This window comes from Pseudomonas sp. s4 (assembly GCF_046764235.1).
Classification (GTDB): domain Bacteria; phylum Pseudomonadota; class Gammaproteobacteria; order Pseudomonadales; family Pseudomonadaceae; genus Aquipseudomonas; species Aquipseudomonas asiatica.
On record NZ_CP177209.1, the window covers coordinates 3,664,198 to 3,721,868 of the forward strand.

Annotated in this window: 47 protein-coding genes and 1 pseudogene (2 of these 48 only partly in view); 16 read left to right on the top strand and 32 right to left on the bottom strand. The window is 64.8% G+C overall.

Annotation, left to right across the window (positions count from 1 at the left end; all coding sequences use genetic code 11):
• Together ACK56M_RS17040 and ACK56M_RS17045 are read left to right on the top strand one after the other, a co-directional pair.
• Positions 1-549 carry the 3' portion of an NUDIX hydrolase gene (locus ACK56M_RS17040; protein WP_054572590.1) on the top strand. Its footprint begins 15 nt before the window's first position, so 549 of the gene's 564 nt are visible here — the last part of the coding sequence; its start codon lies off the left edge, out of view; the stop codon is at positions 547-549.
• Positions 550-731: 182 nt separating this feature from the next.
• A complete protein-coding gene (locus ACK56M_RS17045; protein ID WP_054572591.1) occupies positions 732-2,513 on the top strand; it encodes an ATP-binding protein in 1,782 nt (593 codons plus the stop codon).
• Between the two features lie 3 nt (positions 2,514-2,516).
• On the opposite strand, the gene ACK56M_RS17050 is transcribed toward ACK56M_RS17045, so the two are convergent.
• Both ACK56M_RS17050 and ACK56M_RS17055 read right to left on the bottom strand, forming a co-directional pair.
• Entirely contained in the window at positions 2,517-3,149 is a 633-nt protein-coding gene (locus ACK56M_RS17050; RefSeq protein WP_054572592.1) for a LysE family translocator, read from the bottom strand.
• A 130-nt stretch (positions 3,150-3,279) separates the two neighbouring features.
• Complete coding sequence (locus tag ACK56M_RS17055) at positions 3,280-3,894, bottom strand: LysE family translocator (RefSeq protein ID WP_100413460.1); 615 nt, start codon at positions 3,892-3,894, stop codon at positions 3,280-3,282.
• Positions 3,895-4,006: 112 nt separating this feature from the next.
• Here ACK56M_RS17055 and ACK56M_RS17060 point away from each other — a divergent pair, with 112 nt between their 5' ends.
• Positions 4,007-4,459 carry an Lrp/AsnC family transcriptional regulator gene (locus ACK56M_RS17060; RefSeq protein WP_015270735.1) on the top strand — a complete coding sequence of 151 codons (453 nt, stop codon included), beginning with the start codon at positions 4,007-4,009 and terminating at the stop codon, positions 4,457-4,459.
• Positions 4,460-4,873: 414 nt separating this feature from the next.
• Positions 4,874-6,286, top strand: a complete 1,413-nt coding sequence (locus ACK56M_RS17065) for a purine-cytosine permease family protein (protein ID WP_015270736.1) — start codon at positions 4,874-4,876, stop codon at positions 6,284-6,286.
• A gap of 126 nt (positions 6,287-6,412) precedes the next feature.
• On the opposite strand, the gene ACK56M_RS17070 is transcribed toward ACK56M_RS17065, so the two are convergent.
• The 5 genes from ACK56M_RS17070 to glnT all read right to left on the bottom strand — a co-directional run bounded on the left by ACK56M_RS17070 (position 6,413) and on the right by glnT (position 12,233).
• Positions 6,413-7,717 (bottom strand): ammonium transporter, encoded by a 1,305-nt coding sequence (locus ACK56M_RS17070; RefSeq protein ID WP_100413459.1) that lies wholly within the window; start codon positions 7,715-7,717, stop codon positions 6,413-6,415.
• Between the two features lie 166 nt (positions 7,718-7,883).
• The gene (locus ACK56M_RS17075; RefSeq protein ID WP_013973039.1) at positions 7,884-9,209 is read right to left on the bottom strand and encodes an FMN-binding glutamate synthase family protein; all 1,326 of its coding nucleotides are present in this window, start codon (positions 9,207-9,209) and stop codon (positions 7,884-7,886) included.
• Positions 9,210-9,224: 15 nt separating this feature from the next.
• Positions 9,225-9,899, bottom strand: a complete 675-nt coding sequence (locus ACK56M_RS17080; protein ID WP_061303971.1) for a protein glxC — start codon at positions 9,897-9,899, stop codon at positions 9,225-9,227.
• Positions 9,900-9,926: 27 nt separating this feature from the next.
• Positions 9,927-10,832: a class II glutamine amidotransferase gene (locus tag ACK56M_RS17085; RefSeq protein ID WP_411958804.1), complete on the bottom strand. Its 906-nt coding sequence runs from the start codon at positions 10,830-10,832 to the stop codon at positions 9,927-9,929.
• A 66-nt stretch (positions 10,833-10,898) separates the two neighbouring features.
• Positions 10,899-12,233 carry a type III glutamate--ammonia ligase gene (glnT, locus tag ACK56M_RS17090; RefSeq protein ID WP_015270738.1) on the bottom strand — a complete coding sequence of 445 codons (1,335 nt, stop codon included), beginning with the start codon at positions 12,231-12,233 and terminating at the stop codon, positions 10,899-10,901.
• A gap of 346 nt (positions 12,234-12,579) precedes the next feature.
• Between glnT and ACK56M_RS17095 the strand changes: the two genes are divergently transcribed.
• Positions 12,580-13,173: a helix-turn-helix domain-containing protein gene (locus ACK56M_RS17095; protein ID WP_015270739.1), complete on the top strand. Its 594-nt coding sequence runs from the start codon at positions 12,580-12,582 to the stop codon at positions 13,171-13,173.
• Positions 13,174-13,236: 63 nt separating this feature from the next.
• On the opposite strand, the gene ACK56M_RS17100 is transcribed toward ACK56M_RS17095, so the two are convergent.
• Positions 13,237-13,941, bottom strand: coding sequence for an NUDIX hydrolase (locus ACK56M_RS17100; protein WP_015270740.1), 705 nt, complete (start codon positions 13,939-13,941; stop codon positions 13,237-13,239).
• 137 nt (positions 13,942-14,078) lie between these two features.
• Here ACK56M_RS17100 and ACK56M_RS17105 point away from each other — a divergent pair, with 137 nt between their 5' ends.
• Together ACK56M_RS17105 and pncB are read left to right on the top strand one after the other, a co-directional pair.
• Entirely contained in the window at positions 14,079-14,729 is a 651-nt protein-coding gene (locus tag ACK56M_RS17105) for an isochorismatase family protein (protein WP_411958805.1), read from the top strand.
• Positions 14,726-15,925, top strand: coding sequence for a nicotinate phosphoribosyltransferase (gene pncB, locus ACK56M_RS17110; protein WP_054572593.1), 1,200 nt, complete (start codon positions 14,726-14,728; stop codon positions 15,923-15,925). Before ACK56M_RS17105 ends, pncB begins: the two co-directional genes overlap by 4 nt.
• Before the next feature lie 114 nt (positions 15,926-16,039).
• Here pncB and ACK56M_RS17115 read toward each other — a convergent pair whose 3' ends face one another.
• Entirely contained in the window at positions 16,040-16,927 is an 888-nt protein-coding gene (locus ACK56M_RS17115) for a LysR family transcriptional regulator (protein WP_015270743.1), read from the bottom strand.
• 111 nt (positions 16,928-17,038) lie between these two features.
• Here ACK56M_RS17115 and ACK56M_RS17120 point away from each other — a divergent pair, with 111 nt between their 5' ends.
• Together ACK56M_RS17120 and ppnN are read left to right on the top strand one after the other, a co-directional pair.
• On the top strand, positions 17,039-18,100 hold the full coding sequence (locus tag ACK56M_RS17120; protein ID WP_411958806.1) for a YeiH family protein: 1,062 nt from the start codon (positions 17,039-17,041) through the stop codon (positions 18,098-18,100).
• A 212-nt stretch (positions 18,101-18,312) separates the two neighbouring features.
• Positions 18,313-19,686: a nucleotide 5'-monophosphate nucleosidase PpnN gene (gene ppnN, locus ACK56M_RS17125; RefSeq protein WP_015270745.1), complete on the top strand. Its 1,374-nt coding sequence runs from the start codon at positions 18,313-18,315 to the stop codon at positions 19,684-19,686.
• 220 nt (positions 19,687-19,906) lie between these two features.
• On the opposite strand, the gene ACK56M_RS17130 is transcribed toward ppnN, so the two are convergent.
• Positions 19,907-21,049 carry a GGDEF domain-containing protein gene (locus ACK56M_RS17130; RefSeq protein ID WP_411958807.1) on the bottom strand — a complete coding sequence of 381 codons (1,143 nt, stop codon included), beginning with the start codon at positions 21,047-21,049 and terminating at the stop codon, positions 19,907-19,909.
• 334 nt (positions 21,050-21,383) lie between these two features.
• Here ACK56M_RS17130 and ACK56M_RS17135 point away from each other — a divergent pair, with 334 nt between their 5' ends.
• Entirely contained in the window at positions 21,384-21,704 is a 321-nt protein-coding gene (locus tag ACK56M_RS17135; protein ID WP_100413453.1) for a hypothetical protein, read from the top strand.
• Between the two features lie 259 nt (positions 21,705-21,963).
• Positions 21,964-22,923, top strand: coding sequence for a DMT family transporter (locus ACK56M_RS17140; RefSeq protein ID WP_015270749.1), 960 nt, complete (start codon positions 21,964-21,966; stop codon positions 22,921-22,923).
• A 335-nt stretch (positions 22,924-23,258) separates the two neighbouring features.
• Here the strand turns inward: ACK56M_RS17140 and pssA are convergent, their stop codons facing one another.
• Both pssA and katG read right to left on the bottom strand, forming a co-directional pair.
• Complete coding sequence (gene pssA / locus ACK56M_RS17145; RefSeq protein WP_015270750.1) at positions 23,259-24,587, bottom strand: CDP-diacylglycerol--serine O-phosphatidyltransferase; 1,329 nt, start codon at positions 24,585-24,587, stop codon at positions 23,259-23,261.
• Between the two features lie 216 nt (positions 24,588-24,803).
• Positions 24,804-27,050 (bottom strand): catalase/peroxidase HPI, encoded by a 2,247-nt coding sequence (gene katG, locus ACK56M_RS17150; protein ID WP_015270751.1) that lies wholly within the window; start codon positions 27,048-27,050, stop codon positions 24,804-24,806.
• Positions 27,051-27,412: 362 nt separating this feature from the next.
• On the opposite strand from katG, the gene ACK56M_RS17155 reads away from it, so the two are divergent.
• Together ACK56M_RS17155 and ACK56M_RS17160 are read left to right on the top strand one after the other, a co-directional pair.
• Positions 27,413-28,318 (top strand): LysR family transcriptional regulator, encoded by a 906-nt coding sequence (locus tag ACK56M_RS17155; protein ID WP_013973059.1) that lies wholly within the window; start codon positions 27,413-27,415, stop codon positions 28,316-28,318.
• Positions 28,319-28,416: 98 nt separating this feature from the next.
• A complete protein-coding gene (locus ACK56M_RS17160) occupies positions 28,417-29,013 on the top strand; it encodes a hypothetical protein (protein WP_015270752.1) in 597 nt (198 codons plus the stop codon).
• Between the two features lie 177 nt (positions 29,014-29,190).
• On the opposite strand, the gene ACK56M_RS17165 is transcribed toward ACK56M_RS17160, so the two are convergent.
• Positions 29,191-30,069 (bottom strand): DMT family transporter, encoded by an 879-nt coding sequence (locus ACK56M_RS17165; protein ID WP_015270753.1) that lies wholly within the window; start codon positions 30,067-30,069, stop codon positions 29,191-29,193.
• 247 nt (positions 30,070-30,316) lie between these two features.
• On the opposite strand from ACK56M_RS17165, the gene ACK56M_RS17170 reads away from it, so the two are divergent.
• Positions 30,317-31,141, top strand: a complete 825-nt coding sequence (locus ACK56M_RS17170) for an aldo/keto reductase (protein WP_015270754.1) — start codon at positions 30,317-30,319, stop codon at positions 31,139-31,141.
• 136 nt (positions 31,142-31,277) lie between these two features.
• On the opposite strand, the gene ACK56M_RS17175 is transcribed toward ACK56M_RS17170, so the two are convergent.
• From ACK56M_RS17175 to ACK56M_RS17195, 5 genes and pseudogenes are all read right to left on the bottom strand, one after another.
• Positions 31,278-33,374, bottom strand: a complete 2,097-nt coding sequence (locus ACK56M_RS17175; RefSeq protein WP_043935690.1) for a putative bifunctional diguanylate cyclase/phosphodiesterase — start codon at positions 33,372-33,374, stop codon at positions 31,278-31,280.
• A gap of 128 nt (positions 33,375-33,502) precedes the next feature.
• Positions 33,503-33,997 (bottom strand): GNAT family N-acetyltransferase, encoded by a 495-nt coding sequence (locus tag ACK56M_RS17180; protein WP_015270756.1) that lies wholly within the window; start codon positions 33,995-33,997, stop codon positions 33,503-33,505.
• A 221-nt stretch (positions 33,998-34,218) separates the two neighbouring features.
• Positions 34,219-34,587, bottom strand: a pseudogene (locus ACK56M_RS17185) (catechol 1,2-dioxygenase); the annotation flags it as partial.
• Between the two features lie 174 nt (positions 34,588-34,761).
• The gene (gene catC / locus ACK56M_RS17190; RefSeq protein WP_013973066.1) at positions 34,762-35,052 is read right to left on the bottom strand and encodes a muconolactone Delta-isomerase; all 291 of its coding nucleotides are present in this window, start codon (positions 35,050-35,052) and stop codon (positions 34,762-34,764) included.
• Between the two features lie 48 nt (positions 35,053-35,100).
• Entirely contained in the window at positions 35,101-36,228 is a 1,128-nt protein-coding gene (locus ACK56M_RS17195; RefSeq protein WP_015270757.1) for a muconate cycloisomerase family protein, read from the bottom strand.
• Positions 36,229-36,363: 135 nt separating this feature from the next.
• Between ACK56M_RS17195 and catR the strand changes: the two genes are divergently transcribed.
• Together catR and ACK56M_RS17205 are read left to right on the top strand one after the other, a co-directional pair.
• The gene (gene catR / locus ACK56M_RS17200; protein ID WP_100413451.1) at positions 36,364-37,236 is read left to right on the top strand and encodes an HTH-type transcriptional regulator CatR; all 873 of its coding nucleotides are present in this window, start codon (positions 36,364-36,366) and stop codon (positions 37,234-37,236) included.
• Between the two features lie 203 nt (positions 37,237-37,439).
• Positions 37,440-38,774 carry a D-serine ammonia-lyase gene (locus ACK56M_RS17205; RefSeq protein ID WP_100413450.1) on the top strand — a complete coding sequence of 445 codons (1,335 nt, stop codon included), beginning with the start codon at positions 37,440-37,442 and terminating at the stop codon, positions 38,772-38,774.
• A gap of 155 nt (positions 38,775-38,929) precedes the next feature.
• On the opposite strand, the gene ACK56M_RS17210 is transcribed toward ACK56M_RS17205, so the two are convergent.
• The 14 genes from ACK56M_RS17210 to ACK56M_RS17275 form a co-directional block, all read right to left on the bottom strand.
• Positions 38,930-39,763, bottom strand: coding sequence for a helix-turn-helix transcriptional regulator (locus tag ACK56M_RS17210; RefSeq protein WP_224765910.1), 834 nt, complete (start codon positions 39,761-39,763; stop codon positions 38,930-38,932).
• Between the two features lie 53 nt (positions 39,764-39,816).
• Positions 39,817-41,229, bottom strand: a complete 1,413-nt coding sequence (locus ACK56M_RS17215) for an aminotransferase (protein ID WP_054572603.1) — start codon at positions 41,227-41,229, stop codon at positions 39,817-39,819.
• Between the two features lie 34 nt (positions 41,230-41,263).
• Positions 41,264-42,367, bottom strand: a complete 1,104-nt coding sequence (locus tag ACK56M_RS17220) for a polyamine ABC transporter substrate-binding protein (RefSeq protein ID WP_015270762.1) — start codon at positions 42,365-42,367, stop codon at positions 41,264-41,266.
• 437 nt (positions 42,368-42,804) lie between these two features.
• A complete protein-coding gene (locus ACK56M_RS17225; protein ID WP_015270763.1) occupies positions 42,805-43,506 on the bottom strand; it encodes an NAD(P)H-dependent oxidoreductase in 702 nt (233 codons plus the stop codon).
• A 43-nt stretch (positions 43,507-43,549) separates the two neighbouring features.
• Positions 43,550-44,965 (bottom strand): aldehyde dehydrogenase family protein, encoded by a 1,416-nt coding sequence (locus tag ACK56M_RS17230; RefSeq protein ID WP_054572605.1) that lies wholly within the window; start codon positions 44,963-44,965, stop codon positions 43,550-43,552.
• The gene (locus tag ACK56M_RS17235; protein WP_015270765.1) at positions 44,958-46,148 is read right to left on the bottom strand and encodes a pyridoxal phosphate-dependent aminotransferase; all 1,191 of its coding nucleotides are present in this window, start codon (positions 46,146-46,148) and stop codon (positions 44,958-44,960) included. Before ACK56M_RS17235 ends, ACK56M_RS17230 begins: the two co-directional genes overlap by 8 nt.
• Positions 46,149-46,171: 23 nt before the next feature.
• Entirely contained in the window at positions 46,172-47,401 is a 1,230-nt protein-coding gene (gene alr, locus ACK56M_RS17240; RefSeq protein ID WP_411958808.1) for an alanine racemase, read from the bottom strand.
• A 34-nt stretch (positions 47,402-47,435) separates the two neighbouring features.
• Positions 47,436-49,043, bottom strand: a complete 1,608-nt coding sequence (locus ACK56M_RS17245) for a 5-guanidino-2-oxopentanoate decarboxylase (RefSeq protein WP_411958809.1) — start codon at positions 49,041-49,043, stop codon at positions 47,436-47,438.
• Entirely contained in the window at positions 49,036-51,153 is a 2,118-nt protein-coding gene (locus tag ACK56M_RS17250; protein ID WP_402834152.1) for an acetate--CoA ligase family protein, read from the bottom strand. Before ACK56M_RS17250 ends, ACK56M_RS17245 begins: the two co-directional genes overlap by 8 nt.
• A gap of 17 nt (positions 51,154-51,170) precedes the next feature.
• Entirely contained in the window at positions 51,171-52,331 is a 1,161-nt protein-coding gene (locus ACK56M_RS17255) for an acyl-CoA dehydrogenase family protein (RefSeq protein ID WP_015270769.1), read from the bottom strand.
• 33 nt (positions 52,332-52,364) lie between these two features.
• Positions 52,365-53,159: an enoyl-CoA hydratase/isomerase family protein gene (locus tag ACK56M_RS17260; RefSeq protein WP_411958810.1), complete on the bottom strand. Its 795-nt coding sequence runs from the start codon at positions 53,157-53,159 to the stop codon at positions 52,365-52,367.
• 524 nt (positions 53,160-53,683) lie between these two features.
• On the bottom strand, positions 53,684-55,090 hold the full coding sequence (locus ACK56M_RS17265; protein WP_411958811.1) for an amino acid permease: 1,407 nt from the start codon (positions 55,088-55,090) through the stop codon (positions 53,684-53,686).
• Positions 55,091-55,307: 217 nt separating this feature from the next.
• On the bottom strand, positions 55,308-57,560 hold the full coding sequence (locus ACK56M_RS17270) for an ATP-binding protein (protein WP_411958812.1): 2,253 nt from the start codon (positions 57,558-57,560) through the stop codon (positions 55,308-55,310).
• Positions 57,557-57,671, bottom strand: partial view of a substrate-binding periplasmic protein gene (locus ACK56M_RS17275; protein WP_137163662.1) — the final stretch only. Its footprint extends 662 nt past the window's final position; the window shows 115 of its 777 coding nt (coding positions 663-777); its start codon lies off the right edge, out of view — the gene reads right to left on this strand; its stop codon occupies positions 57,557-57,559. The genes ACK56M_RS17270 and ACK56M_RS17275 overlap by 4 nt, the downstream gene beginning before the upstream one ends.

Consider the following 57,671-nt stretch of genomic DNA (forward strand, 5'->3'; position numbering starts at 1 on the left):
CGCTACTGCCCGCACTGCACCATGGAACTGGCCCGGGGCGTTCCCACAGGCGACACCCACGAACGCCTGCACTGCACCGGCTGCGGCTACATCCACTACATCAACCCGAAGATCATCGCCGGCTGCATCATCGAGCGTGATGGCAAGTACCTGCTGTGCCAGCGCGCCATCCCGCCGCGCCCCGGCACCTGGACCTTGCCGGCCGGGTTCATGGAGGCCGGCGAGACCACCGAGCAGGCGGCCTTGCGCGAGGTCTGGGAAGAAAGCGGCGTACGCGCCGAAATCGTCTCGCCGTACTCGATCTTCAGCGTCCCGAAGATAAGCGAGGTCTATATCATCTTCCGCGCCATCGCCACCGAGGAAACCGGGCAGTACGGGGCGGAAACGCTGGCCTACAGGTTCTTCGAGCCCGACGAGATCCCGTGGGACGAAATCTACTATCCGGCAATCCGGCAGATTCTCGAGCGCTATATCCTCGAGCGGCAAGCCGGGGTTTATGGCATCTACATGGGCAATGACGACACTGGCAAGGTGCACTTCATTCGCTAGCTTGTACCGGCCCTATCGCCGGCAAGGCAGCTCCCACCTGGACCGCATCGACTTCGAGTCATGTGCAGTCCTGTGGGAGCTGGCTTGCCGGCGATAGGGCCGGTACAGCCACCAAAAATTCTCGCCAAACGTCTATTCTGGATGCACCCTTCAGGCCTTACGCAAAAGGACCAGCAGAGCACATGGCAAAATGGCTAGACGGCGGCGGTCTGATGGCCGAGCGCATCCGCAACCACGATTGGGCCGCCACCCCGCTGGGCCCGCTGGAGTACTGGCCCGACCCGCTGAAAACCAGCCTGGCGCTGTGCCTGGCCTCGCGCTTTCCGCAAGCCGTGCTCTGGGGCCCTGACCTGCTCACCCTGCACAACGACGCTTTCTCACAGATTCTCGGGCAGAAGCCCTCGGCATTGGGCATCCCCTTCCGCGCCGTGTGGCAGGAGGCCTGGGCCGACATCGGCCACATGGCCAACCGCGCCCTGGCCGGCGAGGCGGTGTACATCGAAGACTTCCCGCTCGTCATCGACCGCAACGGCGGCCCCGAACGGGCCTATTTCACCTTCTGCTACAGCCCCATCCGCGACCACGACGGCAAGGTCCTGGGCATGCTGGATACAGTCACCGAAACCACCGCCAGCGTGCTCGCCAACCAGCGCCTGAGGTTCCTCGACGACCTGGGCCGTGCCGTGGCCGACGCTACCGACCCGAACCAGATCCTTGCCACTACCACGCGCATGCTGGTCGAGCACCTGCAACTGTCGAGTTGTGCCTACGCGGTGATGGAGCCAGACGAAGACGGTTTCACCATCTGCGGTGACGCCGTGGCGCCCGGCTCGCCGCATCTGTTGGGCCGCTATCGATTGCAGGATTTTGGCAAGCTGGCGCTCGGCCGCCTGCGCAATGGCCTGCCGTTGGTCATCCAGGACAACCTGAGCGAGCTGTCCCCGGAGGAAGCTGCCACCTTCCAGGCCATCGGCATTACCGCGACCATTTGCATGCCCCTGATCAAAGGCGGCCGACTGACCGCGCTGATGGCCATCCACGACAAGGTGCCACGGGAGTGGACCCACTATGAACAGACGCTGATCAGTGAAGTCACCGAGCGCTGCTGGGCGCATATCCAGCGGGTACAGGCCCACGCCGAGGTCCGCGAAGCCATGACGGCACTGGAGGCGCTGAATGCCACCCTCGAACAGCGCGTGGATGAACGCACCAGCCAGTTGCTGCACACAGAAGCCGTGCTGCGCCAGACCCAAAAGCTCGAAGCCATTGGCCTACTTACCGGTGGCGTGGCTCATGACTTCAACAACCTGCTGACCATCATTCGCTCGTCGCTGCATTTTCTGCAGCGCCCCAACCTCGATGCACAGCGTCGCGAACGCTATCTCAAGACCATGTCCGACACTGTCGACCGCGGCACCAGGCTGACCGGCCAGTTACTGGCCTTCGCCCGCCGCCAGGCCTTGAGCCCGCAAGTGTTCGAGGCCGGGCCACGGCTAGAGGCCATGGCCGACATGCTCGACACTGCCACCGGTGCGCGGATCCAGGTCGAGCTGCAGTTGCCACAGGCGCCTTGCCATATCCGCGCCGACCTCAATCAACTGGAAACCGCGGTAATCAACCTGATGCTCAACGGCCGCGACGCCATGGCCGGCGAAGGCACCTTGCAGCTGCGCCTGCAGGCTGACCAGTCACTGCCCGCCCTGCGCGGCCAGGCGCCACAGCCGGGCCCGTTCGCGGCGATTTCGGTGAGCGACAGCGGTGTCGGCATTGCCACCGAACTGCTGGAGCGTATCTTCGACCCGTTCTTCACTACCAAGGCACCGGGTGAAGGCACCGGGCTCGGGCTGTCGCAGGTGTTCGGTTTTGCCAGGCAGTCCGGGGGCGATGTGCAGGTGAAAAGTGTGCCGGGCCAGGGCACCACCTTTACCTTGTACCTGCCCCAGGAGCCGCCGCCTGAGGCCTAGCGGTCAACGCCGCCCTTCGGCCAGCATGCGCACGGCCAGGCCCGCCAGCACCGTACCCATCAGCCAGCGCTGAACCTGCTGCCATAGCGGGCGACCGCCGAGGAATACAGCGATCGACCCGGCCATGATCGCGATCAGTGCATTGACCGAAACGCTGATGGCGATCTGCGTCGACCCCAGCACCAGCGACTGCAGCAGCACGCTGCCATGCCCCGGCTCGATGAACTGCGGCATCAACGACAGGTACATGACGGCGATCTTGGGGTTCAGCAGGCTGGTGGCAAAGCCCATGGTGAACAGCCGCCGCGGGCTGTCGGCAGGCAGGTCGCGAACCTGGAACGGCGACCGGCCACCAGGGCGCAGCGCCTGCCAGGCCAGGTACAACAGGTACAGCGCGCCACCGATGCGCAGCGCGTCGTAGGCAAAAGGCACGGCCATCACCAGGGCGGTGATGCCCAGCGCGGCGCAGAACATGTAGATGACGAAGCCCAGGGCCACACCACCCAACGAAATCAGCCCGGCCTTGCGGCCCTGGCAGATCGAGCGGGAGATCAGGTAGATCATGTTCGGCCCTGGGGTCAGGACCATGCCGAGGCAGATCAGGGCGAAGGTGAGCAGTTGCGTGGTTTCGGGCATGGGGCACATCCTGGTTGTGCGTTGAAGTGCTGCGAGTTTATCCGAGGCCATGCATGTCGTCTTTACCCTTGGCTCTCGCCTGCCAGGTTAACGCGGCAACCTGTAGGAGCGGCCAACGCACGCCAGTGAGTCAGCTGATCTGGCCGGCTATCAAGCCCAGGGCCACCGTGATCATCGCCACCCCCGACACCCGCCCGACCAGCTTCGCCGCCCCCGGCCGGGTGCTCAACACGGCTTTGGCGCCATAACCGACCAGCGAGTAGATCACCAACGAGCTGCACAGGTGCACCAGGCCCAGCAGCAAGATCTGCAACGGCACCGGCCAGCTCGACTGCGGGTCGGTGAACTGCGGCAACAACGCCAGGAACAGCAAAAACACTTTCGGGTTCAGGCCACTGACGCAAAACCCTTTCAATGCCCAGCGAGACCCCGACTCCCCCGCACCATCCTGCCCGGCCGCCGGCAAGGCCGGGCTCAGCAGCAGGTTGCCACCCAGCCACAGCAGGTAGCTACACCCCGCCAGGGTCAGCAAGGTCAGCGCCAGCGGGTGGCCGGACAGCAGGCTGCCGACCCCTGCCGCCACCACCAGGGTCGCAAGGAAATGCCCCGACAACATCCCCGCCACCGCGGGCATCACCCAGCGCCCCCGCATGCCGGCCGAAATCGCGTAGGCCCAGTCCGCGCCCGGGGTAATCACGAACAGCATCGACACGGCCCAGAACGCCGTCAGAACACTGAGAGCCACTTGAATCTTCCTTTTTCCACTGCTTTGGGATGACGAAAGATTACGGATTCCGCCGAGGGATTTTCTTTCGTATATTCCTCAACAACCTTCAATTACTGGAAGATCCTTCTCAATGGACAGGACCGATCGAAAAATTCTTGCCGAACTGCAAAAAGATGGTCGGCTATCGGTGACCGAACTGGCCGACCGTGTGGGGCTCAGCCTGTCGCCCTGTCATCGGCGCTTGAAGGCGCTGGAGGAGTCGGGGGCGATTCTTGGCTATCACGCCCGCTTGGCGCCGAGCGCCCTGGGGTTGAACTTTGCCGCGCTGGTATTCGTGACCCTGCGCGAAGTCACTCGCCAGCCGGTAGCGGACTTTGAAGCGGCGCTGGCCGAAATCCCGCAGATCGTCGAGGCGCAGCGGCTGTTTGGCGACCCGGATTACCTGCTGCATGTGGTGGCCAAGGATTTGCCGGCGTTCCAGAAGCTGTATGACGAGCAGCTGACCAGCATTCCCAATGTGAAACGGTTGAGTTCGACGCTGGTGATGAAAGAGGTGATTCAGGATCGGTTGTTGCCGATGTAGCGTTGTCGCCTGTGCCGGCCCTTTCGCGGGTGAACCCGCTCCCACAGGTACTGCGCATGACTTGAAATCAATGCGGTCGAGGTGGGAGCGGGTTTACCCGCGAAAAGGCCGGCACAGGCGACATTTTTATCTGCCCTGCAAACGCGCACGGCGCCCCAGAAAAGCACACCGCTTCTTACCTCCATATTGCCCAAACCCCTCTAGCCCAAGCCCTCCCGCACCCTGGCACCCTCCTTGCTACCGTCGCCCGCTTAACCTTTTGTCAGCCTTAGGTTTTTTAAGGTTTATGGGCACATATTTACTAATTTCTCGTTATCCCCGCGCCCCGCATCATCGCTCCAACAAGAACGCGTCGCCCTTCGCCGGCACGCCCCCGGGCAGCTCCCGATGCCCTACCTTGCCTTGGAGTCAGTCATGACCAGTGCAGCCAATTCGGCACCCCTCATAGAAAAACACACGATCGGCTACGTGCCCCCGCAAGACCGCCATGGAAAGGTAAGGGATCTGTTCACACTGTGGTTCGGCGGCAACATAGCGCCGCTGCCCATCGTCACAGGCGCGCTGGGCGTGCAACTGTTCCACCTGAACCTGGTATGGGGCATCGTCGCCATCCTGGTCGGCCACCTGGTCGGTGGCGTACTGATGGCGCTGCACTCGGCCCAGGGCCCGCAGATGGGCATCCCGCAGATGATCCAGAGCCGCGCCCAGTTCGGCTCGCTCGGCGCGCTGCTGGTGGTGGTGATCGCCGGGGTCATGTACATCGGCTTCTTCGCCTCCAACATTGTCCTCGCCGGCAAGTCGCTGCACGGCGTGGTCGATGCCGTGCCGGTACCGGTGGGCATCGTCATCGGTGCGCTGGGCTCGGGCATCATCGGCATCATCGGCTACCGCTTCATCCACGTGCTCAACCGCATCGGCACCTGGGTGCTGGGTATCGGCATCGTGGTCGGCTTCGGCTACATCTTCAGCCACGTGCAGAGCGACGACTTCCTCACCCGCGGCGGCTTCAACCTGGCCGGCTGGCTGGCCACCGTGTCGCTGGCTGCGCTGTGGCAGATCGCCTTTGCGCCCTACGTGTCGGACTACTCGCGCTACCTGCCGGCGGACGTGAAGGTCAGCTCGACGTTCTGGACTACCTACCTGGGCTCGGCCCTGGGTTCAAGCCTGTCGTTCATCTTCGGCGCCGTGGCGGTGCTGGCGATCCCGGCCGGCATGGACACCATGGATGCAGTCAAGCTGGCCACCGGTACCCTCGGCCCGATCATGCTGGTGCTGTTCCTGCTCAGCGTGATCAGCCACAACGCACTCAACCTGTATGGCGCAGTGCTGTCGATCATCACCCTGGTGCAAACCTTCGCCCACCGCTGGATCCCCACCGCCAAGAGCCGCGCCGTGCTGTCGCTGGTAGTACTGACGGCCTGCTGCGTGGTGGCGGTGTTCGCCTCGGCGGACTTCATCGGCCACTTCGTCGACATGGTGCTGGTTCTGCTGGTGGTGCTGGTGCCGTGGACAGCGATCAACCTGATCGACTTCTATGCCATCCACAAGGGTGACTACGATATCCAGTCGATCTTCCAGGTCGATGGCGGTATCTACGGGCGCTACAACCCGCAGGCGCTGATCGCCTATGCCGTGGGTATCGTGGTGCAGATCCCGTTCATGAACACACCGCTGTATGTCGGGCCTATTTCCGAGCATATCAACGGAGCGGACCTGTCGTGGCTGGTGGGGCTGGTGGTTACTTCGCCGCTTTACTGGTGGCTGGCCAGCCGTGATAGCGCCTACCGTCGCCGGCAGATGAGTGCCAAGGTGGCCATGGGGCACTGATTCAACCAGTGCCGGCCTCTTCGCGGGCTTGCCCGCTCCCACAGGGACACCACAGCCTTCGAGGCCGGTGACATTCCTGTGGGAGCGGGCAAGCCCGCGAAGAGGCCGGTACAGGCAACACATCAATCAGAGGTTGTAGGCCCGCTCATTGTGCTCCGCCAGGTCCAGCCCCTGTTCTTCCTCTTCCCGGCTGGCCCGCAGCCCGATGGTCAGCTTGATCGCCCCCAGAATCGCCCAACTCACCACAAAGCAATACACGAAGGTGAACGCCACCCCCTTCAACTGCACCAATGCCTGCCCGACCGGTGATGCACCCTCCACATAGCCGCCCAACGCAGGCGCGGCAAAGACCCCGGTAAGGATCGCGCCGACCATTCCGCCCACGCCATGCAGGCCGAACACATCCAGGCTGTCGTCATAGCCCAGCGCCTGTTTCAACCGGGTCACGGCAAAGAAGCAGATGGCCCCGGTCAACAACCCGATCACCAGCGCGCCCAGCGGCCCGACAAATGCACAGGCCGGGGTAATCCCGACCAACCCTGCCAAAGCCCCTGAAGCCGCACCCAAGGCCGTCGGCCGACCATGCGCCACCTTCTCGGTCAGCAACCAGCCGACAATCCCCGCACAGGCCGCCACCATGGTCGCCAGCATCACCACCCCTGCCGCCTGGTTGGCCGCGAGCCCCGAGCCGACGTTGAAGCCGAACCAGCCCACCCACAGCAACCCGGCGCCCACCAGGGTGAAACCGAGGTTGTGCGGCGGCATGGCCACCTGCGGGTAGCCCTTGCGCTTGCCCAGCATCAACGCCGCAGCCAGCGCTGCCACGCCGGAGTTGACATGCACGGCGGTACCGCCGGCAAAGTCCAGCACACCCCAGTTGACCATCAACGCCCCCGGCCCGCCCCAGACCATATGCGCGATCGGCGCGTACACCAGCACGAACCAGGCGGCCATGAACAGCAACGAAGCACTGAACTTCATGCGCTCGGCAAAACCACCGGCAATCAACGCCGGGGTAATGATGGCGAAGGTCAGCTGGAACACTGCGAACACGCCTTCGGGGATGGTGCCGACCAGGCTGTCATGGCCGATGTCCAGCATCAGCGCCTTGCCCAGCCCGCCAATGAAGCTGTTGAGGGTCAGCTGGCCCTCGACCATGCCGGTGGTGTCTACCACCAGGCTGTAGCCGAACAGCACCCAGAGAATGCCGATCACCCCGGCAACGGCGAACAGCTGGGTGAATACCGAGAGGAAGTTCTTGGCCCGCACCATGCCACCGTAGAACAGTGCCAGGCCCGGGATGCACATCATCAGCACGAACATCGCGGCGCAGATCATCCAGGCGGTGTTGCCGGTGTCCAGGGTGGGGTCGGCGGCGTGGGCCCGGGTGGTCAGGGCTAACAACATTACAGCGAGGGTGAGGTGCTTCATGGAGTCACTCCTGTGTGAATGGTGGGGGTGCCCTGGGGCTGCCTTGCAGCCCATCGCGACACGAGGCCGCTCCTACAGGGGGCCGCGCAGGCCCAGAGACGCGGTCCCCTGTAGGAGCGGCCTTGTGCCGCGAATGGGCCGCAAAGCGGCCCCAATTACCGATAACTCAGTACTGCGCCTGCCCCGGCACCCAGGCGGTCCCCGCCAACGGCACCCGTGCCATCGCCGCAGCCTCCACGGTCAACGCCACCAGGTCCTCCGGGTCGAGGTTGTGCAAGTGCGACTTGCCACACGCCCGCGCCATGGTCTGCGCCTCCAGCACAAGCACCCGCAGGTAGTTGGCCAGCCGGCGCCCGGCCTCCTCCGGGTTCAGGCGCCTGGCCAGCTCCGGGTCCTGGGTGGTAATGCCGGCCGGGTCGCGGCCGTTCTGCCAGTCGTCATAGAAACCGGCCGCAGAACCGATCTTCTTCAGTTCGGCATCCAGCCGCGGGTGGTTGTCACCCAGCGCGATCAACGCCGCAGTACCAATGGCCACCGCATCAGCCCCGAGGGCCATGGCCTTGGCCACGTCGGCGCCATTGCGAATACCCCCGGAAACGATCAGCTGCACCTTGCGGTGCATGCCCATTTCCTGCAGCGCCTGCACTGCCTGGGGGATGGCCGGCAGGATAGGGATGCCAACGTGTTCGATGAACACTTCCTGAGTCGCGGCGGTACCGCCCTGCATGCCGTCGAGCACGATCACATCGGCACCGGCCTTCACCGCCAGCTTCACGTCGTAGTACGGGCGGCTGGCGCCGATCTTCACGTAGATGGGTTTTTCCCAGTCGGTGATCTCGCGGATCTCGGCAATCTTGATCGCCAGGTCATCCGGCCCGGTCCAGTCCGGGTGGCGACAGGCGCTACGCTGGTCGACGCCGATCGGCAAGGTGCGCATGCCCGCCACCCGCTCGGTCACCTTCATGCCGAGCAGCATGCCGCCACCGCCCGGCTTGGCACCCTGGCCGAGGACGATCTCGATGGCATCGGCCTTGCGCAGGTCGTCGGGGTTCATGCCGTAGCGCGACGGCAGGTACTGGTACACCAGGTGCTGCGACTGGCCGCGTTCCTCCGGGGTCATGCCGCCGTCGCCAGTGGTGGTGCTGGTGCCGGCGATGGTCGCACCACGGCCCAAGGCCTCTTTGGCGTTGGCCGACAGCGCGCCAAAGCTCATGCCGGCGATGGTCACCGGAATTTTCAGGTGGATCGGCTTCTTGGCGAAGCGGGTACCCAGCAGCACATCGGTGCCGCACTTCTCGCGGTAGCCTTCCAGCGGGTAGCGCGACACGCTGGCACCGAGCAGCAGCAGGTCGTCGAAGTGCGGCACGCGGCGCTTGGTGCCGCCGCCGCGGATGTCGTAGATGCCGGTTTCGGCGGCACGCTGGATTTCCTGGATGGTCAGGCGGTCGAAGGTGGCCGACTCACGCAGTACCGGGGGGAATTGCTCGCTCATGGGAATGCTCCTGGATCAGTACGCGCTGGCGTTGTCGACTTTGAAGTTGTACAGCTGGCGAGCCGAGCCGTAGCGTTTGAAATCGGCAGCCTTGTGGTCCAGGCCCGCCTTGTTCAGCAGTTCCTGCAGCTCTTGCAGGTGCTCGGCGCGCATCTCTTTCTCGATGCAGTCCGAACCCAGTGACTGCACCGCACCCTTTACGTAGATGCGCACCTCGTACAGCGAATCGCCCAGCGCATCGCCGGCATCGCCACACACCACCAAACGCCCGGCCTGGCCCATGAAGCAGCTCATGTGGCCGATGCTGCCGCCGACGACGATATCCACGCCCTTCATGGAAATACCGCAGCGCGCGCCGGCATCACCCTCGATCACCAGCAGCCCGCCATGGGCTGTGGCGCCGGCGGCCTGGGAGGCGCTGCCCTTGACCCGCACCGTGCCGGACATCATGTTCTCGGCCACGCCGACACCGACGTTGCCATGCACGGTGACGCTGGCCTGCTGGTTCATGCCGGCGCAGTAGTAGCCGGCGTGGCCTTCGATATCCACGGCCACGGCGGCGTTGATGCCCACGGCCAGGTTGTGCTTGCCGTCGGGGTGGGTCACCCGCCATTCGTGGTCCTGCACCTCACCGTGCAGGGACTGGTTGAGGACACGCACCGAGGTGCTGGAAAGGTCGATCGTATTCATGTGGTTCTCCAGTGGTTCGGTGGCAGGTCAGGCGCTTTCGCGTTCCCAGACGTACAGGGTGGCCGGGGCCGGTTCCCAGACCTTGGCGTTCTCGATGCCCGGCAGGCTGGCCAGTGCCTGGTACTCCGAGGCCATGGCCACGTAGTCGTCGGTCTCGGCCAGCACGGCGGGCTTGCAGGCGATCGGGTCGCGGATCACGGCAAAGCCATTGCGGGTGCCGATGGCGAAGGTGAAGAAGCCGTCCAGGTCTTCCAGGGCGCCATCCAGGGCCTGGGCCAGGCTGTCGCCCTGCTGCAGGCGCCAGGTCAGGTAGCCGGCGGCCACTTCGGTGTCGTTGTCGGTCTCGAAGCTGATGCCTTCGCGCTTGAGCTCCTGGCGCAGGCGGAAGTGGTTGGATAGCGAGCCGTTGTGCACCAGGCACAGGTCGGCGCCGGTGGAGAACGGGTGGCTGCCCTCCATGGTCACGGCGCTTTCGGTGGCCATGCGGGTATGGCCGATGATGTGGCTGCCTTTCATGCCGGCCAGGCCGAAGCGGCTGGAGATTTCCGCCGGCAGGCCCATGCCCTTGAGGATCTCGATGCTCTGCCCGGCGCTCATGATGCGCACGTCAGGGGCCAGTTCGCTCAGGGCCTGGCGGGCCGACGCCTCGCAGGTGTGTACCTTGAGCACGGCAGCGCTGGCGTTCTGGAACCAGTCCAGCGAGCAGCCCAGGCGCCCTTCCAGCTGGCCCATCAGGGCCGCCCAGGGGTAGTTGACGTCAGTGGCCTGAAGGGTCAGCTTGACCCAGCCATCGGCCACTTCGTCGCCGTAGATGGCAAAGCCGGCGCTGTCTGGGCCACGGTCGGTCATGGCTTCGAGCATGGGTTCGAAGAGCTTGCCGAGCTGGGCTTCCAGCTCGGTTTTTTTCAGGTACAGACCTACGATTCCACACATGATGATGCTCCTTACTAGGCAGTGGGCGACCGCTTTCGTGCTGGCTGCCCAAGGGATTGGGGGCGCTCAGAAGAATTCGGTGTAACGCTGGATTTCCCAGTCGGAGACGTGGCGGCAGTATTCCACCCACTCCATGCGCTTGAGCTTGATGAACTCGTCGACGATCTCGGCGCCCAGCACTTCGCGGAACAGCGGGTCGGCCTCCAGGGCGTCGGCGGCTTCCTTCAACGACTGCGGCAAGGTCTTGATGCCACGTGCGGCAATCTCTTCCAGGCTCAGGTTGTAGAGGTTCTCGTTGCACATCTCACCCGGCTCCAGTTGGCGGTCGATGCCATCGAGGCCGGCGGCGATGATCGCGGCGGTGACCAGGTACGGGTTGCAGCCAGCGTCCGGCAGGCGGAACTCCAGGCGACCATAGGGGATGCGCACCATCGCCGAGCGGTTGTTGGCGCCGTAGGCGACAAACGCCGGGGCCCAGGTGGCGCCGGAAAGCGAGCGGCCGACCACCAGGCGCTTGTACGAGTTGACCGTGGGCGCGGCGAAGGCGCACAGCGCCGGGCCATGGGCCAGCAGGCCTGCAGCAAAGTGGTAGGCCAGCTTCGACAGGCCCATGCCGCTGCTGTCGGACGGGTCATGGAACAGGTTCTTGTTGGTACTGCTGGCCAGCGACAGGTGGAAGTGCATGCCATTGCCAGCGCGCTTGGGGTCGGGCTTGGGCATGAACGAGCAGATCATGCCCAGGTCGTTGGCGATCTCGCCGGCGGCCATGCGGAAGAAGGTGAAGCGGTCAGCCGACTCCATGGCGTCGCTGTAGGTGTAGTTGATCTCGAACTGGCCGTTGGCGTCCTCGTGGTCGATCTGGTAGATGTCGAAGCCCACCGGCTGCAAGGCCTCGGTCAGGCGCTCGAGGAACAGCCGCGAACGCGACAGGCCCTTGTAGTCGTAGCACGGCTTGTCGAGGTTGTCGGAGGCATCCACCAGTTGCAGCTTGCCATCCTCGTCGCGGCGGAACAGGCTGAATTCGGGTTCCAGGCCGGTGTTCAGGGTCCAGCCCTTGTCGGCCAGGCGCTGCACCTGCTGCTGCAACACATAACGGCTGTCGTAGGGCCAGGGTTGGCCGTTCACGTGGCCTACGCACACCACCCGGCCGTAGCCGGGCTGCCACGGTACCGGGATCAAGGTGGAAAGGTCGCCGCGGGCCATGAAGTCGGGGCCGTGCGGCTCCATGCCCATACCGCAGATGGCGAACCCGGCAAAGCCGGCGCCCTCCTCGGCCACCATCTTCAGGCCCGAGACCGGCACCGATTTGGTCTTCGCCGAGCCATGGATATCGACGAACTGTGCCAGCACGTATTTGATGCCGTGCTGATCAAGGGTGCGCTGGGTTTCTGCTGGCAACATGGGTTGAACACTCCTGGGCAAGGGGCAATGATTCCGCATGAGAAACTTACTTTCCTCACAGGAATGCAATGGGCTTGCCAACTTTGTTCAGAGTGCAACCTTGTGTTGCCTGTTCGGGCCTCTTCGCGGGCACGCCCGCTCCCACAGAGTTCGCCGCAGAGCCCTGTGGGAGCGGGCGTGCCCGCGAAGAGGCCGGTACGGGCAGCACAAAACCCAAGCAGATTTCCATGCTCCATTTATGGGAAACTTGTTTTCACCCGAGGAAAGATGCAGCCACCGTAGCTGTATTTCGCACTTTCCCAGTGCGAAAACTTTATTCTTGAACTGAAACCGTGCAGGACATTCGATGCCAACCGAAACCGAACCGCGCCTTCGCCTGGAGCAGTATCTGGGCCTGCAGATCAAGCGCCAGCGCCAGGCCCAGTCCCTCAAGCTCGCCGACGTGGCGCGCATCGCTGGCATCAGCCAAGGCATGCTCAGCAAGATCGAGAACGCCCAGGTGTCCACCAGCCTCGACACTCTCAGCCGCCTGTGCGACGTGCTGGGCATGCCGATGGCCAAGCTGTTCAGCCAATATGACCAGCCCGACGGCAATGCCTTGTTGGTGAAAGCCGGTGAAGGGCTGGAGGTGGTGCGCCGCGGTACCGAGAAAGGCCACACCTACCATTTGCTCAATCACGCCAGGGGGCCGAAGAAGAATTTCGAGGCGTACATGGTGACCATGGACGACGCCAGCGAAGAGTTCCCGACCTTCGCCCACCCCGGCACCGAGTTCCTCCACTTGCTGGAGGGTGAACTGGTGTACCGGCACGGCAACCAGCTCTATCACATGCAGGCCGGTGACAGCCTGACCTTCGACGGCGAGACCCCGCACGGCCCCGAGCAGTTGGTGCAAGTGCCCATCCGCCTGTTGTCGATCATGAACTACAGCGACGAGTGACGCGGCGCGCCAGGCACCCGCGGAGAACAGGATGCCAACCGCTGCGCACACTGATGCAGGCGACTAAGCGCCCTCAGGCAGCAGACTGCGATCGAACATGAACGCCCGCTCCCCCTGTGGCGTGTACTGATACAACTGCTGCGGCCGGCCCAGCCTGGGCTGGTTCTTCTCCCCGGTGTCCCTCACCCACCCCAGCTCGCGCAAGCGCTCCAGGCGTTTGCGCAGCGAGGTGTTGTTCACCGCCTGCCCCAGGCACGCCTGCACCGCGCCTAGCGCATCCAGCACAGTGAATTTCTCCGCCAGCAGATACAGCGGCAGGCTGCTGTACACCGTCTTCGCCGCCAGCCGCTCACGGGCGCGCTCCACCAACAGGTTGTGATCAAAGGGCAACAGCACCTTGCGCGCCAATACGCTGTCCAAGTCGAAAAATGCCAGGTGCTCGCCCTCGACGGCCTGCCCGGGTTCGAGCAAAGCCAGGTAATAGGTGCTGAGTGACCATCCACGCGGGTCGCGAAAGGCATTGCCCTCGGTACCTACCTGTTCCATGTAGCACGGTACAACCTGGGTTTTCTCGCGCAGTGCACGCTCGGCAGCAGCTTCCAGGCTGGTGTCGGGGGTGCGGCCATTGACGATCACCCCGGGCAAGGCCCACTGGCCGGCATGCGGTTCACGCTCACGACGGTGCAACAGCACCTGCAGATGCTGAGCTTCGGGGGCCATGCGCAGGGCGACGATATCGACGCTGGCCAGGACTTCGACTGTACTCACGGGGCGACTCCTTGTTCAGCTCACCATAATCCACCAGAGCATCTAAGTAAGGCAAGCAGAAAGCCCGTCTCAAAAGTTGCTTGACACACTTAATACACCAAGTGAATTATGTATCCATTCCAGCGAGGAGAACCGCCATGAAGATCGCCAGTTTCGATGTCGACGCCCAGAACGGCTTCACCAGCAACGTGCCGCAAGAGCTGCCGGTTCCCGAAGGCCATGAAATCGCGGTAGATCTTAATACCATGGCCTTGCGCGCCGACCTGCGCCTGGGCAGCAAGGACGCCCACCCGGCCAACGCCGCCTGGGTAGTCGCCGACCCCGCGCACATGCTGCAGCCCCTGCAGCTGGCCAACGCCGACCTGACCTGGGTCAGCCACTGCGTGCCCGGCACACCCGGCTTCGAGTTGCTGCCCGGCCTGCCGGCCCCCATCGACTATGACTATTTCGTATGGAAAGGCGTCGAGCCCGACCTGCACCCCTACGGCGCCTGCTACCACGACCTGGCCGAACGCCGCTCCACCGGGGTGATCGAGTACCTCAAGGTGCAGCAGATGGGCGCGGTGATCGTCGGTGGCCTGGCCCTGGACTATTGCGTCAGGACCACTGCGCGCCAATTGCGCCAGGCCGGTTTCCAGGTGCTGTTGTACCTGCCGGCCTGCCGCGCCCTCACCCAGGCAGGCGCCATCGAAGCATGTGGCGCCTTGGCCGCCGAGGGCGTGATCCTCTGCGGCGACGAAGCCGCGCTCGACCACCAGCTCTCTCTGATCAAGGAAGACCGCCCATGAGCGACAGCGTTTTCGGCCCACGCATCATCCAGAACCTGCTGGACACCGACTTCTACAAGATCACCATGATGCAGGCGGTGCTGCACAACTACCCCAACGCCGAGGTGGAATGGGAATTCCGCTGCCGTAACGGCGAGAACCTCGCACCTTACCTGGCGGAAATCCGTTACCAGGTAGAGCAACTGGCCGATGTCAGCGTCACGCATGACCAGCTCGCCTACCTGGAGAAGATCCCGTTCATCAAACCGGATTTCATCCGTTTTCTCAGCCTGTTCCGCTTCAACCTGCGCTATGTGCAGGTGGGTCTGGATGATGCCGGGCAACTGGCGATTCGCGTGCGCGGGCCGTGGTTGCACGTGATTCTCTACGAGATCCCGCTGCTGGCGATCATCAGCGAGGTGCGCAACCGCTACCGTTATCGCGAGGTGGTGATCGAGCAGGTCCGCGAGCGCCTGTATCAGAACCTCGACTGGCTGAAGGCCGAGGCCAGCGCCGAAGAACTGGCCGGTTTCCAACTGGCCGACTTCGGCACCCGGCGGCGCTTCTCCTACCGGGTGCAAGAAGAGGTGGTGCACATTCTGAAGCGTGACTTCCCGGGCCGCTTTGTCGGTACCAGCAACGTGCACCTGGCCCGCGAATACCAGCTCAAGCCGATCGGCACCATGGCCCACGAGTGGTTCATGGCTCACCAGCAACTCGGCCCGCGCCTGGTCGACAGCCAGGCTGCCGCGCTGGAATGCTGGGTGCGGGAGTACCGGGGGCTGCTGGGCGTCGCCCTGACCGACTGCATTACCATGGACGCGTTCCTGCGCGACTTCGACCTGTACTTCGCCAAGCTGTTCGATGGCCTGCGGCACGATTCAGGCGATCCGCTGGCCTGGGCGGAAAAGGCCATTGCCCACTATGAGCGGCTGGGGATCGACCCGAAGAGCAAGACCCTGATCTTTTCCGACGGGCTGGACCTTGCCAAGGCGCTGGGGTTGTACCGGGCGTTGCATGAGCGGATCAATGTGAGCTTTGGCATTGGTACCAGGCTGACCTGCGATATCCCGGGCGTGGAGCCGATGAATATCGTGATCAAGATGACGGCCTGCAATGGGGCACCAGTGGCCAAGATTTCCGACAGCCCAGGCAAGACACAGTGCCGGGATGAGAACTTCGTGGCCTATCTGAAGCATGTCTTTCAGGTGGATTGAGGTTGCCTGTGCAGGCCTCTTCGCGGGCTCGCCCGCTCCCACAGGTACCGCACCGCATTCAAGAACCGTGAGAAACCTGTGGGAGCGGGCAAGCCCGCGAAAAGGCCAGCACAATCACCCCACCTCTTGCAGACCAACACACAACTCCAGAAACCGCGCCGCAGCCCGCGACGGGGTGGCTGCATGCGGCACCAGAATGGAAAACCGCCGCACCAACGCCTGCGGCACAACCTGCAACCGCTGCAACGCCCCGTCCTCATGTCGGATCGACATCGCCGACACAAAGCCAATCCCCATCCCGGCTCGCACTGCCTCCTTCACCCCTTCCACGCCAGCAATTTCCAGCGCCACGCGCATCGCCACGCCGCTGCGGGCAAATGCCCGCTCGACGATCTGTCGCACACCCGAGCCGCTCTCGCGCAGCACCAACGGGTAAGCCCCCAGCGACGCCAGTGTCTGCCGATCACTGCCGGCCAGCGGATGACCACGTGGCACGATGGCCACGATCTCGTCTTCCCGCCACGCCGTCACCGCCGTGCCCAATGGCAGCTCCTGCCCAGGCGGCCCTTCGATCAGGGCGATATCGACGCTGTCCAGCGCAGCGACGATTTCTGCCGTATTGCCATTGGAAGTGCTCACCAACACCTCCGGGTAGCGGGCATGGAAATCGGCAATCAGGTAAGGCAGCAGGTAGCTGGCCGGCGTGGTACTGGCGCCGATGCGCAAGGTACCGCGCTCCAGCCCGCGCATGGCCTCGCGTAGTGCCTGGGCCTGACGGAAGGTTTCACGCAGGCGCTCGGCATGGGCCAGCAATTGCTCGCCAGCTGCTGTAAGCCGCACACCACGGCCGGCGCGCTGATACAGCGGCTCGCCAAAGGCCTCCTGCAGCAGTTTGAGCTGGCCAGACACCGCCGGCTGCGACAAGTGCAGGGCTTGGGCCGCATGGCTGATGTTGCCGTGCTCGGCGACGGTGGCGAACGTTATCAGTTGTTCTGGGGTCATGAAGGAAAAATATCAGCTAAACGGATATTTGCCATCCTAAATTACGATTTTTTATAAGCTTATAACCAGACTAACGTAGTCCATGTCGAAACACCTTTCCGGAGGACTCACATGGCCACGGCTCCGTCCAACCCCGCCTTTGCACCTACCCTTTCTACCCGAGCGCGGCTCAATGGCATTCTGTTCGTCGCGCTGTTCGCGCTTGCGGTCACCCAGTTGGCCGCCCTGCCCGCCATCGCCAACCTGGGTATCAGCCCGCTGATCGTCGGTATCGTCGCCGGTGCGCTTTACGGCAATGCACTGCGTGACGGCGTTCCCGCCAGCTGGGCGGCGGGTATCAACTTTTCCGCCCGCGGCCTGCTGCGCATTGCCGTGGCCTTCTTCGGCCTGCGGGTGAGCCTGCAGGAAATAGCCGAAGTCGGCTGGTCCGGGCTCATCGTGTCGTTGCTGGTGGTGTCCAGCACCCTGCTGATCGGCCTGTGGTGCGGCATGAAGCTGTTCAAGCTGGACCGCGATACCGCCTTGCTGACCGCCGCAGGCAGCGCCATCTGCGGCGCCGCTGCGGTTCTGGCCTTCGAGTCGGCCCTGCGCAGCGCACCGCATAAAAGCGCCATGGCGGTTGGTAGCGTGGTGCTGTTCGGCACCCTGTCGATGTTCCTCTACCCATTGGCGATCAATGCCGGCTGGCTGCACCTGGATACCATGGGCGCCGGGCTGTTCCTGGGTGGCACCATTCACGAGGTGGCCCAGGTGGTCGGTGCCGCCAGCAACGTCAGCCCCGAGGCCACGCATATCGCCACCATCGTCAAGATGACCCGTGTGATGCTGCTGGTACCGGTGCTGCTGGTGGTGGGCCTCTGGATCAGCCGCGCGCGCCAGCCGGGCCAGGCACAGGGCAACGGGCGCATCGCCATGCCCTGGTTCGCCTTCGGCTTCCTCGCGCTGGTACTGGTGAACTCGCTGCAGGTGTTGCCGGGTAGCGTGACGCAGGCGGTCAACAGCCTGGATACCTTTGCCCTGACCATGGCCATGACCGCGTTGGGGATGGAGACACGCCTCAGCCAGATTCGCCAGGCCGGGCCGCGGGCGCTGGCAACCGGGGCGATTCTCAACCTCTGGCTGGTGTTTGGTGGCGTGGCGATTACCCTTGGTGTGCAGAAGCTGTTGGGATGACTTGAGACCGAGCCGCCTGCTTCGCGGGTAAACCCGCTCCCACAGGTATTGCGCTGCTTTCAGAACCTGCGCCGTACCTGTGGGAGCGGGTTTACCCGCGAAGCAGGCAGCTCGGTCTGATGAGGTTTTTGTTGCCCCCCCTCGTTGCCGCCCACATTTCTCGGTATGGTGTTGTCAAAGAAGGATGTTTTACCCGCACAGGAAAGACTTAGATGCCTCAACGCCATGTCATCAATGCATCCGTCAGCCCCAAAGGCAGCCTGGAGACGCTGTCACAACGTGAAGTGCAGCAACTGAGTGAAGTCGGTACCGGTAGCCTTTACACCCTGTTCCGCCAGTGCGCCCTGGCCATCCTCAACACCGGCGCCCATGTCGACAATGCCAAGACCATCCTCGAGGCCTATCAGGACTTCGAGGTGCGCATTCATCAACAGGACCGCGGCGTGCGCCTGGAGCTGCTGAATGCCCCGGCAGACGCTTTCGTCGATGGCGAAATGATAGCCAGCACCCGTGAAATGCTGTTCAGCGCCCTGCGCGACATCGTCTACACCGAAAGCGAGCTGGCCAGCCAGCGCATCGACCTGGAAAGCTCCCAGGGCATCACTGATTACGTGTTCCACCTGCTGCGCAACGCTCGCACCCTGCGGCCGGGCGTGGAGCCGAAGATGGTGGTGTGCTGGGGTGGCCATTCGATCAGCAGCGAGGAATACCAGTACACCAAGAAGGTCGGCCACGAGCTGGGCCTGCGCAAGCTGGACGTGTGCACTGGATGCGGCCCGGGTGTGATGAAGGGCCCGATGAAGGGCGCCACCATTGCCCACGCCAAGCAACGCATGCACGGCAGCCGCTACCTGGGCCTGACCGAGCCCGGCATCATCGCCGCCGAAGCACCCAACCCGATCGTCAACGAACTGGTGATCCTGCCGGACATCGAGAAGCGCCTGGAAGCCTTCGTCCGTGTCGGCCACGGCATCATCATCTTCCCGGGCGGTGCCGGCACGGCCGAGGAGTTCCTCTACCTGCTGGGCATCCTCATGCACCCGGACAACCAGGAGCTGCCGTTCCCGGTGGTACTCACCGGGCCGCGCAGCGCCGAGCCGTACCTGCAACAGCTGCACGCATTCGTCGGCGCCACCCTGGGTGAGGCGGCGCATCGCTTGTACGAGATCATCATCGATGACCCGGCGGAAGTTGCCCGATACATGGTCGAAGGGCTCAAGGCGGTGAAGCAGTTCCGCCGCGAGCGCAACGATGCCTTCCATTTCAACTGGCTGCTGAAGATCGAGGAGAGCTTCCAGCGCCCGTTCGACCCGACCCACCAGGCCATGGCCGACCTCGACCTGCGCCGCGAGCTGCCAGCCCACGAACTGGCCGCCAACCTGCGCCGGGCGTTTTCCGGAATTGTCGCCGGCAACGTGAAGGACAAGGGCATCCGCCTGATCGAGGAACACGGGCCGTATCAGATCCGTGGCGACAGCGCCGTGCTGGACCCACTGGGCCGGCTGTTGCAGGCGTTCGTCGACCAGCACCGGATGAAGCTGCCGGGCGGCGCGGCGTATGTACCGTGCTATCAGGTGGTGACCTGATTCGCCATTCTTGCTGAGGCCCCATGGACGGGGCCTGCAGCTATTTGGCTTTTTGGATGTGGGCATTCACATCGAGTAGGCATTCATTCGCGATGGTGGCGCCAAGTCACCTTTCCGCCCTTACGGCGGGTCCCTTAAGTCGCAATCGGCGGCGCCTGAACTATCGCGCGCTTAGAAGCAAAAGCAAAAAGCAAAGGCAGACGCAAAGGCAAAACTGCTACTAACTGAGGTCGGCCATCGGTCGTTCGACGAAGCGGATGCTGTCGCGCCCACCGCGCTTGGACTGGTACAAGGCGACATCCCCCTGTTCGATCAAGGCCGCCAGGCTCGTCGGCGGTTGGTCGAACAGGTTGGCGCCGATGCTCAAGGTGACCGGCTGCGGCGTAGGCACCGTCTTGCTTGCATACTGCTGAAACTGCTCGCGCAGCAGTCCACCCAGCTCCATGACCCGCTCGCTGCTCGCACCACACAGCAGAATGACGAACTCATCACCGCCCAGCCGCGCCGCCAGCGAGCGCTCGGGCAGCACCGTGCGAATCATCTCGCTCAGGGCAATCAGCAAGCGGTCCCCTGCAACATGCCCGTGCAGGTCGTTGACCAGCTTGAAGTTGTCGATGTCGATCAGTAGCAAGGCCCCGGGCTGCGTTGAATCCACTGCCTTGAAGAAAGGCCCCGCCCGAACCTCCAGTGCGCGCCGGTTGTACAGCGCCGTCAACGGGTCACGGGCTGCCAGACGGGCAATCCGCTCCTCTCGGCGGTAGCGCACGGTGCCGGTCATCGACAAGGCAATCAGCATGATCGCCATCGCACCTTCGACCAACGAAACCTGAATGATCAACCCACCGAAGGTGGCCAGGTCAATCAGCGTACCCGGTGTAATTGCAATGATCGCCTTGGCCACATAGAACAACCCATGAACCAGCAAAACGTAGCGCAACTGCACGGCACCAACACTCAGCGACTTGCCATGCGGCCGCAAAAGCCAACTGGCCTTGAGCGTCAACAGCGCCACCAGCAACGAGTTGACCATCAGCATCACCTTCGACCACTGCGGCCCCACGGGCAACAGCAGCAAGGCGAACCACACCAGCACCACCAATAACCAGATACGCGACAGCCGCACCTGGGTGAAGCGCAACACGCCCATCAGGAAGAACCAGTGCGCCACCACCAGCAAGCCGTTGGCGAACCAGATACCGATCAGCAACAAACCGATGCCGCGCAGCAAGGCCAGGGTGGAGCCAATCGTGATGGTGGCAAAGCCTGCGCTCCAGAACAGCAGCGACGGCTCGCGAACGCTGCGCCACTCGATCGCCAGGTACAACGCAGCCGCGGCAGCCAGGGCGATCGAGATAGTCAGCATCGTGGATGGATCAAGCGCCATAAACGGATTGGCCTATCTGGTTAACGAGGAAAAGGCCCGATTGTATGCGCTCGTGATGACTTTTCAGAGGAGCCTTGCACCACCAGCCTGCAAATGATAGCCCAGCCCTGGCCAAACCCATGCGGCTGAAATGTCATATTGACATCAGCGTGTCATTTGCACCACAAAAACCGCTGTCGTTATGACAACGCACCAGCGCAACACGCCCATCTGCAGGGGCTGCCCAGCTGGCACGAAAGCTGAACCATTCTCTTTCGCCACTACCTGCCTTGCGGAAATAACCATCATGAGAAATATCCTCCTCCCTCTGGCAATGTCCCTGTCCATCGCCCTGCCCGCCTGCGCCGACGAGGTGCTTTCGGAAAGCCCCGACAACACGGTGGGCTATGGCACCGGGGGCGTCACCGGCCTGATGGTCGGCGCCGCGCTCGGTGGCCCGTTCGGCGCCATCGTCGGTGCAGCCCTGGGTGCATTTGGCGGCGCCGCCGTGCAACAAGGCAGCGGGCACAGCGATGCAGCGTACGTGGTACGCCATGACGACGGCAGTACCCAGCGCTATCGCTCGCCCAATGCCCGCTTCAAGCCCGGTGATCAGGTGCAGGTGAGTGGAATTCGCCTGGCCCCGGCGCAGTAAGCCGTTGCCCGGACAAAAAGCTCACCAGTTGCCGCCCATGTGAGCTCAGGCGCTCCCAGTCGCGGAAACACAAACGTAGCTCCAGGGTGGCCCAGCTTTCCGCCAGGGCCACCCGACGCGCCGGCAGCTCCTGCTCGGCGCGCACGGCGGCTGTTCGGGCAGCATGGCCAGGTTCATCGCCAATTCCTCGATAAAGCGCTGCTAGTGGGGCTGCCTTCAGTTCAGAATAACCCTGTCTTTCTTCTGCCGCGGGTACCCCATGAACGCATTACGCAGCCTGATCCAGCGCCAACTGCAAAGCGGCGCCCTTTACGCCGTGCTGGCGGCCCTGGGTTTCAGCTTCAAGGCCATCTTCGTCAAGCTCGCCTATGCCGCAGGGCCGGTGGACGCCATCAGCCTGCTGGCATTGCGCATGGGGCTGTCGCTGCCGATGTTCGCCTGGCTGGTATGGGCCAGCCGTGGTCAGGGCAGCGCACCGCTCAACCTGGGCGATGGGCTGCGTGTCGCGTTGCTCGGGCTGCTGGGCTACTACCTGGCCAGCCTGTTCGACTTCTATGGCCTGCAGTACATCAGCGCCGGGCTGGAGCGGCTGATTCTGTTCACCTACCCGACCCTGGTGCTGGTGTTCCAGGCCATCGCCCTGCGTGAGCGGCCAAGCCTGCGCACCTTGTCGGCCATGGGCCTGTGCTACCTGGGGCTGGGCATTGCCTTTGTCCACGACGTCAGTGTGGCCGGGGCTGGCCAGCAGGTAGTGCTGGGCTCGCTGTGGGTGTTCGCCAGTGCAGTGACCTACGCGCTGTATTACTCCGGCACCGGAATGATGCTCAAGCGCATGGGCTCGATGCGCCTGGCCGGGCTGTGCGGTACTGCGTCCTCGCTGATGGTGCTGGCGCATTACCTGGTGGTGGCACCGGTCGGGCAGTTGTGGCAGTTGCCGGGCGCAGTGTGGGCCAATGCCGGGTTGATGGCGATGTTTTCCACGGTGCTGCCGATCTACTGGGTGGCGCTGGCGATACAGCGCCTGGGGCCGACCCATACTGCGGCAGTGGGCAACCTGGGGCCGGTGCTGACGGTGCTGGCATCGTGGGCGATCCTGAGCGAGGAGATTTCGCTGTATCAGGTCGTCGGGTTGGCGGTGGTGCTGTTTGCGGTGTCGCGGCTCAAGCCGCGGGGCAAACAGGAAACAAAGGTGGCTGAGGCCAAAGGTGCAGCAGCCTGACTGCGGTCACTGTGGAAGATTGCCCAGCCCTTTGGGCTGCGCTGTCGCACAGATAACTGAATTCGCAAGCGATCCTCGTACCCTGTGGGAGCGGCTTTAGCCGCGAAGAATCCAACGCGGTGCATGGCACCGGCTGCGCCGGTGTTCGCGGCTAAAGCCGCTCCCACAGGGTCCCTGCTAATTCAATGAGTTATGTGCAGTTCTATGAGAGCGGCCTTGCGTCGCGAAAGGGCTGCAGAGCAGCCCCGGCAATTTTGGTAGCAACACCAACGTCTGGGGCCGCTTTGCGGCCCTTTCGCGACACAAGGCCACTCCCACAAAAACGCGTAAATCCCTCAGAGCACCCGCTTGATCAGCGGCTCCAGCCGGCTATAGCGCAGCCGCCGCAGGAACCTGCGCACATCCTTGGGGTGCTCGGCCTTGGCGCCCAACTCCTCTGCCGAGCCGATCTTCGGCGCATGCCGGCGCAGCTCGGCCAGCTCTGCTTCCCGTGGCCCCAGCCATTGCCCTTGCGGGTCATCGATCAGCAGTCCGTTCTCCAGGTCCAGATTGAAGCCGCGCGGATTCAGGTTGTTACCGGTCAGCAACGAATAGCGTTGGTCGACCCACACGCCCTTGGCATGAAAGGTATGCCCGGGGTCGTTCCAGATCCGCACCTGCAGCTGGCCGCTGGCAATCGCAGCGTGGCGACGTCGGGTGAAGGCACGCAGGTTGTCTTCGTACAGGTAGGGCAACGCGCCGCTGGCGCTGAACGGCTCGCCGGGGGCGATATAGAAGTCGTTGGCCGTGCGATCTCCAACGATCAGTTCCACCCGCACGCCACGCGCCAGGGCATGGTCGAGTTCGCGCATCAGCACCCGGGGTGGGTTGAAATACGGCGTGCTGATGATGACCTGCGTGCGTGCCGCAGCCAGCAAGGCGCACACTGCACGGTTCAGCGGGTTGCCACGGCCCACACCCAACAGCGGGATAACCCGCAGGCCCTGCCCCGCCCCGCTGGCCGGTGCCTCATAGGCCATGCGCCGCAGCCGCGCGCGCAAGCGCCGGATGTCGCCGCGCAGGCTGCGGGTGGAGGGTGGCGCCGGCAGGTCGAGGCGCGGTGTGGCGGTGTGGTGCAGCAGGCGACGCACCAACCCGACCATGGCGTCGGCCAGCTCTGGTGACTGGAACAGGTGGTAGCGGTCCAGGCGGTAACGGTCGAAACGGTGCAGGTACACATTGTTCAGGCTGGCGCCGGTGTAGATCACGCAGTCGTCGATGATGCTGCCCTTCAGGTGCAACACGCCAAACAGCTCGCGGGTCTGCACAGGCACGCCATGGATGACGATATCCAGCCCATGGTGCTGGCGCTGGGCCTGGTACCAGGCGGCGTTACCCGGCTGGCGCCCGGCACCCAACAGGCCGCGGCGGGCACGGAACCAGTCGACCACGATGGTGATTTCCAGCCCGGGCCGCGCGGCCTTGGCCTGGTACAAGGCATCCAGCACTTCCTGGCCAGCCTCATCTTCCTGCAGGTACAGCGCAACGATGACGATACGCCGGGTTGCGGCGCGGATGCGCTCGAGCAGGCAGGCGCGGTAGGCCTTGGCATCGGGCAGCACCTGGATCGACTCGGCCGACATGGCGTAGCCTGGCAATGCCGCCAGCATGGATTCGGGGTTCAAGAACGATCACCTTCTGTGTGCAATCACTGTCGTGCATCAGCTTGCACAGGAAGTTTGAAATGGTCCAGCCCCCGGATAGCATGGGGCTGCTTTGCAGCCCTATCGCGACACAAGGCCGCTCCTACAAGCCAGCGCCGAATCCACATGCGGCGCCGAACCTGTGGGAGCGGCCTTGTGTCGCGATAGGGGCGCAAAGCGCCCCCATTTCTGACAAAGCTATTTCAGGTCAAAGCGATCCAGCTCCATGACCTTTTCCCAGGCCGCGACAAAGTCCCGCACGAACTTGTCCCGGCCATCACTGCTGCCGTACACCTCGCTCAATGCCCGCAACTGGGCATGGGAGCCGAACACCAGGTCAACCCGGCTACCGGTCCACTTCACCTGGCCGGTCTTGCGATCACGCCCTTCGAAGGTTTCGTTATCCGCCGAGGTCGGCTTCCACTCAACGCCCATGTCCAGCAAGTTGCGGAAGAAGTCGTTGCTCAGGGTACCGACCTTGTCGGTGAACACGCCCTGTTGGCTGCCGCCATGGTTGGCGCCGAGCACACGCAGGCCACCGATCAGCACGGTCAGTTCCGGCGCGGTCAGGGTCAGCAATTGGGCCTTGTCCAGCAGCAGTTTCTCGGCCTTGACGCTGTAGCGGGCCTTGGTGAAGTTACGGAAGCCATCGGCCAGCGGTTCCAGCACGGCGAACGACTCGACGTCGGTCTGCGCCTGGGAGGCATCGACACGCCCAGGGCGGAACGCCACGCTGACGTTGTGCCCGGCGTCCTTGGCAGCCTTTTCCACTGCGGCGCCACCGGCCAGAACGATCAGGTCGGCCAGGGAGATTTTCTTGCCACCGGCATTGAACTCGGCCTGGATTTTCTCCAGCGCCGCCAGCACCTTGCCTGTGCCCTGGTTCGCCGCCCAATCCTTCTGCGGCGCCAGGCGCAGGCGGCCACCATTGGCCCCGCCACGCTTGTCCGAACCGCGGAAGGTCGACGCGGCTGCCCAGGCAGTGGCCACCAGCTCGCCAACGCTCAGGCCCGCCGCCAGCACCTTGGCCTTGAGCGCGGCAATGTCCTGCTCGCCTACCAGCGGGTGATCGACTTTTGGCAGTGGGTCTTGCCACAGCAGCTCTTCGTTGGGCATTTCCGGGCCCAGATAGCGCGCCAATGGGCCCATGTCGCGGTGGATCAACTTGTACCAGGCGCGGGCGAAGGCGTCCGCCAGCTGGTCAGGGTTATCCTTGAAGCGGCGGGCGATCGGCTCGTAGATCGGGTCGAAACGCAGCGCAAGGTCGGAGGTGAGCATGGAAGGCGCGTGGCGCTTGGCCGGGTCATGGGCATCCGGCACGGTGCCTGCCCCCTTGCCCTCCTTCGGCCGCCACTGGTGGGCACCAGCCGGGCTCTTGGTCAGTTCCCAGTCGAAGTTGAACAGATTGTTGAGGTATTCGTTGCTCCATCGGGTGGGGGTCGAAGTCCAGGTCACTTCCAGGCCGCTGGTGATGGTATCGCCACCCTTGCCGCTGCCGAACTTGTTGGCCCAGCCCAACCCCTGCAGCTCCAGGCCTGCTGCTTCCGGCTCGGGGCCGACGTTGTCGGCAGGGCCGGCACCGTGGGTCTTGCCAAAGGCGTGGCCACCGGCGATCAGCGCCACGGTTTCTTCATCGTTCATGGCCATGCGGCCGAAGGTGTCACGGATGTCCTTGCCCGAGGCTACCGGGTCGGGGTTGCCTTCCGGGCCTTCCGGGTTCACATAGATCAGGCCCATCTGCACGGCGGCCAGCGGGTTTTCCAGGTTGCGCTCGCCCTCCAGGGTACGGCCCTGCTCCTCGGGGCGCTTGGCCGGCTCCGCCACCAGGTCGCCCTTGCCGGGCGGCTGGGCCTTGCCGTAGCGGGTGTCACCGCCCAGCCAGACCTTTTCCGAGCCCCAGTACACATCTTCGTCCGGCTCCCACACATCGGCACGCCCGCCAGAGAAGCCGAAGGTCTTGAAGCCCATGGACTCGAGGGCGACGTTGCCGGTGAGCACGATCAGGTCGGCCCAGGAAATCTTGTTGCCGTACTTCTGCTTGATCGGCCACAGTAGCCGCCGGGCCTTGTCCAGGCTGACGTTGTCCGGCCAACTGTTGAGCGGGGCGAAGCGCTGCTGGCCAGAGCCTGCACCACCCCGGCCATCGCCAATACGGTAGGTACCAGCGCTGTGCCAGGCCATGCGAATGAACAACGGGCCATAATGGCCGAAGTCGGCGGGCCACCAGTCCTGGGAGTCGGTCATCAAGGCGGTCAGGTCTTTCTTCAGCGCCTGGAAGTCGAGGCTCTTGAACGCCTTGGCATAATCGAAATCCGGGTCCATCGGGTCGGATTTGGAGGAATGTTGATGAAGAATTCTCAGGTTGAGCTGGTCAGGCCACCAGTCACGGTTGGTGGTGCCGCCACCTGCGGTTTGATGGAACGGGCATTTCGATTCGTTCGACATCTGCGGGTACCTTTGGGTCGGTTATCCAGATTTCCGGTCTATGCCAGGTGTTCTTTCAGCCGAGCGCGTGGGCTCGTGCTACCCCTCATCAGGTCTACACGGGGCTTGCGAAGCTGTCATGACGGGGTTGGCGTGGTCTTGCACAAAGGTGCTGACATGCCGCCCGCTGGCAGAATTCGCGGGGCCAGGGGAAAGACTAGCCGAGCTTGGGCAGAGTTCTAATAGAGTGCCTATTGAGGGGCGATAGCTTGGCTCTGTCAGGTTCGTGCCCGCGAACAGGCCGGCACATCCATACAAGGCAACCAAGCTGTCCGCATGCTCCAATACAACGCCAACCCTTCCAACCCGGAACCCGTACCCTCATGAATCGCAACGACCTGCGCCGCGTCGACATGAACCTGCTGGTACTGTTCGAAGCCCTGATGATCGAACGCAACCTGACCCGGGTCGGCGAAAAGCTGTTCATCACCCAGTCAACCGTCAGCGCCGCCCTCGCCCGCCTGCGTGAGCTGTTCGACGACCCGCTGCTGATCCGCAACGGCCGGGCCATGGAGCCCACGCCACGGGCCATGCAGATCTTCGCCGAGCTGGGGCCGGCCATGGATGTGATTTCCGCCGCCATCAGCCGCGCCCGCGAGTTCGACCCGGTCAACAGCTGCAACGTGTTCCGCCTGGGCCTGTCGGACGATGCCGAATTCGGCCTGTTCCCGGCCCTGCTGCAGGCGCTGCGCGAAGAGGCCCCGAATATCAGTGTGGTGGTGCGCCGGGCCAACTTCCTGCTGATGCCGGGGCTGCTGGCCAGCGGCGAAATTTCGGTGGGCGTGAGCTACACCACGGACCTGCCGGCCACCGCCAAGCGCCGCAAGCTGCGCAACATCGGCGTGCGGGTGCTGCGCGCCGATGACCGCCCGGGCCCGCTGACCCTCGACGAATACTGCGCCCGCCCGCATGTGATGGTGTCGTTCTCCGGTGACATGAGCGGCAATATCGACCTTGACCTGGCACGCATCGGCCGCTGCCGCAAGGTGGTGCTGGCGGTGCCGCAATTCGGCAGCCTGCGCGCCCTGCTGCGCAACACCGAGCTGATCGCCACGGTGCCAGACTATGCCGCCTGCGCCCTGGCCGACGACGGCAGCCTGCGCGCCGACCCGGCGCCGTTCGACATCACCGAGGCCGAACTGTCGATGGTCTGGAGCGGTGCCCAGGACAATGACCCGGCCGAGCGCTGGCTGCGCGAGCGCATCCTGCAGTTCATGGCCACGCAGTGATGCATCGACCTCATCGATAGCCACCATGAATGCCATCAAGTTCCCCTGCGGTCAGCCCGGGCGGAAGATGGCGGCATACACCGATTGATGAGGCTCCCATGAAAACCGGCATGATCGCTGCCCTGCTCGCCTTGTTGGCCGCCCTTGGCGGTTGTGCCAGCCCGGCAGCTACCGACACGCAGCCTTACGGGCACTTCTATTCGGCCACGGCAATTTCCAGTGTCGCGCTGGCCCCTGGCCAACGGGTGGCGGTACTGCTGGGGCGTGATGCCGAAGCGACCCTCGAATACCTCGGCAGCCATCGCACCCAGGCAGGCGCACCGGCCCATGGCCAACGTGTCCCTGTTGCGACCCTGGGCAGCGAAAGCCAGGCGTATGACTGGCTGGCGCGGTCACTGGCGCAGCAGTTTGCCGAAGTGACTTTCTATGACGACCTGGACACACTGCTGGGCGACCACCCGGACGTGATCGTGCTGCTGGACACCGAAAGCCGTTTGGCCAGTGCGGATATCGAAAGCAGGGTAGTAGCGCGCTTTTTCGATGACCAGCTGACCTATATCGGCCGCGCTGAGGGACGGGCAAGCAAGAGTCTGGGCGATGTGGCGAGGGTGGTCGAGGATGAGCGGGCGGTGCAGGCGGATGCGCTGCGGGACTTTGACGATTCGTTGCAGGCGCTGTTGAAGGGTCGCGTTTGAGGCCCCCTTCACTGATATAGCGCAAATGCTCGGGCACAGCACCGGCCTGTAGGAGCAGCCTTGTGCTGCGAAGAGGCCAGTACCGCCACAGAATTTCTTCTGCCACACCGGCCCTTTCGCAGCACAAGGCTGCTCCTACAGGTCGGTGCTGTAGCTGTAATAACCGCGGTAAAGCTTCTACTTACCCCGCTGCATCCACGCCGCCCCCAGCCCGCTGAGGCAGATCACCGAGATGCCCACCAGGCTCAGGGTGTCCGGCACCTGGCTGTAGACAACCAACCCAAGCAACCCGGCGAACACGATCTGGCAATAGCTGAATGGCGCCAGCAAGGCAGGTGCCGCATGGCGGAAGGCCTGAGTCAGCAGCAGGTGCGCCGTCATGCCAAAGCCCCCCAGCGCCAGCATCAGCAGCGCATGGTCCCAACGCGGCATCTCCCAGAAGAACGGCACCAACGCACTCATCGCCAGGGTGTTGCACAACCCCGCATAGAAATTGCTGGTGGTCGGGCTGTCGTGCGCGGCCAGGATGCGCGTCAGCAACTGATAGAAGCAGAAGCCCAGCGCCGATCCAAACGGATACAGGATGGCCGGGGTAAACATCGCCCCGCCCGGGTGCACCACCACCAGCACGCCGATGAAGCCCATCACCACCGCCACCCACTGCCCCACCGTCACCCGCTCCTTCAGCAGTGGCGCCGACAGCGCAGTGACCAGCACCGGGGCAAGGAAGTTGACCGCCGTGGCCTCGGCCAGTGGCAGGTACTGCAGGCCGGTGGTGAACAGCAGGCTGGTACTCAGCAGGCTCAGGGCGCGTAACGTCTGCAACAGAGGGCGGCGAGTGCGCAGCACGTTGAGGCCGGCCTTGGGGAGGAAGATCCCGGCCATCAGCAGCGTGTGCACCACATACCGCGCCCACACCACCATGATGATCGGGTACAGGCCGCCCAGGAACTTGGACAGGGCATCGTGACTGGCGAACAGGAACGTCGCCACCACCACCAGGGCGATGCCGCGCAGGGGTTGGTTGACTCCGGACAGCGGTGTGCTGGAACTCATGGCACTCTCGATGACGGCGCGGCTTGATGCGGCGCCCAGTGAAGGCCGCGCAGGCGTTGCCTGGCGGATGCAACAGCTCGGATTTTAGAAGAGATGCCGAAGAATAAGGAAGTTCAATCGCCGCCAGCCAAGGCCGACTGCAATTTCTGTTCGCTGATCGACCACTTTCCGCCCCACGCGCATGGCCCGTACCGTGCTGATCGCCGACCATCGAATGCGAACCCTGCACACCCTACAAGGAATTTACATGCAAAGGCTCACCACCCGTAACGGCCTGGCCCTGTCCGCGATCGGCCTGGGCACCTGGCCAATGACCGGCAGCGAGTGCACCCAGGCCGTGCGCCAGGCGCTTGAATTGGGTTACCGGCACATAGACACTGCCACTGCCTATGACAACGAAGCCGCCGTCGGCCAGGCACTGCGCGAAAGCGATGTACCGCGCGAGCAGATTCACCTGACCACCAAGGTATGGTGGGATCGCCTGGCGCCCAAGGCCATGCGCCAGTCGCTGGAGGACAGCCTGCGCGCCCTGGGTACCGAGCAGGTCGACCTGTTCCACATCCACTGGCCCAGCCAGGACTGGGACCTGGCCCGCAGCATCGAAACCCTGGTGGCCCTGCGTGACGAGGGCAAGGCGCGCAGCATCGGCGTGGCCAACTTCCCGCTGGGGCTGCTGCGCCAGGTGGTGGAAACCCTGGGCGCGCCATTGTCGGCGATCCAGGTGGAATACCACGTGCTGCTCGGCCAGCAACCGCTGCTGGACTACGCCCGCCGCCACGACCTGCTGCTCACCGCCTACACCCCGCTGGCCCGTGGGCAGGCGGCGGCTCAGCCGGTGATCCAGGCGATCGCCCGCAAGCATGGCGTACTGCCCAGCCAGGTGGCGCTGAAGTGGTTGCTGGACCAGGACGGCGTGGCGGTGATCCCCAAGGCCGGCAGCCGCGAGAACCAGCTGGCCAACCTGGCGGCGTCGAACGTGCAACTGGATGACGAGGACCGCGCGGCGATCGCCGGGTTGCCGAAGGACCAGCGGGTGGTGAGCCCGCCGTTTGCGCCGGACTGGAACCTGTAGGAGCGGCCTTGTGTCGCGAAGGGGCGCGCAGCGGCCCCACATTTTCAGCTGCGCCGCTGATATCGCCGGGGCCGCTTTGCGGCCCTGTCGCGACACAAGGCCGCTCCTACAGGAGACCGCGGCAGGCCAACGGGCACTATGCCAGCGTCACGACCTGCTTCAACCGCTCGTTCGCCGGTGCCGGTCGCCCATACAGGTAACCCTGGAAGTGCGAGCAACCCTCCGCCACCAACCGGCGCATCTGCTCCTCCGACTCAACCCCCTCGGCCGTGGTCTTGATCATCAGGCTGTTGGACAGGTCGGTAATGGCGCGAATGATCGACATCGCCTCGCGGCTGTCACACATGTCATGCACGAACGACTTGTCGATCTTGATCCGGTCGAACGGGAACGAACGCAGGTAACCCAGCGAGGAGTACCCGGTGCCGAAATCGTCCAGCGAAATGGACACGCCCAGGTCCTTCAGTGCACGCAGGGTACGCACGTTTTCCTCGCTGTTGCCCAGCAGCACCGACTCGGTGACCTCCAGCTCCAACCGCTGTGGCGGCAGGCCGGAGTCGGCCAGCGCCAGGGCCACGGTGTGCACCAGGTTGGCATTCTTGAACTGCACCGCCGACAGGTTGACCGACACCGTCTGCTCGCTGTCCCAGCTGGCCGCCTCCTGGCAGGCCAGGTTCAGCGCCCGGTTGCCCAGTTCGTGGATCAGCCCGGTTTCCTCGGCGATGGGGATGAAGTCCATGGGCATGACCATGCCACGGGTCGGGTGCTCCCAGCGCAGCAACGCCTCATAGCCGGTAACGCTGCTGGTCTGCTGGTCGACCACCGGCTGGTAGTGCAGCTGCAACTGGCCCAGGTGCAGCGCAGTGCGCAGGTCGGTTTCCACCAGGCGGCGCTGGCGGGCGGCGACGTCCAGTTCGACGCTGAAGCACTCGTAGCGGTTGCGACCGTTGCGCTTGGCCTCGTACAGCGCCATGTCGGCGTAGCCCAGCAGTTGCTCGGCCTGGTCGCTGTCTTCCGGCGCAATGGCAATGCCGATGCTCACCCCCACCGTGAACTGGTGCCCCTCGATCTGGAACGGTGGGCAGATCGCGTTGATCAGGCGCTGCGCAGTGTTGCATGCGGCCTCCCGGCCTTCCAGGCCGGTCAGCACCACCGCAAACTCGTCGCCGCCCAGGCGGGCCAGGGTGTCGTGCTCGCGCAGTTCGCGGCGCAGGCGCTTGCCCAGCGCGCGCAGCAGCTTGTCGCCAAAGGCGTGGCCCAGCGAATCGTTGATGTTCTTGAAGTTGTCCAGGTCCAGGCACAGTGCAGCGGTCAGCTTGGCGTGCTCGCTGTCACGCACCAGGGCCTGGCGCAGGCGTTCGTTGAACAGGGTGCGGTTGGGCAGCCCGGTCAACGCATCGTGGTGCGCCATGTGGTGGATCTGCGCGTGGGCGGCCAGCTCTTCGGTGGCATCTTCGGCAACGAACAACACATAGTCGGCCTGGCCTTCACGGTTCTGGCTGAGCAAGGTGCGGCTGCGCAGGGTGCGCGGGCCACAGGCCGTGTCGACCCGGGTTTCGGCAGCATGCCCCTTGGTGCTGCGGGCGCCACGGGCCAGTTGCTGTTCCAGGTAACCGGCAACGCCCGGTGCCAGGCACTCGCCGGGCAACTGCCCGATCATGCTGCGCTGCGGCCCGCCGAACAGGCGTTCGGCCTGCTGGTTGGCCAGCAGGATGCGCTGGCTCTCCAGGTCCTGGACAATGACGCTGGCGGGGATGTTGGCAATCACCGAATCAAGGAACTGCGACAGCTTGGCCATTTCCTGGCTGTACTGCTCGGCCAGCTCCTTGGCCTGCAGCAGTTCCAGCTCTTGCCGGTGACGCTCGGAAATGTCGCGGGTTACCTTGGCAAAACCCACCAGTTGCCCGGCATCGTCGTACACCGCGTCGATCACCACATGGGCATGGAAGACCGTGCCGTCCTTGCGCAGGCGCGAACCGATCTCTTCGAAGCGCCCGGTGCTGCGGGCCTGCTCAAGGTTCAGCGCCGGCAGCCCGGCGGCGCGCTCGGCATCGGTGTAGAACAACGAGTAGTGCTTGCCGACGATTTCCTCGGCCAGGTAGCCCTTGGCGCGCTGGGCGCCGGGGTTCCAGTTGGCGACGATACCTTCGGGGGTGAGCAGGTAGAAGGCATAGTCCACCACGCTCTGGATCAACAGCCGGTACATGATGTCGGGGCTTGCGACTAGCGACATGACTTTTACCTGGGCCTTCGAAAGGCATGAAAAGGATTGGTGGCATTATGCCTTCGACGACGACTTTGTGAAGTAGCTCACAAAAAGCCACGATCCCTTCAATTAGCGAACGAAGGCTGGCAACCCCCTCAATGGCGGGCGCCCGTGACCAGGAAATTGAGCAAGCCCGGTTCGTCATCCAGGGCTATGGGCTGCGCCGGGCGCGACAGCTCGGCCAGCACGGCATTGCAGAAGGCCACGGCAGGCATGTCCTGTGCGTAGCAGCGCATCAGCCAGTCGCCCTCGCCGCCCAGCAGTTGCAAGGCCACCGCCCGGCCGATGCCCTGTCGGCGGTACTTTTTCAGGATGAACAGGTCAGCCAGTTCGAACGCGTCGATGCCCGGCAGCTCGCTGCGTTCGACCAGCACGAAACCGGCGATGAAACCGTCTGCCAGCACCAGGTACGCGCCCCAGCCATCGGCCCCCCAGTAACGTTGCAGGTGCTCGTCATGGATATAGAAGCGGCCGTCCACTTCGACGTCTTCCTGCTCCCAGTCCGAGGACTCGTAGGCGTAGAACTGATAGAGGTTGCGAATCAGCGGGGCCTGGTCGGCAGTGGTTGCCAACAGTTCGATGGGCAGCATGGTGAGGGGCTCGGGTAAAAAGGCGGATTCTAGATCAACCGCCCCTGGCAGCAAAAAGCCCAGGCCCTCCCCGCACGGAAAGGCCCAGGCAAAAACCAGTCATCGATTGATAGGAGCCCCTGTGGGAGCGGGCATGCCCGCGAACACCGGCAAAGCCGGTGCCATACACCGCGGTGCCTGCTTCGCGGGCACGCCCGCTCCCACAGGGATACCTTCAGGGCTCAACTGTTTTGCAACGCGCGCGAGCGGTGGCTGCGTGCCTCGGCGTCTGGCGCCTTGGCCGCCTGTAGATGGAAGTCGAACGCCAGCTCGGCAAAGCGCTCACCCTCTACGCCGCGAGCACGCGCTGCCGCAGCATCCTCGACAAAGCGCAGCTCGCCGACCAGCCCGTCACGGGTGGCATAGGCAAAGTCATCCCACAAGTACTTGTCGCCGGCCAGGTTTATCTGCGTGGTCAGGTGCCGGTGCCCGGGCGCAGAGATGAAGAAGTGCACATGCGCCGGGCGCTGGCCGTGACGGCCGAGCAGGTCCAGGCATTCCTGGGTTGGTCCCTGCGGATCGCAACCGTACCCCGACGGCACGATGGAACCAGGCGTGCAGTGTCCTGCAGCACACGCAGGATGATCTGCTTGAAGCGTGGGTTGCCTTCGGCATGGCCCAGGCCGGCCACTTCCTTGAAGAACGCCTGAACATCGGCAGTATGGGAAATTTTCACGGTCATCGTGCTTGCCTCATCTTGTTCTTGTCAGGTAGACAGGTGCGACTCAGCGGTCGTCGCTGTGAATCGACGAGGGGTGCCGGCACAGGCCGTCGACTTCGATGTCCATGTACGGGAACAGCGGCAGCTGCATCAGGGTGTCGTGCAGCGCCTCGACGCTGGGTACATCGAACACGCTGTAGTTGGCGTAGTGCCCGGCAATGCGCCACAGGTGGCGCCAGGTGCCTTCGCGCTGCAGACGCTGGGCCAGTTCCTTTTCGTCGGCCTTGAGCCGGGCGGCCTTGGCCGGGTCCATGTCGACCGGCAGTTTCACGGTCATCTTTACGTGGAACAGCATGCTGGTTTCTCCTTTCTCTGATTTGGCGCCAACACTGTGGGAGCGGGTTTACCCGCGAACACGGGCGAAACGCGCCAGGCGCTGTTCGTCCAGGGTCAGGCCCAGGCCTGGGGTGCGTGGAATGTGCAGCTGGAAGTCGCGGTATTGCGGCGGCTCGTTGACGATTTCTTCGGTCAGCAGCAGCGGCCCGAACAGCTCGGTGCCCCAGGTGAGCTGGCGCAGGGTCAGGAAGGCATGAGCCGAAGCCAGGGTGCCGATCGAGCCTTCGAGCATGGTCCCGCCATACAAGGCGATGCCGGCAGCCTCGGCGATTTGCGCGGTACGCAGTACGGCACGCGGGCCGCCGTTCTTGGCTATTTTCAGGGCGAAGATGCTGGCCGCGCCGTCGGCAGCCAGGCTGAAGGCGTCCTCGACGCTTTCGATCGACTCGTCGGCCATGATCGGTGCCGGGCTGCGCTGGTTCAGGCGCACCTGGCCGCTGCGGTTGATACGCGAAATCGGTTGCTCGATCAGGTCGATGCCGTTTTCGCCAAGCACCTGGCAGGCACGGATGGCCTGGGATTCGTCCCAGTACTGGTTGACGTCGACCCGCACGCTGGCGCTGTCGCCCAGCTCGCGCTTGATCGCCACCACGTGCTTGAGGTCCTGGGCCAACGGGTTGGCGCCGATCTTCAGCTTGAACACCCGATGCCGACGAATCTCCAGCATGTGCTGGGCTTCGGCGATGTCGCGGGCGGTATCGCCGCTGGCCAAGGTCCAGGCCACTTCCAGGCTGTCGCGCACGCGGCCACCCAGCAGTTCGCTGACCGGCAGGCCCAGGCGTTTGCCCTGGGCATCGAGCAAGGCGCTTTCGATACCCGACTTGGCGAAGGTATTGCCCTTGGCCAGCTTGTCCAGCTTGAGCATGGCGGCGTTGATGTTGTCAGCCGGCAAGCCAACCAGCGCCGGCGCCAGGTGCGCATCGATGTTGGCCTTGATGCCCTCCGGGCTTTCGTAGCCATAGGCCAGGCCGCCGATGGTGGTGGCCTCGCCGATGCCTTCCACGCCATCACTGCAGCGAACACGCAATACCACAAGGGTCTGCTGCTGCATGGTGTGCATCGCCAGCTTGTGCGGGCGAATGGTCGGCAGGTCGACGATAATTGCCTCGATACGTTCAATCAGCACGCTTGTCATTGTTGCCAGGTCCCGTTGTTTCGGGCTGCCAGCCGCAGGCCCGAGTGGTGCATTTACTTGCTTGTTCAAGGATTGCGCGAGACCCTGATAGCCGTCCAATATCGAATGAATCTCCCACCATACCCTGGAGGTCTGATGGAGCTGCGCCACTTGCGTTACTTCAAGGTCCTGGCCGAAACCCTGAACTTCACTCGCGCCGCTGAGCTTCTGCACATTGCCCAGCCGCCGCTGAGCCGGCAGATCAGCCAACTCGAGGACCAGCTCGGTACCTTGCTGGTAGTGCGCGAGCGCCCGCTGCGGCTGACGGAGGCGGGTCGCTTCTTCTACGAACAGAGCTGTACCGTGCTGCAGCAGCTGCAGAACATCAGCGACAACACCCGTCGCATCGGCCAGGGCCAGCGCCAGTGGCTGGGGATCGGCTTCGCCCCGTCGACCCTGTACAAGGTGCTGCCGGAGCTGATCCGCGAGCTGCGCCAGGACAGCGAGCTGGAACTGGGCCTCAACGAGATGACCACGCTGCAGCAGGTGGAGGCGCTGAAAAGCGGGCGCATCGACATCGCCTTCGGGCGCATTCGCATCGATGACCCGGCCATTCACCAGCAAGTGCTGTGCGAGGACCCGCTGGTGGCGGTATTGCCCAAGGGTCACCCGCTGGCGAGCAGCCCGCTTACACTTGCCCAGCTGGCTGGCGAGGCGTTCATCCTCTACCCGGCCAACCCGCGGCCCAGCTATGCCGACCATGTGCTGGCACTGTTCGCCCACCACGGCATGAGCATCCGCGTCAGCCAATGGGCCAACGAACTGCAGACCGCCATCGGTCTGGTGGCCGTCGGCGTAGGCGTGACCCTGGTGCCGGCGTCGGTGCAACAGCAGCACCGCACCGATATCGAATATGTAAGCCTGCACGACAACGGCGCCGTCAGCCCGATCATCCTCAGCCGACGCAAGGGCGATGTGAGCCCGATCGTGCAGCGCTGCCTGACATTGATTGCACAACAGGCCGAATGAGGGCGCGCTCCTGCAGGATCAACAGCCTGAAGCTTGCGCGGACCCTGTGGGAGCGGGCGTGCCCGCGAACACGGGCGAAGCCCGTGCCAGCCACCGTATCGCCTGTTTCGCGGGCACGCCCGCTCCCACAGGGTTCCCGCCAATCCGCAGGAACGGCCTGATATCGCCCCCCCGGTCATCACCAACCAACAGGAAAAACCAGCATGATTCACGGCAAGACACTGCAAGCATGGTGCAGCTCCCACCCCCTGATCGACGACCTGGTGGCCCTGCGCGAAACCCGTTGGTTCAACCCGCACATTGCCCCTGCCGCCCAGGCCCTGGCCGACGTCGGTTTGAGCGCCGCCGATGTCAGTGCTGCCAGTGCCCGCCTGGCACGCTTTGCCCCCTACCTGGCCAGCGTGTTCCCGGATACCGCTGCCACCGGCGGCATCATCGAGTCGCCACTGCGCCCGCTGCCCAAACTGCACGCCACCTTGCTGCAGGCAGCTGGCCTGCCTGCCAGCGGCTCACTCTGGCTCAAGGCCGACAGCGAGCTGCCGATCTCTGGTTCGATCAAGGCCCGCGGCGGTATTCATGAAGTGCTCAAGCATGCCGAAGACCTGGCCCTGGAGGCCGGCCTGATCAGCCTCGACAGCGATTACCGGGAACTGGCCAGCGACCAGGCCCGGCAATTCTTCAGCCAGTACAAGGTTGCGGTCGGCTCGACCGGCAACCTCGGCCTGTCGATCGGCATCATGAGCGCCAGGCTTGGCTTCCAGGCCACCGTGCACATGTCGGCCGATGCCCGCCAGTGGAAGAAGGACAAGCTGCGCGCCCATGGCGTGAACGTGGTCGAGTACGAAAGCGACTACAGCGTGGCGGTGGAGCAAGGGCGCCAGCAGGCGGCGGCGGACCCGGGCTGCTACTTCGTCGACGACGAGAACTCGCCACACCTGTTCCTCGGCTATGCAGTGGCGGCCGAGCGGCTGGCCGCCCAGTTCGAAGCAGCGGGCATCAAGGTAGATGCCGAGCACCCCTTGTTCGTCTACCTGCCCTGTGGGGTCGGCGGTGGCCCCGGTGGCGTGGCGTTCGGCCTGAAACTGATCTGGGGCGACCATGTGCACTGCATCTTCGCCGAGCCCACCCACTCACCGTGCATGTTCCTGGGGGTGTATAGCGGTTTGCATGACGCCACCAGCGTGCAGGATTTCGGCATCGACAACCTGACCGCCGCCGACGGCCTGGCGGTGGGCCGCCCTTCCGGCTTTGTCGGCAAGGCGATGCAGCGTTTGCTCGATGGCTATTACACAGTCAGCGACGAGGCGCTGTACCGGCTGTTGGTATTGGCCCATGACCAGGAGAATGCGCGGCTGGAGCCTTCGGCGCTGGCGGGGATGCCGGGCATGGTCAGGGTGCTTGAAGCGCCTGAGTACCTGGCGCGCATGGGCCTGTCGGCCGGGCGCATGCAAAGGGCCACGCATTTGGTCTGGGGGACCGGTGGCAGCATGGTGCCGGAGGCGGAGTTTGCGGCCTATCTGGCCAAAGGGAGGGGCTGAGGATTTCTGGAGCTCCCATAGGTACTGAGCTGGCTTTCAGTTCCCACTTTACCTGTGGGAGCGGGCATGCCCGCGAAGCAGGCGACGCGGGGGATGGCACGGGCTTCGCCCGTGTTCGCGGGCACGCCCGCTCCCACAGAGGACCGCGTTAGCCTCTAGATTTCCAAGCAATCACCGCGCAGCCAGTCGATAAACCGCGCAAACAACTCCGACTGCGAGTTGATCTCCAGCTTCAGGTACAGGTTCTTGCGGTGCATGCGCACGGTTTCCGGCGAGATGCCCAGCTCCAGCGCGGTGGACTTCACCGAATGCCCACGCAAGATCATGTGCGCCACCTCCCGCTCACGGTCGGTCAGCACCTGGCAGCCGAAACTGTCGAACGCCGCCTGCAGGCTACCACGCTCCGCCGAAGCGGGGCCGGGCTCCAGATGGTGCCGGGCGTAGCGCCCCAGCAGTTCACGTACCATCGGCTCCAGCGCACGCAGCAGGTCGATCTGCCCCGTACTCAGCCGCGTACCGCTGCAACCCTGGAACAGGCTCAGTGACAATTTGCGCCCAGCGCTGAGGTCGGCGATGTAGTAGCTGTCTTCACTGCAACCGGTACCCAGGTAATAGGCCTTGTAGTAGTCGCTGTCGAAGAAGTTGTCCGGGGCGATTTCCTGCAGATGGTAGAAGCCCTCGGCCAGGCCGCTCTGCACGGCCAGGCAGAACGGGTCGAGCAGGTAGCCGGCAGTGAAGTAGCGCTCCAGCACGGCGGCGCGGTGCAGGTCGGGGATGCCTTGCTGGTACAGCAATTGCGGTGCCCGCCCCTGGCACTCGAGGCTGATCATCATCGATTCCACCTGCACCAACTGGCCGATGGCGGCCGCCACATGCGCCAGCGCCTCGGGCGTTTCGCTGTGGGCCAGTGCGCGCTGCAGCGCCGCATGCCATTGCTGCAGCGCGCCCAGTGAAAGGGTAAGCGGGGTGTCGGGAGAGGCCTGGGTCATGCCCGGCAGTCTAGCCTGCCAGGCACGCCCGCGCACAGCCCTTTGCGCCAGGTTCATCGGCCGTGGTACAGGCCAAGCGCCGTGAGTTCGCGCGCGGTTTCGATGATGCACTGGCGCAGGGTTTCGACAATCTCGTCCACTTGCGCATGGGTAATGATCAACGGCGGCGACATCACGTTCAGGTGCATGATCGGCCGCACCAGCAGCCCTTTGGCCTGGGCCTTGCTGTGGATGCGTTCGCCGATGTTCACCTCGTCGGCGAACAGGGCCTTGCTGGCCTTGTCGGCAACGAACTCGACACAGGCCATCAGCTTCATGCAGCGCACATCCCCCACCAGCGGCAGCTCGCGCAGGCTTTGCAGGCGCTGTTCCAGGTAGCCGCCAACGTCCTTGACGTGCTCCAGCAAATGCTCGCGCTCGATGATCTCGATGTTCTTCAGCGCCGCAGTGCAGCACACCGGGTGGCCGCTGTAGGTGAAGCCGTGGGTGAAGCAGCGGCCCTTGCCCGGCTCGGCGATCACCTGCCAGATGCGCTCGGAGAAGATGCACGCCCCCAGCGGCAGGTAGGCCGAGGTCAGGCCCTTGGCGGTAGTGATGATGTCGGGGGTTACGCCGAACAGTTCCTCGCTGGCGAAGAAGGTGCCCAGGCGCCCGAACGAGGTCACCACTTCGTCGGCGACGAACAGGATGTCGTAGGTCTGGCACAGCTGCCACATGCGCTGGAAGTAGCCCGTGGGCGGAATGATCACCCCGCCCGAGCCCATGATCGGCTCGGCGAAGAACGCCGCCACGTTGTCGGCCCCCAGCGAAAGGATCTTGTCCTCGAACTCGGCCACCAGGAAGTCGAGGAACTCGGCCTCGTCCATGTCGTGCGGGGCGCGGTACGGGTTGGGGTTGGACACATGGTGGATCAGGTCGTGGTGATAATCGAACTCCGGCACCCGGTCAGCGGCCTTGTTGCCGATCGACATGGTCAGCGTGGTGGAGCCGTGGTAGGCGTTGTAGCGGGCGATGATGTGCTTCTTGTGCGGCTTGCCACGGCAGTTCTGGTAGTACTGGATCAGCCGGTAGGCAGTGTCGACCGCGGTCGAGCCGCCAGTGGTGAGGAACACATGGTTCAGGTCACCCGGCGCCAGCTGCGCAAGCTTCTGGCACAGCTCGATGGCCACGCCGTTGGCCATGTCGGAGAACGGGTTGGAATAGGCCAGCTGGCGTACCTGGTCGGCGATGGCCAGGGCCATTTCCTCGCGGCCCAGGCCAATGTTGGTGCACCACATGCCGCCGACTGCATCGAGGAAGCGGTTGCCGTGGGTATCGCGGATGTAGGCGCCCTCGCCGGCAACGATGTTCAGCGCGCCTTGCTCGCGGTGCTCGTCGAACACGTGGTAGCCGTGCATGTAGTGGGCCTTGTCGGCTTCCACCAGCGGGTCGTGGGCAATGGCGAATGCTTTGCTTGGGGTGGCCATGGGCAGCTCCTTGGCAGTGATCGTTGGGCAGTGTTCAGAAACCGGTCTTGACCGTGCTCCAGACCCGGGTGATGGCGCGCATGTCCTTCGGGCTCTGGGTTTTCTGCGCGAACAGGCGCTCGCGGGTTTGCGCGTCGGGGTAGATGGCCGGGTCCTGGCGGATCTCGTCGCGCACCAGCGCCGTGGCGGCGGCGTTGCTGTTGGCGTAGTGGATGTAGTCGGTGACCTTGGCCATGGTCTGCGGCTGCAGCAGGAACTCGATGAAGCGGTGGGCATTGGCCGCGTGCGGCGCATCCTTGGGGATGTACAGGTTGTCGAACCAGATCAGCGAGCCTTCCTGGGGGATGAAGAACGACAGCTTGATGTCCTTCTTCGCTTCCACCGCGCGGGCCTGGGCGGTGGCGTAGTCGCCGGACCAGGTCAGGGCCAGGCAGACATCGCCGTTGGGCAGGCTGGTGAGGTAGTTGACCGAATCGAACTTGCGAATGTACGGGCGAATGCCCAGCAGCAGTTGTTCGGCCGCCTTGAGGTCGGCCGGTGATGCGCTGCGTGGGTCCTTGCCCAGGTACTGCAGGGCCAGCGGGATGACTTCGGTCGGCGCGTCCATCAGGGTGACGCCACAGTCGGCGAAGCGCGAGACGATCCTGGGGTCGAACAGCATGGCCAGCGAGCCGATGGGGGCATCGGGCATGCGCGCGGTGATCTTGTCGACGTTGTAGGTCACCCCCGAGCTGCCCCAGGTATAGGGCGCCGAGTATTTCAGGCCGGGGTCGTAGCCTTGCAGGTTGTTCACCACCTGCTGGTCGAGGTTGTGCCAACTGGGCAGTTGCCGCTTGTCCAGCGCCTGGAACACCCCGGCGCTGATCAGCGGGGGGACCAGGGAAGCGTTGAGCATGACCAGGTCGTAGCCGGAGCGGCCGGTGAGCAGTTTGGTCTGCACCGTTTCGTAGCCGTCGAAGGTGTCGTAGATGACCTTGATGCCGGTGGCCTTCTCGAAGTCGGCCAGGGTGGTTTCGCCGATATAGTCGGTCCAGTTGTACAACCGCAACGTGTTACCGCTGTCCACCTCTGCCGCCTGGGCCAGGCTGGCGCCAGACGCCAGCAGCAGACCGCCAATCACCTTCAGTACCTTGCGCATGGCAACTCCATCGTGTGAGTGCTCGGGATCGAGCCGATGGGGGCACTATCGAGGGATTTGCCGAAGGGGGACATACCCCGAATGTGTGGGTGGTCGCTTTTTTTGCCGGTGAATTTTGTATGAAGGCCACAGGCTCAATCGCCGGCAAGCCAGCTCCCACAGGTCCTCCACAGTCCTGAAGCCCTGTGATTTCCCTGTGGGAGATTGCCCAGCCCTTTGGGCTGCGCTTTCGCGCAGAGAACCAATATCGCTCGTCTGACGCGTCCTTTGTAGGAGCAGCCTTGTGCTGCGAAGAGGCCGGTACAGCCAATAGACAGGCTTTGTCAGCCCCGGCCTCTTCGCAGCACAAGGCTGCTCCTACAGAACCTCGCCGAACCAATGAGTCATGTGTTGTTCTATGAGAGCTGGCTTGCCGGCGATTGGGCCAGAACAGTCAATCACGCCAGCGGGTAAAGCGCCTCATCAAACTGCTCCAGGCGCGGGAACACCAGTGGCTGGTCGTCCGAGAGCTGCTCCAGACGCTGCCGGTACTGCTGCAAGAACGCCTGCCGCGCCTCGTCACTGATGTACGGCACATGCCAGGCCACGAACGGCGGCAACACCTCGAACCCCACGTAGGCCAGGGTGCCGCGCAAGATCGGCCGCAGCATGTCTTCCAGCGGCCCATGAATCGCCCCGTCGCCAAACATGTGCTCACGCCCGCCCAGGGTCACGGTCACCAGCGCTTTCTTGCCCGCCAAACCGCCCTGGTCGTAGAAGCGCTTGCCGCCATAGCACACCCCCGACACCAGCACCCGGTCGATCCAGCCCTTGAGCATGGCCGGCGCCGAGAACCAGAAGATCGGGAAGTTCAGCACCAGCAAGTCGGCCCACAGCAGCTTGTCCAGCTCCTGCCGGATATCCGCGGCAATGGCGCCACGCTTGACCCCTTGGCGCTGCTCCAGGGCATACACCAGGTACTCGGGGTTCTCGCGCTGGCTGAAGTCATCGGCGCTGGCCACCGGGTTCCAGCCCATGGCGTACAGGTCGCTGACCTGCACCTGGTGGCCCTGGGCGCGGAAGGTTTCCACGGCCTGGTCACGCAGGGCAGCAGTGAACGATTGCGGCTCGGGGTGAGCGTGGACGATCAGTACATTCACAAACATTCTCCTCACACAAAACAGGTTGTCTTCCAGCTGTGGCTCAGCACTGCACCGCTTTCACCTCGACGAACTCCGCCAGGCCCTCCTCACCCCACTCACGCCCGTTGCCCGACTGCTTGTAGCCACCGAACGGTGCCTGGTAGTTGAACCCGCCACCGTTGATGAAGCACTGCCCGGCGCGTATCTGCCGCGCCAGGGCCAGGCCGTGCTCACGGCTACCGGCCCACACCGCACTGGACAGGCCGAACGGCGAATCGTTGGCCAGGGCCAGCGCCTGGGCCTCGTCGGCATAGGGGATCAGGCACAGCACCGGGCCGAAGATTTCCTCCTGGGCGATGCGCATGCGGTTGTCGACATCGGCGAACAAGGTCGGCGCCACGTAGAAGCCGCGCTCGAAGCCGGCCGGCGTATCACCGCCGCACAGCAGGCGCGCGCCCTCTTCCTGGCCCAGGCGAATGTAGTCGAGCACGGTGCGCCGCTGGCCTGCCGAACACATCGGCCCGAGGAAGCTGGCCGGGTCACGCGGGTCGCCCATGACCAGCGAACGGGTCTCGGCCTCGGCAATCTCCAGCGCCTCGGCGTAGCGGCTGGCCGGCAGCAGCATGCGGGTCAGGGCCGTGCAGGTCTGCCCTGAGTTGATCATCACGTCCTGCACGCCATGGCGCACCGCCGCGTGCAGGTCGGCGTCGGCGGTGATCAGCAGCGGCGACTTGCCGCCCAGCTCCAGGCACACCCGCTTCACCGTCGGCGCGGCCGCCTGGGCCACGCGCACCCCGGCGCCGGTGGAGCCGGTAAACGACACCATGTCCACCTGCGGGTGCCGGGCCAGGGCCTCGCCAACCTTGGCCCCCGGCCCGCTGACCAGGTTGAACACCCCGGCCGGCAGGCCGATGGCCTCGATCATCTCGGCCAGCAGGAATGCATGCAGCGGTGTTTCCTGGCTGGGCTTGACCACCACCGTGCAGCCGGCGGCCAGGGCCGGCGCCAGCTTGCCGATCATCTGGTGCAGCGGGTAGTTCCACGGGTTGATGAACGCGCACACGCCAACGGCTTCGCGGTACACCAGCGAGTTGCCGACTTCGCGCACCTCATCCATCAGCCCGGCCAGTTCGGCGTACTGCTCCAGCCCGGCAATCGGGCCCTCCACCTGTACCGCCTGGCACCACTGCACCGGCATGCCCAACTCGTCGGTGATGACCGAGGCCATTTCCGCCGCGCGGCTCTTCAGCTGTGCGGCCAGCGCCGTTATGAACCCGGCACGCACGCTGGACGGCGTGCGCGACCAGCCATCGAAGGCCCGCCGCGCAGCCATCACCGCCCGTTCGACATCGGCCTCGGCGCCCAGCGGCACCCGGCCGATGGCCTGTTCGGTGGCCGGGTCGATCACCTCGGCCATGCCCTGCCCGCTCGGTACCTGCCAGGCGCCGTCGATGTACAGCCGCGCATATTCACGCATGGGCCTGCCCCTGCATCAGTGCGGCGGCGCAGCGGGCGATGCGCCGGCAAGCGTCGGCCAAGGCCTCGTCACCCAATACCAGGCCCAGGCGGATATGCCCGGCAGCGCTGGGGCCGAAGGCTTCGCCAGCGAGCACCGACACACCCTGGCTGTCGAGCAGGCGATCGGCGAAGGCCTGGGCGCTGAGGCCGGTCTCGCGGATGTCGACCATCACGAACATGCCGCCATCGGGCTTGAGCACCTTGATGCCCGGGCAGTCGGCCAACTGCTCGCACACCAGGTCGCGACGCTGGCGATAGGCTTCGCGCATGACATCCAGTTCCGGCAGCTGCTGCTCCAGTGCCACCACGGCGGCGTCCTGGATGAAGTCCGGCGAACCGTACAGCATGCACAGGGCGAGGTTTTCCAGATGGGTGGCAAGTTCGGTCGAACCGACCACCCAGCCCACCCGCCAACCGGTCATGGCATGCGACTTCGACAGGCTGTTGAGGGTGGCGGTGCGCTCGGCCATGCCCGGCAGGCTGCCAGGGCTGACATGCTCGCCGTCGTACAACAGCTCGCTATACACCTCGTCAGAGATCAACCACAGATCGTGGGCGATGCACAGCTCGGCCAGCGCCTCCCAGGTGGCGCGCGGCAGGCTCGCCCCCGAGGGGTTGTGCGGGCTGTTCAGGGCCAGGGCTCGGGTGCGCGGGGTGATGCGCGCGGCCACGTCACGCGGGCACACGCGAAAGCCGTTCTCCGGCTTGACCGGCACCGGCACCACCTTGGCGCCACAAGCCCCGAACACCGCCTCGTAGGTCACGTACATGGGCTCGGCGACAATTACCTCGTCACCCGGGTCGAGCACGCACTGGGCCACGCAGTACAACGCGCACTGGGCCCCCGCCAGCACCGTCACCTGGTCGGCATCGACGGCCTGGCCGCTGCGCTGGCGGTGGCGGTTGGCGATGGCCTGGCGCAGCGCCAGCTTGCCGCGCACATCGGCGTAATGGGTGTGGCCCGAACGCAGGCTGTCGATGGCCGCCTCGACGATCGGCGCGGGGGTGTCGAAGTCCGGGTCACCCACCGAAAGCAGCAGGATATCCCTACCCTCGGCCTGCAGCGCCAGGGCGCGATAGTGGATGTCCCAGGCCGCAGCCCCGTCGCCGGCGATGCGTTGAGTGAGCTTGGCGTAGCGCATGGCAATCTCCCTTCATTGGCAGTTCAGTCGACGAGAATCTTCGGGTTGGAACTGCCCCATACGGTGTAGAGGTCGGCGAGCAACGCGCCGTTGATTTCTTCTATCTCGGCCTGGGTGATCTCCCCCCCGGCCTGTTTGCCGAACAGCACCACTTCGTTGCCCCCCTTCACATCGGGGAAGTCGGTGACATCGACCATCAAGGTGTTCATCGACACCTTGCCCACCACGGGCACTCGGTGGCCGTTGATCAGCACATGGCCCTTGTTGGTGAACACCCGGCGGTAGCCATCGGAGTAACCCACGGTGATGTTGGCCAGGCGCGAATCACGCGCCAGGGTGAAGGTGCGGTCGTAGCCGACGGTGTTGCCTGCCGGGTAGCTGTGCACCGCCGCCACGTGCGACTTGAACTGCATGACACGTTGGTATTCGGTGCGCGTCGGCACGGTGTCGCCGAACAGCGCGCCACCGGTACGCACCATGTCCAGGTGCGCTTCCGGCACTTCCAGCGTAGCGAAGGAGTTGGCGGCATGCAGGGTGAGCTTGCTGCGATCAAGTTTCGCGTGTTTGATCAGCCAGTCGGTCTGCTCGTTGAACGCTGCCAGGCCTTTGCGCACATCGTCCTTGTCTTCCACGGCGAAGTGGGTCATCAGCGCGACCAGCTCGAGGTGCTTCTGGTCGGTGATCTGCAGCGCTTCACCCCGGCCGGACCAGGTGGTCATTTCCACGCCGTTGCGGCTCATGCCACTGGAATTGAGCGCCAGATGAATGCGCAGGGTCTTGCCGTGGCGTTCGGCGAGGTCATCGAGCTGGCGGGCGAACTCGGCACTGCCGACCAGTTCTTCCATGTCGTACTGCAAGGCATCTTCCACTTCGCTGAGGCTGGCCAGGCGTACCCGCACCAGTTGCCCGGTGAAGCCGCTGGCGCGCACCACGCGGGCCTCCTCGTTGCTGGCCACTGCCACGCAAGGCACGCCCTGGGCGATGATCGACGGCATCACCAGGCCGATACCGTGGCCATAGGCGTCGGCCTTGAGCACGGCGCACAGCTTGGACTTGCCGCCCAGCTCGGCCTGCAAGGTACGGATGTTGTGTTGCAGCGCGCCGGCACTGATTTCGACCCAGGCGTTGCTGTTTTGCGCGGTCAGGGCGGCGGTGCCGTTGTCCATCGACAGGGGTGGTGCGGCGTACAGCGGGGCTTGGCCGGTGATCAGCAGAGCGAGGGATGCAGCCAGGAGGGTACGGCGAAATGGCATGGTGGTTTCTCTTGTTGTTCGTGGTGTCTGCCGCTTAGCAGACGCAGGTGTGTTTGAGTTCGATGAAGGTGACGCCGGGGGTGGCGAAACCGCTGGCCAGATCGGCCTGCAGCGCATCCAGATCACGCGGCTGGCGCACCGTGCAACCAAAGGCACGGGCCAGGCCGATGAAGTCCGGATTGCGCGGCAGTACGCCGACCGGCTCGATGTCCAGGTCGAGCATGTCGTCACGGATCTGGCCAAGGGCGTCATTGTTCCACAACAGCACGACCAACGGTCGGTCCAGTTCCTCGACTGCCGTAGCCAGTTCCTGGGCGGTGTAGAGGAAGCCGCCGTCGCCCACCAGCACCAGGCCTGGGCGGTGGTCGCTGGCGAACATGCCGCCGATGCCGGCCGGCAGGCCGTAGCCGAGGGTGCCGTAGCCGGTGGGGTGCAGCCAGCTGCGCGGCGCCCGGCTGGCGAAGGCGTAGTTGCCGGTGTAGGCCAGCTGGGTCATGTCGCTGCTGATGAAGGCATCGTCGGGCAGCACGGCGGCAATGCGGTCGAGGATTGCCTGGTGCACGGCCTGCAGCGGCGCATGCCCGCTGCGAATGGCCTGGCGCAGGTTGGCCACTGCTTCGCTGGCCTGGGCCGGGTCACGGTCCAGCGCTGGCAGGTGCTCGAGCAGGCCGGCCAGGGTTTGCCGGGCATCACCGTGCAGGGCGATGGCACAGGGGTAGAAGTCGTTGAACTTGCGCGGGTCGATGTCCACGCGCAGCAGCTCGCCGGTGATCGGCAGGCGCTCGCGCCAGAAGTCGGTGTCGGCCATTTCGGTACCCACTGCCAGCACCACGTCGGCCTGGCTGATCAGCTGCCAGCCGGGCTCGACGCACAGGCTGGCGCCGGCATTCAGTGGTGCGTCCGCAGGCAGCAGGCCCTTGCCGGCCACGCTGGTGAACAATGGCGCTGCCAGCCGGGTGCTCAGCTGCTGCAGCTGCTCGGCCGCGTGCAATGCCCCACCACCGGCAATGATCATCGGCCGCTTGGCGGCGGCCAGCTTCACGGCGGCCTGGTCGAGGATGTCGCGGCACGGCTGGCCACGCCCGGGGCGGCGCACCACCTCATTGCTCCAGTCACGGCTGACCGGCGCGGCCAGTACGTCCAGCGGCACCGAGATGTGCACCGGGCGCGGCCGTTCGCTGTCGAACACGGCCCAGGCACGAGCGATCACCTCGGGCAGGTCGTCGCCGCGCAGGGCCACGGCGGAGAACGCGGTAATCGGCGCGGTCATGGCGCGCTGGTCCTGGGTTTCGTGCAGGCAGCCCCAGCCCTTGCCCAGGCTGGCAGTGTGGTTGACGCTGGAAATCACCAGCATCGGGATGGAGTCGGCGTAGGCCTGGCCGATGGCGGTGGCGGCATTGGTCACGCCCGGGCCGGTGATGACGAAGCACACCCCCGGTTTGCCGCTTACCCGTGCATAGCCGTCGGCCATGAAGCCGGCGCCCTGCTCGTGGCGGGTCAGCACGTGGCGGATGCCGCTGCCCGGCAGGCCGCGGTACAGCTCCAGGGTGTGCACGCCGGGGATGCCGAATACCGTCTCCACGCCGTAGTTGGCCAGCAGGCGCACCAACGCCTGGCCGGCGGTCGGGGTGTGCTTATTCATGTCGTTCTCCTTGCGCCTGGCCGAGGCGGATCAGCGCGTCGACCGCGGTGGTGCCGTGGGCACCGACCATCAATGGGTTCACATCCAGCTCCAGCAGTTGCCCGGCGTTTTCGCAGGCGTAGTCGGCCACCGCGCGGATAGCCGCAACCAGTGCGTCGAGGTCGGCGGCCGGGCGGCCACGGAAGCCTTGCAGCAGGCTGGCGCTGCGCAGGCCGAGCAGCGCGCTGCGGATGGCATCGTCGGTGGTCGGCAGCAACAGGCTGACGCTGTCCTTTAGCAACTCGACCAGCACGCCACCGGCACCGATCACCAGGGCCAGGGCGAAGTCGTGCTCGCGCTTGATGCCGACGATCAGTTCGGCCAGCGGCGGCTCGGCCATCGGTTCGAGCAGCACCTGGTCGAACGCTACCTGCGGGGCGTAGGCGGCGATGCGCTGGCGCATCTGCACCAGCGCAACCTCGAGGGCGGCGGCATCGCGCAGGTTCAGCGCCACTGCACCGGCCTCGGTCTTGTGCGGCAGTTGCGCGCTGACCGCCTTCAATACCAGCGGGTAGCCGACGCGGGCGGCATCTGCCACGGCGCGCTCGGGTGTGCTCAGCACCCCAGCCGGTACCGGCAGGCCGAAGGCACGCAGGGCTTGCTTGGATTGCCATTCGTCCAGCAGGTGGCTCTCGCCGCCAAGGGCCTGCGGGCACAGCGGCACCCGCGTGGCCTCACCCTGTTCCAGCAGCCGCTGGCGGTTGCGCTGGTAGGCGACGATGCGGCCCCAGGCTGCCAGGCCATCCTCCACACCCTGCAGGGCGGCGATGCCACGCGCGTGCAAACGCTCGCGCGCGCAGGCGGGCAACAGCTCCGGGAATGCCGAGGTGACGAAGCCGATCTTGCCGTGGCGCTCCAGCGCATCGCAGTACAGCGCCAGCAGCAGGTCGCATTCCTTGCGTTCGCCGGTGAACGCCGCCGGGTAGTCCAGCACCAGCATGGCCGCGTCGGCTGCGCCGCTCAGGGTGCTGTCGAGCATGCGTTGCAGGGCCGCTGCATCACCCCAGATGGCAGTGGTGAAATCCAGCGGGTTGACCAGGTTGGCATAGGCCGGCAGCACCTCGGCCAACTGCGCCACCTGCCCTTGTGCGAGCTTCGGCAGGACCAGCTGGTTGCGCTCGGCATAGTCGGCGATCAAGCCGGCATCGCCACCGGAACAAGCCAGGGCGATCAGCTCGCCATTCACCGGCAGGCGGCCACAAGCGGCGGCCTTGAGCGTTTCAACGAAGCTCACCGGGCCACTGACGCGGATCACGCCCAGGCGCTGGAACAGGCTGTCGTACAAGGCATCGGAGCCGGACAGCGAGCTGGTGTGGCTGAGCGCCAGTTCGGCGCCGATCTGCGACACGCCGGTCTTCAACGCAATGATCGGCGTGCCCTGCTGCAATGCCTTGCAGGCGGCACGGGCGAAGCCCGGCACGTTCTTCAGGCCTTCCAGGTGCAGGCCGATGGCGGTTACCCGTGGGTCGTCGAGCAGCACGTCCATCAGCTCGGCCACGCCCAGTTGCGCCTGGTTGCCGACCGAGGCCATGTAGGCCACCGGCAGCGAGCGGTCGCTCATCGACAGGTTGTAGGCAAAGTTGCCGCTCTGGGTGAGGATCGCCACGCCCTTCTCCACCTGCTGGCCACCATGGGCCACCGGCCACAGGGCAGCGCCGTGCAGGTAGTCGAGCAGGCCGTAACAGTTGGGGCCGAGCAAGGCCATGTTGCCGGCGGCGGCGAGCAGGCGCTGCTGCAGCTGGCGGCCCTCTTCGCCGCTTTCGGCAAAGCCCGAGGCATAGCAGATGGCGCCACCGGCGCCGCGTGCGGCCAGCTCGGCAACGCACTGCAGGGTCAGTTCGCGGTTGGTGGCGATGAACACCGCGTCCGGGGCATGGGGCAAGTCGGCCACACGCGCCACACAGGGGATACCTTCGAGGCTGTCATGCTGCGGGTTGACCAGCCACAGCTCGCCGCCAAAGCCACCTTCGGCGCAGCGCTTGAGCGCCCGCGCCATGCTGCGCCCGCCGACGAAGGCCAGGTGCCGGGGGGCCAGCAGGCGCTTGAGGTTGTCACGAATCGAATGCGACATGGGTGTTCTCCTGGCGCTCAGCGCAGCAGCGGGCGCAGCAGTTCGCGGGCGATGATGTGCCGCTGGATTTCCGAGGTGCCTTCCCAGATGCGCTCGATGCGTGCGTTGCGCCAGATGCGCTCGACCGGCCCTTCATCCATCAGGCCCATGCCGCCGAAGATCTGCACGGCTTCGTCGGCAACCTTGCCCAGCACCTCGCTGGCGAACAGCTTGGCCATGCCGGCCTCGCCGTCGGTCATGCTGCCCTGGTCCATCTTCCAGGCGGTGTGCAGGGTGAGCATTTCCGCAGCGCGAATCTGCGTGGCCATGTCGGCGAGCTTGAACGACACCCCCTGGTAGCTGCCGATGGCCTGGCCGAACTGCTTGCGGTCGGCGGCCCATTGCAGCGACAGGTCCAGGGCACGCTGGGCCTGGCCCACGCAGTTGGCGGCGACCATCACCCGGCCGGCGGTGAGCCAGGCGTTGGCCACCTCCCAGCCCTTGCCGACCTCGCCCAGCACCTTGCTGGCCGGCACCCGGCAGTCGTCGAAGAACAGCTCGTAGGTGTGGTAGCCACGGTTGCTCACGCACTTGGGGCCACGGCGGATGGTCATTCCCGGCGTGCCACGGTCGACCAGGAAGGCCGTTACCGCGTTGCGCTTGCGCCCGTTGTGCTCGTAGGTGTCGGTGACGGCGAAGACGATGGCGAAATCGGCGTGGCCGGCATGGCTGATGAAGTGCTTGCTGCCGTTGATGACGAAGTCGTCACCCTGGCGCACGGCACGGGTCTTGATGGCGTTGGCATCGGAGCCGGCGCCCGGCTCGGTGAGAGCGAAGCAGTCGATCTTCTCGCCCTGCACGCAGGGCAACAGGTAGTCGTTGATCTGCTCGTCCTTGCAGGCCATGAGGATTTTCGATGGCCGCGCGACGAACACGTGCAGGGCCCAGGACACCTTGGACAGTTCGCGCTCGATCAGCGCCTGGGACAGATAGTCCAGGCCACCGCCGCCGACCTCCTCGGGCATGTTGAAGGCATAGAACCCGGCGGCGATGGCCTTGCCGCGGATCTGCGCAGCCAGCTCGGGCGACACGGCATCGGCGCGGTCCACTGCCTCCTCATGGGGCAGCAGCTCCTTGGCGACAAAGCTGCGTACCGCTTCCACCAACATTTCTTGTTCTTGGGTCAGTTGGAAATTCATCTGCGAAGGTCCTGGTGAGGGTCGGTTATCGGGTTACTGGCCGGTGAAACGGGGGGCGCGGCGTTCCACCGAGGCTTGCAGCGCCTCGGCACCGTCCTGGCTGCGGCCGCACAGCAGGCCGGCCTGGCGCTCGGCTTCCAGCTGCTCGGCCAGGGTGCGCCGGGCGCCGTCGCGGATCAGCCGCTTGGTCTGCGCGTAGGCGAAGGTAGGGCCATTGCCCAGGCGCCCGGCCAGCTCGGCGGCCACGGCGGGCAGTTGCTCGTCGGCACAGACTTCGCTGACCAGGCCGGCCGCCAGGGCACGTTCGGCACCCCACAGTTCATCGAGGAACAACAGGCGCTTGGCCTGCTCGCTGCCGATCAGCCGTGGCAGGTGCCAGCTGGCACCGGCGTCGGGGCTGTAGCCCATGCTGGTGTAGCCGGCCTTGAAGCGCGCCGATGCCGCGGCGATGCGCAGGTCGCAGCACAGGCTGAGGTCCATGCCACCGCCCACGGCAGTGCCGTTGATGGCAGCGATGGTGGGCTTGTCGAGGCTGTGCAGGCGCAACATCAGGGCGTGGGCGGTTTCGGTCCAGCCGTAGCTTTCCAGGGTGCCCTGGGCTTCGGCCGCGGCCCATTCGGCCAGGTCGGCACCGGCGCAGAAGCTGCGGCCGCTGCCGGTCAGCACCACCACGCGCACGGCCGGGTCGCTGTTGCAGGTTTCCAGCAGGGCGTGCAGTTGCTTGAGGGTGGGGATGTCCAGCGCGTTGCGCTGCTCGGGGCGGTTGAGGGTGATCCAGGCAACGCCGGCTTCGACCTTGCTCAACAGTGACGACGACGGGGTGGTCATGGGGGGCCTCGGTGTTGTTGTGATGGTTTGAGAGGGCTTGATGAGGGAGATACTAAACGAGTGTTCAACAAGGCGGGATGGGCTGTTACAACTTCGCACAACTCGGTTTTTGCTGTTACGCGGTTTTCTTTTGGCATTGCATTTTCGTTGCCTGGGAGATCGAGCGCCGCCCGCGCGGCGCTTCGCGGGTATACGCCTTGACACTTTCTGCGCCTGTGAGATCGAGCGCCGCCCGCGCGGCGCTTCGCGGGACAAGCCCGCTCCCACATTTGTTGCAACGTGGCCATGCCTGTGGGAGAGGCGTTGTCCGCCTTGGTGTATTGTTTGAGGCCGGTGAGGTGGCGGTAGCGCCAGCCGAAAAACCGCGTCAAGGCAACAAGGCTGACAACCATGGCCTGTCAGGTTCGGCACGTTGCAACAAATGTGGGAGCGGGCTTGTCCCGCGAAGCGCCGCGCGGGCGGCGCTCGATCTCACAGGCAATAAAAATGCTTCGACGAACACTTACAACCAACGACCCACGGCATCAAACCCCTGGCACGCTCGGCTCGAAGGCCCCCTGCCGACGGCGGTTGACGAAGAAGTACGCCGCGTAGCACAGGGCAATGAAGCCAAAGCCCCAGTACAACGACGGCCGCTGGGTTTCATCCAGCGCCAGGAACACGAACAGCGAGCTGCACAGGGTGATGCACAGTAGCGGCACCAGCGGGTACAGCGGCGCCTTGTACTTCAGGTCCTGCAGTTGCCCACCGTCACGCAGGTAGACCTTGCGGAAGCGGTACTGCGCCAGGGCGATGACGATCCAGGTCACGGTGCCGGACATGCCACTCACCGCCATCAACACCATGAACAGGGTGTCGGCGGCAACGAAACTGGTCATCAGCGAGATCAGCGCAAAGCACAGGGTGATGCTCAGCGCCCGCAACGGCACGCCACGCTTGCTCAGCGGCGACAGGCTTTTCGGCGCCATGCCGCTCTTCGACATGGCCCAGAGGATGCGCGTGGAGGCATACAACCCGGAGTTGCCCACCGAAAGGATGGCCGTGAGGATGACGAAGTTCATCAGGTCGGCGGCAAAGGGGATGCCGACCATGTCGAACACCTGCACGAACGGGCTTTCCATCAGCCCGGCCTGCTCGAACGGCACGATGGCCGAGAGCACGGCAATCGCCAGCACGTAGAAGATCAGCACGCGGAACACCACGTTGCGCACGGCCCGTGGGATGCTCTTTTCCGGGTGCTCGGTCTCGCCGGCCGCCACCCCCATGATTTCACAGCCCTGGAAGGCATAGACCACGGTCATCATCACCGCGAACACCGCCGACAGGCCATGGGGGAACAGTGACTCGCCCATCAGGTTGTCCAGCATCGGTGCCGGCGCCCCGCTGCTCAGCGGGATGGCGCCGAAGATCACCAGCAGGCCGATGATGATGAAGCCGAGGATGGTCGCCACCTTGATCCCCGAGAACCAGTACTCCGCCTCGCCGAAGGCACGGGTGGCCAGGGCATTGAGGCCGAACAGCACGACCACGAACAGCGCCGACCAATACCAGATCGGCACCTCGGGGAACCAGCGGGTCATCAGCATGCCGGCGGCGGTGAACTCCAGGCCCACGGTGGTGGCCCAGCTCATCCAGTACACCCAGCCGATCATGAAGCCGGTGGCCGGGCCGATGAACTTGGTGGCGTGGGCCTGGAACGAGCCGGACACCGGCATCTGTACCGACAGCTCGCCCAGGCAGACCATCACCAGGTACATCAGCAAACCCGCGACCAGGTAGGCCAGGATCGCGCCTATCGGGCCGCCCTGGTTGATGGTGACGCCCGAGCCCATGAACAGCCCGGTGCCGATCACCCCGCCCAGCGACAGCATGAAGATGTGCCGGCTTTTCAGCGCGCGGGTGAGCTGGATCTTTTCGCGGTTGTCAGTCATGGCGCACCTCGCCTTTGCGGCTGGTGCCAGGCCGCGCGGGGGTGCCGCGCGGAGTGGTAGGAAGGAGGGGCTGAGCGCTACGGCATGTCATTATTCTTGTCTCCAATAAGCCTCATGGACCGCGTGCAACACGGTTGCCATGGATTATTGGAAACGGATGTAAGGTGCCGTTGTACGAACGGATCGAAGATGTAAAAAGTCGTAAGTTTTTTGTACGTCAGCTCTGGATCAGCTGTTCCAGGGTGGCGCGGGCCTGGGCAAGCTCGGTGGCCAGCGGCGCACCGAGCGCTTTCAACGCCTGTTCGTCATGCTGCCGGGCAGCGTCCTCAAGGCGTCGCAACAGCGCGGCCAGGCCAGAAAAACCCAGGGAGTCGCAACTGCCGGCCAGGCGGTGGGCCAGGTGCAGCACTTCGGTAAAGTCCTGGGCCGGCAGCGCCTCGGCCAATGCGGTGGCGTGCTGCTCCAGCGACTGGCGCAGTACCTTCAACAGGCCTTGCAGCTTCTGTTCACCCAGCAGCGAGCGGTGGGTGTCCAGCAATGACCAGTCCATTGTCGCGTCGACGCCGGCCACTTCAGCGGGCGCCGCTTCGGCCAGCGCCCGGCGCAGGTTGTCCAGCCGCAGGGGCTTGGCCAGCACCCCCTGCATGCCGGCGTCCAGGTAAGCCGGCACTTGCCCCGGTTGCACGCCAGCCGTCAGTGCCAGGATCCGACTGTGACGGTTCGGCCCGGGCGTGGCACGCAGTTGCCGGCACAGCTCCACCCCGCTCATGCCGGGCAGGTGCACATCGAGCAGGATCAGGTCGAAGCGCCGCTGTGCGCAGGCCAGCAGGGCCTGCCCGGCGTCCTCGGCAAAGCTCACCCGGTGGCCATCGCGCAGCAGCAACCCACCGGCCACCTCGCGGTTCAATGCCACGTCCTCGACTACCAGGATATCCAGGCTGGCCAGGGGCGAAGGGGCTGGTGAGTTGGCCTGCACTGGCTGCCCGCGAGCCATGTCGAGTTCGAACCAGAAGCAACTACCCTGCCCTTGCACGCTGTCCAGGCCAATGCAGCCCCCCAGTTTTTCCACCAGGTGCTTGCAGATCGCCAGGCCCAGGCCGGTGCCGCCGTAGCGCCGGGCCACCGCCTCGCTGGCCTGGACGAAGCGGTCGAAGACCCTGGCCTGCACAGCCGGCTCGATGCCGATGCCATTGTCGCTGACCGACACCCGCACGCGCTGCGAGCCCTGGTCACTGGCCAGTACCTGCACCGCAAGCTGCACCTGGCCGTGTTCGGTGAACTTGATGGCGTTGGCCAGCAGGTTGCTGAGCACCTGGCGCAGGTACTGTTCGGCACCGTGCTGGTACTCGGCCAGTTGCTCGTCGATGTCCAGCTGCAGGGCGTCGCCATTGTCCCTGGCCATGGGGTCGAGCAGCGCCAGCACTTCCTGGCACAACTGGCGTAGCGAAAAACCGACCAGCTCGGCGCGGCTTTCGCCCTCCTCGAGCCGGGCGAAATACAGCACTTCGTTGAGAATCGCCAGCAGCCCCTCGCCGGCCTTGTACAAGGCCTCGACGCGCTGGCGGTCGGCCGCCTCCAGCCGGCCGCCGCGCAGCAGCTCGGCCATGCCGAGTATGCCGTTGAGCGGTGTGCGCAGCTCATGGCTCATGGTCGCCAGGAAGCGTGACTTGGCCAGGTTGGCGGCTTCGGCCTCGTCCTTGGCCCGGGCCAGGCTGGCGGTGCGCCGCTCGACCATGGCCTGCAGTTCGTCGCGCTTGTCCTGCAACGCCAGGCGGTCGCGCTCGCGGCGCTCGATGTCACTGAGGATGGCGCGGCGCATGTCATCCAGGGCATTGGCCACGGTGTCGATCTCGTCCGGGCGCGTCGACGGCCGGCGCCCCAGGCGCAAAGGTTCTTGCCACTGGCCGGCACCAATACGCCGGGCGAACTCGGCCATCACTTGCAGGTGGCGGGTGACCAGGCGGTAGAACAGCCCCGACAGCGCCACCGCCAGGCCACACAGGAACACGCCCATCCACAGCAGGCTGGCAAGGCCAGTGGCATACAGGCGCCTGTGCACCGCGCCCAGGTCGATGCTCACTTCCAGCTCGCCCAAGTGCCTGGCCGGCCCCGAGGGCGGCTGGTAATCGAGGGGGAAGCGTTCGATGCGCAGCGGCCCCTTGGGCTCGGCGGCGCCGCGCAGCAGCTGGAAATCGTCGCTGACCAGGCGCACCCGGGCGACATCGGAAAAGTCCACCAGGCCGCGCAGTTGTGCGTCCAGCTGTGCCTCGTCCAGGTCCCACAGGCTGCGCTCCAGGCTGGCCAGGTAACCGGCGCGGATCAACGCCATGCGCGCCTCGATATCGCGCATCTCGCGGCGGTATTCGAAGTACAGCTGCACCGAGCTGGCCAGCACGGTGAAGCACAGGCTGAACAGCAGGATGAACAGCAGCAGGCGGCGCAGCAAGCCATCGGTGCGCAGGCGGATCATCGGGAGTCCGCCGGCAGGTTGACCATGTCGCGGTAGGTCACTTCGCTCTGCTCCAGCCAGCGCTCGATCTCGCCGGCCTGGTTCATGCGCTGCAACTGCGCGTCGATTTCG

Coding starts and splice junctions, on each gene's coding strand:
- ACK56M_RS17085 (WP_411958804.1), bottom strand. CDS start 10,832: ATGTGTGGAATCGTAGGTCTGTACCTGAAAAAAACCGAGCTGGAAGCC.
- ACK56M_RS17220 (WP_015270762.1), bottom strand. CDS start 42,367: ATGCGCAAGGTACTGAAGGTGATTGGCGGTCTGCTGCTGGCGTCTGGC.
- ACK56M_RS17135 (WP_100413453.1), top strand. CDS start 21,384: ATGTCCCTGTCCATCGCCCTGCCCGCCTGCGCCGACGAGGTGCTTTCG.
- ACK56M_RS17260 (WP_411958810.1), bottom strand. CDS start 53,159: ATGACCACCCCGTCGTCGTCACTGTTGAGCAAGGTCGAAGCCGGCGTT.
- ACK56M_RS17060 (WP_015270735.1), top strand. CDS start 4,007: ATGGACAGGACCGATCGAAAAATTCTTGCCGAACTGCAAAAAGATGGT.
- ACK56M_RS17205 (WP_100413450.1), top strand. CDS start 37,440: ATGATTCACGGCAAGACACTGCAAGCATGGTGCAGCTCCCACCCCCTG.
- catC (WP_013973066.1), bottom strand. CDS start 35,052: ATGCTGTTCCACGTAAAGATGACCGTGAAACTGCCGGTCGACATGGAC.
- ACK56M_RS17080 (WP_061303971.1), bottom strand. CDS start 9,899: ATGAATACGATCGACCTTTCCAGCACCTCGGTGCGTGTCCTCAACCAG.
- ACK56M_RS17210 (WP_224765910.1), bottom strand. CDS start 39,763: ATGACCCAGGCCTCTCCCGACACCCCGCTTACCCTTTCACTGGGCGCG.
- ACK56M_RS17120 (WP_411958806.1), top strand. CDS start 17,039: ATGGCCACGGCTCCGTCCAACCCCGCCTTTGCACCTACCCTTTCTACC.
- katG (WP_015270751.1), bottom strand. CDS start 27,050: ATGTCGAACGAATCGAAATGCCCGTTCCATCAAACCGCAGGTGGCGGC.
- ACK56M_RS17180 (WP_015270756.1), bottom strand. CDS start 33,997: ATGCTGCCCATCGAACTGTTGGCAACCACTGCCGACCAGGCCCCGCTG.
- ACK56M_RS17095 (WP_015270739.1), top strand. CDS start 12,580: ATGCCAACCGAAACCGAACCGCGCCTTCGCCTGGAGCAGTATCTGGGC.
- ACK56M_RS17165 (WP_015270753.1), bottom strand. CDS start 30,069: ATGAGTTCCAGCACACCGCTGTCCGGAGTCAACCAACCCCTGCGCGGC.
- glnT (WP_015270738.1), bottom strand. CDS start 12,233: ATGTTGCCAGCAGAAACCCAGCGCACCCTTGATCAGCACGGCATCAAA.
- ACK56M_RS17045 (WP_054572591.1), top strand. CDS start 732: ATGGCAAAATGGCTAGACGGCGGCGGTCTGATGGCCGAGCGCATCCGC.
- alr (WP_411958808.1), bottom strand. CDS start 47,401: ATGCCATTTCGCCGTACCCTCCTGGCTGCATCCCTCGCTCTGCTGATC.
- ACK56M_RS17170 (WP_015270754.1), top strand. CDS start 30,317: ATGCAAAGGCTCACCACCCGTAACGGCCTGGCCCTGTCCGCGATCGGC.
- ACK56M_RS17155 (WP_013973059.1), top strand. CDS start 27,413: ATGAATCGCAACGACCTGCGCCGCGTCGACATGAACCTGCTGGTACTG.
- ACK56M_RS17130 (WP_411958807.1), bottom strand. CDS start 21,049: ATGCTGACTATCTCGATCGCCCTGGCTGCCGCGGCTGCGTTGTACCTG.
- ACK56M_RS17160 (WP_015270752.1), top strand. CDS start 28,417: ATGAAAACCGGCATGATCGCTGCCCTGCTCGCCTTGTTGGCCGCCCTT.
- ACK56M_RS17050 (WP_054572592.1), bottom strand. CDS start 3,149: ATGCCCGAAACCACGCAACTGCTCACCTTCGCCCTGATCTGCCTCGGC.
- ACK56M_RS17115 (WP_015270743.1), bottom strand. CDS start 16,927: ATGACCCCAGAACAACTGATAACGTTCGCCACCGTCGCCGAGCACGGC.
- ACK56M_RS17245 (WP_411958809.1), bottom strand. CDS start 49,043: ATGAATAAGCACACCCCGACCGCCGGCCAGGCGTTGGTGCGCCTGCTG.
- ACK56M_RS17255 (WP_015270769.1), bottom strand. CDS start 52,331: ATGAATTTCCAACTGACCCAAGAACAAGAAATGTTGGTGGAAGCGGTA.
- ACK56M_RS17230 (WP_054572605.1), bottom strand. CDS start 44,965: ATGCGTGAATATGCGCGGCTGTACATCGACGGCGCCTGGCAGGTACCG.
- ACK56M_RS17265 (WP_411958811.1), bottom strand. CDS start 55,090: ATGACTGACAACCGCGAAAAGATCCAGCTCACCCGCGCGCTGAAAAGC.
- catR (WP_100413451.1), top strand. CDS start 36,364: ATGGAGCTGCGCCACTTGCGTTACTTCAAGGTCCTGGCCGAAACCCTG.
- ACK56M_RS17235 (WP_015270765.1), bottom strand. CDS start 46,148: ATGCGCTACGCCAAGCTCACTCAACGCATCGCCGGCGACGGGGCTGCG.
- pncB (WP_054572593.1), top strand. CDS start 14,726: ATGAGCGACAGCGTTTTCGGCCCACGCATCATCCAGAACCTGCTGGAC.
- ACK56M_RS17075 (WP_013973039.1), bottom strand. CDS start 9,209: ATGAGCGAGCAATTCCCCCCGGTACTGCGTGAGTCGGCCACCTTCGAC.
- ACK56M_RS17195 (WP_015270757.1), bottom strand. CDS start 36,228: ATGACAAGCGTGCTGATTGAACGTATCGAGGCAATTATCGTCGACCTG.
- ACK56M_RS17250 (WP_402834152.1), bottom strand. CDS start 51,153: ATGTCGCATTCGATTCGTGACAACCTCAAGCGCCTGCTGGCCCCCCGG.
- ppnN (WP_015270745.1), top strand. CDS start 18,313: ATGCCTCAACGCCATGTCATCAATGCATCCGTCAGCCCCAAAGGCAGC.
- ACK56M_RS17105 (WP_411958805.1), top strand. CDS start 14,079: ATGAAGATCGCCAGTTTCGATGTCGACGCCCAGAACGGCTTCACCAGC.
- ACK56M_RS17215 (WP_054572603.1), bottom strand. CDS start 41,229: ATGGCCACCCCAAGCAAAGCATTCGCCATTGCCCACGACCCGCTGGTG.
- ACK56M_RS17070 (WP_100413459.1), bottom strand. CDS start 7,717: ATGAAGCACCTCACCCTCGCTGTAATGTTGTTAGCCCTGACCACCCGG.
- ACK56M_RS17065 (WP_015270736.1), top strand. CDS start 4,874: ATGACCAGTGCAGCCAATTCGGCACCCCTCATAGAAAAACACACGATC.
- ACK56M_RS17270 (WP_411958812.1), bottom strand. CDS start 57,560: ATGATCCGCCTGCGCACCGATGGCTTGCTGCGCCGCCTGCTGCTGTTC.
- ACK56M_RS17175 (WP_043935690.1), bottom strand. CDS start 33,374: ATGTCGCTAGTCGCAAGCCCCGACATCATGTACCGGCTGTTGATCCAG.
- ACK56M_RS17140 (WP_015270749.1), top strand. CDS start 21,964: ATGAACGCATTACGCAGCCTGATCCAGCGCCAACTGCAAAGCGGCGCC.